Below are 54649 nucleotides of genomic sequence, written 5' to 3'. Positions count from 1 at the left end.
TCAGCACCACGGCGCTTTACACGGTGGTCGGGCTGGACGACCTGGTGGACAAGCTCGCAGAGCACTACGCACGGCCGGTCCAGCCGACCACGTGGTCGCAGCGATACGAGGCGAGCGACATCGAGGCGGTGTTCGGTGCCGGGCGCTAAAGTCGGCGACAGCCTGCGGCTCCGAGGCCCGACGACCAATCGGGTCCGCCGTCATGAGAGTGCCGAAGGCCGGGTGGCGACCGGAAACTTCGAGCCCACGGCCATCATTCCCGCCCCTCCGCCACGGCCGATGCAGCCGCCTCGCTCGCTTGGGGACTTCGCGACGGCCTCGGTGGAGGAGAGCGTCGAGGTGGTCATCGGGCACTTCCTGCCTGCTGGCTCCAAGACGTGGCGAGCACGTCAAGAAATGCAGGAGTTCCTCGGCTATCTGACCGGATTTCCTGGAGATACCTGGCAGGAGCGCTGGGAAGCGGCCGGCCACGATGCGGGCATTCCCGTCGGCCGGGTCGCAGGAGACGACCGTGCCCTGAGTCGTCGGCTGAGCGCGGCGGCGGGCCGTTGCTTCGCCATGCGATTGATCCGACCCACGCTGCTGGGCCTGCGCTCCAACACCTTCACCCGCTACACCCCGTGGTTCCGCAGCATCGCGAATGATCCGTGGCTGGAGGAGTTCTGCGAGCGGGTCGATCAGCTGCCCGTCGGCTCCTCCCGTCGTGGCCGGGCGAAGTCCGACGTTTGCTACGCGTTGACGGTCTTCGGGATCGACCTGGACGGGCTCACGCCCGAGGCCCTGCTGCACTACGCCGTTGAATGCCGAGCCCATGCTCTGGCCGGGGAAGACGCCGAGTCGGGCACCTTCTCCGGAACACTGGCTTGGCCGGTGTTGCACGAGATGGGGCAGTTTCCGCGCTCCGCTCCGCGAACTCTGCGGGCTGCTGTCACCCGGGGGCAGTTGTCGATCAAGGAAGCCGTAGACCGCCATCAGCTGCGCAACCGCGAGGTGCGGGACCTGTTGGTGGAGTACGTACGCCGCCGCTCCGCCGAGTTGGACTACTCGACCCTGCGGCACCTGATCACCCGCCTGGTCAAGACGTTCTGGAAGGTGATCGAGGAGATCAATCCTGAGCAGGCCGACCTGCGGCTGTCGGAGGAGACCTTCACACAGTGTAAGGAGAAGCTGCTGGTCCTGCCCGGTGACAAGCCGCGCCTGGACATGGACGGCCCGCTGCTGGCGGTCCGGTCCCTCTACCTCGACCTGCACACCTGGTCCGTCGCCGAGCCCGAGCGGTGGGCGAAATGGGTCGCGCCCTGCCCGGTCCGGGACGCCGACCTGCGTCACTTCCAGCTGCGTCGACGCCGCCTCAACGAACGGATCGCCAACCGCACGCGAGTCCGCCAGCCGCTGCTGCCGATCCTCTCCCAGCACGTCAACGACACCTGGCACCAGCGCAGAGAGCTGCTCAAGGCCGCACAAAGCGTCAGACCCGGCGAAGAGTTCGTACACGACGGCACCACATGGCTGCGGGTGTCCTGCAACGAGCGCCACAACCGGCCCCCGGTCCGTGTGGTCAACCGCACCACTGGCGACCTCGTACGCATCTCCCAGGACGAGAACGCCGCGTTTTGGCAGTGGGCCGTCGTGCAGACACTCCGGCTGGCCAGCCTGCGCGCCGAGGAACTCACCGAACTGAACCACCTCAGCGTCCGGCAGTACCAGCACCCGAACGGCGAGGTCGTCGCGCTCCTGGTCGTCAGCCCGTCCAAGAGCGACCGTGAACGCGTCATCCCCATGTCGGCCGAGCTGTTCCACGTCATCGCCCAGGTCATCCGCCGCCACCGCGAGGAACACGGCACCGTCCCGGTCTGCGCCCGATACGACCTGCACGAGAAGGTGTGGAGCGAGGAACTGCCCTACCTCTTCCAGACCGTCCACAGCAGCAGCCAGCGCGGCATGTCCAGCACGACGGTGTGGCGCATCGTCCGACGTGCGTGCAATGAGTTGGCCGCCACGCACCCGGAGTTCGCCAACGTGCACTTCGCCCCACACGACTTCCGACGGCTGTTCGCGACCGAGCTGGTGAACAACGGTCTGCCAATTCACATCGGTGCCGCCCTGCTCGGGCACCTCGACATCCGCACCACCCGCGGCTACGTCGCGGTCTTCGACGAGGACGTCATCAGCCACTACCACCAATTCCTCGCCCGACGCCGAGGAACGCGACCAGTGGAGGAGTACCGGGAGCCCACCCGGGACGAGTGGGAGGACTTCCAGGAGCATTTCGACAAGCGCCGCGTGGAACTCGGCTCCTGTGGTCGTCCCTACGGCACTCCGTGCGCGCACGAACACGCCTGCATCCGCTGCCCGATGCTCAGCATCAACCCGAAGATGCTGCCTCGCCTCAACGAGTTGGAGGAGGACCTCCTCGCCCGTCGCAAGCGAGCTGTCGAAGAGGACTGGCGCATCGAGATCGAAGGTCTCGATCTGACGCTCACCTTCTTGCGGAGCAAGCGCGAGCAGGCCCGCCGCTTCCAGCGCAGCGATCCTGTCTCCCTCGGAATGCCTCCGATCCCGCATCAGAAACCCCAGGCCACAGACAGGTGAGCAGCACTGCGAACACCAGAATCGCGGCCTGGGTCAGAATCGGGGGCATGGATGTTCCCAAGCTGCTGGAAGCTGCTTCCCTGCTCGTTCCCGAGGACATCGCCACCGAGAACGACATCACGGTGGCCGATGTCTGGGAGTACCTCACCCAGGACGAGTGGGAGGTGGCTCTCGGGCTGCTGGAGGAACTCAGAGACGTCCATCCGCTTCCACTCAGCTTCTGGGAAGCTCTGGCCACCGCAGCCGAGCAGATGCGGATGGAGAAGAGCGCGGCCTGGTGCCACTGGCGCTGCTACGAGACGCGCAACGGCATCATCCGGGCCGACCTCACCCTCCGCCCGGCCGCCGAGGCCAGACGACAGGCGCCCATATCCGGCGCCGGCGTCCTGCGACCGATGTGGAACATCGGAAACCGAACTCCGACCGGCGAACCGGCCCTCAACATCGCCATGCTCTGGATTGAGCGCACGCCCTTCCTCGAACCTGGTGGGCGAGCCTCGGTGAGACTCGCGCCCCTTGACCCTCAGCAGTGGCAGCACCTTGAGCCCGGCCAAGTGATCACCATGCACGAGGACCGATCCGTGGCCGGGACGGCAGTCGTCCTGGAGGCTCAGCGACCCTGCGGCCACGCCCACGGCATAGAGTCGAAAGATCAGTAACGACCGCGGGAGGGGAACATGGCGGAGTGGAATTGGCAGCTCAGACAGGGTGAGCGGCTGGTGGGAACCTTGGCCCTCGAAAGCGGCGACATGTTCTGGTCCGACTGTCGCTTCGAACCCGGCCCAGCTTGGGAAGGGCTTGCTCCCCTGTTCGCCGCTTCTCGCGATGCCTGGCGCCGTGGTGACGAGGATGCGGCCTTGGCCGCAGACGAAACGATCTACGCCCAGGACCTCGTCCTCGTTCCAGACAGCGGCGGAGCCCCGATCACGGAGTTCCTGATTCGGATCGAGGGGGAGGTCGCCCGATTCCGTCACTGATCCGGCGCAGTCACGCTCCTTCGGACTTCTAACGCCCGCGTTGGTGCAGAGAAGATCCACGTCATCCGGTCCCGCTGCCACAGGGCCGGGAACCGGCCCTCGCGGGCTGCCGGGAGGCCGATCTCCGGCGCGTACGCCTGGTAGACGGTGACCGTGGAGGCCGTGTACTGGGCCCGGATCTGATACTTGGGTTCTTTCACGATCACCAGAGTGGGCATGCCGGGCCGCGCGCGCCATCGAATTACGGGGGCATCAGGTAGAGCCGGTGAGGGCTTCCCGGCAGAGCCGGAGTGATCTGTCAGCGGCTCCGGCGGGTGTTGAGCCGGGCGGCCTGGCGGGTGTTGAGCCGGGCGGCCTGGCGGGTGAGGTGGTCGCGCTCGGCCAGGTTGGGGGCCTTGAGCGCCGCCTCCGCGTACAGGCGTGCCGCCGTCGCCAGGTCGCCGGCGCGCTCGTGGAGGTAGGCGGCCACCGCGGTGTGACGGGGCAGTGAGTCGTCCAGGGCCGCGAGTGCCGCCAGGCCGGAGCGCGGTCCGTCGGCCTCGCCGACGGCCACCGCGCGGTTGAGCCGGACGACCGGGCTGTCGGTCAGGCGGACGAGCTCGTCGTACCACTCGACGATCTGCACCCAGTCGGTCTCCTCGGCGGTGGGCGCGTCGGCGTGGAGTGCCGCGATGGCGGCCTGGGCCTGGAACTCGCCCAGTCGGTCGCGGGCGAGGGCCGCCTGCAGGATCTCGACGCCCTCGGCGATCGCCGCGGTGTCCCACCGGCCGCGGTCCTGCTCGGCGAGCGGCACCAGGCTGCCGTCCGGCGCGGTCCGGGCGGCGCGGCGGGCGTGGTGGAGCAGCATGAGGGCGAGCAGCCCGGCCACCTCGGGGTGGTCGATCGCGGCCGCCAGCTGCCGGGTGAGTCGAATGGACTCAGCGGCGAGGTCGAGGTCACCGGAGTAGCCCTCGTTGAAGACCAGGTAGAGGACGCGCAGTACGGTGGCGACGTCGCCGGGCTGGTCGAACCGTACGCCGGACACGGTGCGTTTGGCCCGGCTGATCCGCTGCGCCATGGTCGCCTCGGGGACCAGGTAGGCCTGGGCGATCTGACGGGTGGTCAGCCCGCCCACGGCGCGCAGGGTGAGCGCGACCGCGGACGACGGTGTCAGCGACGGGTGGGCGCACAGGAAGTAGAGCTGGAGCGTGTCGTCCACCGCGGGCGCGGGGCCGGGTGCCGGCTCCTCGTCGAGGAGGTCCTCGCGCCGGCGCCGGGCGGTGTCCGCCCGGGTCGCGTCGAGGAACCGGCGCCAGGCGACGGTGACCAGCCAGCCCTTCGCATCCCGCGGGGGGTCGGCCGGCCAGACGCGGACCGCCTCGACGAGCGCGTCCTGTACGGCGTCCTCGGCCGCCGCGAAGTCTGCTCCACGGCGGACGAGGATGCCGAGCACGCTCGGGGTGAGACTCCTCAGCAGGGCCTCGTTCATCGATGAGGTCACTCCGTGACGGTGGGCGGCGCGGCCAGGAACGGGCGCAGCTCGAGCCACTCGTGGATCGGCTTCCCGCCCGCCCCGGGGGCGGCCGACAGCTCCCCAGCCAGCTCCACGGCGCGCTCGTAGCTGTCGACGTCGATCACCATCCAGCCGGCGATGAGGTCCTTGGTCTCGGCGAAGGGGCCGTCGGTGACGGGCGGGCGCCCCTCGCCGTCGTACCGGACGAACGTTCCCTCGGGGGCGAGCGCCTGTCCGTCGACGAACTCGCCCGTCTTCTCGAGCCGGTCCGCGAAGTCCTGCATGTACTGCATGTGGGCCGAGATCTCCTCCGGCGTCCACTGGTCCATGGGCACGTTGTTGACCGGACCCGGGGCGCCGCGGTAGTGCTTGAGCAGCAAGTACTTGGCCATGATGCTTCTCCTCGGTACGCGTGCGACCCATTGTGGCCGCATTCACTACGGGGACGGAGCCGGCCACGGGTTCTCGACATCGCTGCGAGAAATTCTTCTGGCTCTTCGAGATGACCTTGGGTGAGGCCTCTCGCGGGGGCCGCACGGCCGAGCTTCCCGTGGGCCGCGCGCGGTACCACCCTGGGGAGGTCGACTCCGGTCGACTCCGGCGGTACGCCACCCACCCCGGCCCCTGAAACGACAACGCCGGGGTGCCATGGGCACCCCGGCGCGATGTCGGAGGCGAGGAAAGCGAAGGGACTATTTCAGTGAGGTGTGAGAAGGAAGTCCGTTCATGGCCTCGCACGGCCAACAGTAGCAGTCAGCCAGGGATCAGGTCCCGCAGATTTTCCGGTGTGAGGATGCGTGAGTCAGGGTGCAGCCCCTGCGGGCGTTCCAGGCCGATGTACGTGACGGGGGCGTCCGGGAGCGCCACACCGTCCCACAGTGTGATGGCCGTGGCCCGGTCGGCCATCAGGTCGGTGAGGTGACGGACCGTGAGGTGGTCGCGCTCGACGATGCCGCGCAGCAGGGTGGCGACCGAGACGCGGTTGCCCTCGACCCGGTTGGAGTTCGGGTAGCCCTTGAGGTACAGGTGCAGCCACTTGGCGCGCCAGCGGCCGTCGTCGCCGCGTACGAACGCCAGCGGCAGCGCGACGCGGCCCGGGCCGCGCAGCTCCGACTTCATCCGTACCGTACGCGGCTCGAAGGGGCGGCCCAGCTGCTCGGCGTCACGCAGCATGAAGCCGAAGAACGACTCCTCGACCTCCTCGAACCCCTCCCCCGAGTAGATGTTGACCTGCGGGACGATGAAGGTGCCGCGTACGGCGTCCAGCCGCAGGTTGATGAACTCCGACGCCCCGTCGGGTGCGTCGGTGATGTCGCCGGAGTGCTCGCCGCCGATCTCGGTGAGCGCGGTGTACGACAGCCAGGCCACGGTCTCGTACGAGGCATCGAGCATCAGCGCCGACAGGTCGAAGTCGGTGCTGCGGCTCGTCTGCTTCCAGTGGACGAAGAACCGCAGCAGTTCGCCGTCGACTGGGGAGAGCGAGCCGCGGGGCAGCACGCCGAGGCCCGCCGCCGTCGCCTTGCCGCTGAGCGGGAGCGCGACATCCAGGACGTCGGGGTCGATCAGCAGGTGGCCCGGGGCGGGTAGACGGCGGCGCAGCTCGGCGTCCAGGACGGCGATCAGACGCTCGCAGTCGGCCGCGGGCACGGGCGGGCGGGTGTCGTCGGTGACCCAGGCACGGCCGAGACGGTTGACGAAGACACGGCGCTCGCCGCGCGTTTGCGCGCCCTCGCCGCCTTCCTTCCCGCGCTCGCCGTCCGCCCGCGCCCGCTCGCCGTCCTCCTCCACGCGGTTACCGTCCGCTCGTCCACGGTTCTGGACGTGCTCGCGCACCGACAGCAGCACGCGGCCGGACACCTGCGGGGCAGCCCTCTCGGCGGCGGCCATTACCGCGTCGCGCTCCTCCTGAGTGACGCAAGCGCGGAGTAGGTGATCCAGCGCGCGGAACAGCTTGCCCGGAGCGGACTCCAGCAGCCGCGTCGCCCCAAGGACGTCGCGTACGCCGAGGAGTTCCGCCACGCGGCTGTCGAAGGACCGGGCTTCCTTCTCACCCCGGGCCACGGCGAACACGTCGGCGGCGTGCGGCCAGCGCGCCGCGTACTCGTGCGCGTGCAGCCGCTCCCCCAGGCGCTTGAACGCCTCGCGGTGCGCGGTCACATCGGCGAGCTTGGCCGGGGACGCCGCGACGACCGCGTCGAGGCCGGCGAGCAGGGCGCGCCGCACCGAACGGGACGGCGACCGGAACCGGGTCGGCTCCATGAGGGTCACGTCGCCGTCCGACAGCGCGCAGGCCAGCCGGAGCACATCGGTGACGGTGTCCAGCAGCAGACCCGCCCCGGCTTCCAGGCGGGCGCGGTTGACGACGGCACGGTTCTCCCGGACCGGGATCGCCTCGGGCTGCGGCCCGTCCACGCAGTGCCCGGCGAGCAGGCCCAGGTCGAGCAGCCCCTCGTCGCCCAGCGGTGTGGTGCTCCCGGCCAGGGCCAGGTACAGGGCGGTGACTTCGTCGTTCGGAGTGCCGCCCAGGTGCAGGACGGTCAGCCGGTCGCCCGCCGCGGCGATCAGCTCGTCGTGCGCGGCGAGCATCTGGGCGTAGGTGTGCTGGTACGTACCGTAGGTCGGGAGGGTGAGCAGGTCGAGCACGCCCGCGCGCAGCTGGGCGAGGGTGCTCTCCCGCGACGCGTCGTCGCTCAGCGCCTCGGTGACGCACCGCATCCAGAAGTCGAACGTGTCCGGCACGTTGGCCGGGAAGTCGATGAAGTAGGTGTTGTGCTGGACGTGGTCACCCACCATCGCGCGGACCGTGTCCAGCGTCCGGACGGCGGTGTCGACGACCGTCCCCTCGGACAGCGCGGACAGATGCTCCATCAGATCCGCCGACAGTTTGAAACCCACCGACATCAGCGCGGCGTCGAACTGCCGTGCCGCGACGCCGCCTTGGCCTTCCGGCCCCCAGGGGGCGGGAAGACGGTGGGTGTGCCGGATGACCAGGGGTTCGCAACGGTGGACCATCCGGGAATAGTCCCAGAGCCGTACGAAGCGGCGCACGCGGGTTTTCGAACGCCCGCGTAGAGCGGGCCGCGTCACCCGGAGGGACCCGCCGGCGTGCCGTAGTGCCGGGCGGGCTCGGAGAATGGGAGGTCACCGGCGTCGCGGCGCGCCCCGGCAGAGAGGCCCTCCCCATGCCAGGACCCACTCGTCGTCCGGCCGGGCCACGGCGTGGGCACGCGCGGACCGACCAGATGCTCCGTACGCTGCTCCGGCGCCGCAAGCGGTCGCTGAGCAGCGCGGACGTGATGGTGGCCGATCAGCCCCAAGTGCGCCGCGCGGTGACGGCGGCCGCGCTCGGGAACACGATGGAGTGGTTCGACTTCGGCGTGTACGCCTATCTGGCCGGGACCATGGGCAAGGTGTTCTTCCCGTCGAGCTCTCCGGGCGTCCAGGTCGTCGCCGCCTTCGCGACCTTCGCCGCGGCCTTCCTGGTCCGACCGCTCGGCGGGTTGGTGTTCGGCCCGCTCGGCGACCGGATCGGGCGGCAGAAGGTGCTCGCGGCGACGATGATCATGATGGCGGTGAGCACGTTCGCGGTCGGGTTCCTTCCCACGTACGGGGCGGTGGGCGTCGCCGCGCCAATGCTGCTCCTCGTCTGCCGGCTGGTGCAGGGTTTCTCGACGGGCGGCGAGTACGCGGGAGCCACCACGTACATCGCCGAGTACGCGCCCGACCGGCGCCGGGGATTCCTCGGCAGCTGGCTCGACTTCGGCACCTTCGTCGGCTACGCCCTGGGCTCCGGCCTGGTCACGATCCTGACCGCCGCTCTCGGCGCGCAGGGGCTGCAGGACTGGGGGTGGCGCATCCCCTTCTTCGTTGCGGGGCCGCTCGGCCTCATCGGCCTGTACATGAGGTTGAAACTGGAGGAGACCCCGGCCTTCAAGAAGGAGGCCGCTTACGCCGCCACGGAGGGCGAGAGCGGCGCGGCCGGTGGGCCCACGACCGTGGAAGCCTCCCCGACGGCCAGGGGAACCCTCAAGGAGATCTTCACCCGGCACTGGCACGCGGTGCTGATCTGCATGGGCCTCGTCCTCCTCTACAACGTCACCAACTACATGGTGACCTCCTACCTCCCGACGTACATGACCGTCACCCTGGGCGAGGAGGACACCACGGCGCAGTTGCTGGTGCTGTGCACCATGCTGCTCGTGGTCCTCACCATCACGACGGTGGGCCACACCTCGGACCGCTGGGGCCGCAGGCCGGTCTTCCTGGCGGGCAGCATCGCGCTCATGGTGCTGGCGGTGCCCGCGTTCCTGCTCATCCGGGAGGGCGGCATCCTGCTTCCGGCCGTGGGGTGCGCGGTCCTGGGCCTGCTGCTGGTCTGCTTCGCGGGCACGGCCGCCTCCACCCTGCCGGCGCTGTTCCCCACCCGGCTGCGCTACGGCGCCCTGTCCATCGCCTTCAACATCTCCGTTTCGCTGTTCGGCGGTACGACACCGCTGTTCACCTCCGGGCTCGTGGAGCTGACGGGGAACGACCTGGTCCCGGCGTACTACCTGATGGTGGCCGGGGCCATCGGTCTCGTGTCGACGCTGTTCCTGCACGAGACGGCGGGCAAGCCGCTGCGCGGGTCCGGCCCCATGGTCGAGACACACGACGAGGCGCACCGCCTCGTCGCCCACAGCCGGACCGCGGCCGGGCGGCAGGCCCGGGACATCTGGATCCGACTGCGCCACCCATGGGCCCACCACCCTCCCTCGGACCGCCGCGACTGACCCGCTCACCGCGCCCCCGCCCGGCTCGACCGGACACCGCCCGAAGGCTCGGACACAGAGCGGTAGCGCGGTCGTTCAGCCCGTCTCGCGCAGGGCATCGGCGGCCCCGCTGGAGAGTTCGACCCGTACGAGGGCGGCCGCCAGCTTCGGCAGGTCCTCGGCCGCGACGAGACGCGCCAAGCCCTCAGGCGTCTTCGGGAGCCCGAGCTCACCTGCGGCGTGGCGGGCCCGGCTGTCGAACGCGGGACGCAGCTCGGGCCACACCCCCTGCGCCTCCCGGCAGAAGATCCCGGCTCCCACCGGTCCGATCCGCGGAACCTCCTGCAACAGCTCACTCACCCGGCCCGGGTCGCCGTCGGCCTCCTCGCGCAGCCGCCGCAGGTCTCCGCGATACCGGTCGAGAACCAGCTCGGCTCCGGCTCCGAGCGCGGTGGCCGTGCTCTCGTCGTAGCGGCGGTAGTGTGCGCGCCCGAGCGCGTCCACCCGGTCCTGCCACGAGGCCGCGGCCATCGCCCGGGGGGTACGCATCCCGGCATCGAACAGCTCGCGGGCCGCGGCCACCGCGATGTCGGCCTTGATACGAACGGAGAACAGCACGCAGAGGGTCAGCAGCTGGTACAGCGGCTGCGGTGTGTCGCGCAGCCGGATGCCCGCTTCCTCGGCGTGGGTCGTCCCGTACTCCTCCAACAGGTGCTTCGCCGTGACTCGCCGTGCCATGGTGCTCCTCGGGACGCAGTCGAAACGGATGGGTCGGGCGGCTCCCGGGCCGCGGTATGCCGCCCTCCGATCGAGCGGCGAGGCCGCGCTCCCGTCAGGCGGCACGCCCTCACGCCTGCGGGGTCGTCGCACCCACATCGTCCAAAGTGCCCTCGCGGATGATGACCACCGGGCACGAGGCGTGCTGGGCGCACTGCAGGCTGACCGAGCCGAGCAGGAGGCGGGCGAACCCTCCCCTGCCGCGGCTGCCCACCACCAGCAGCTCCGCGCCGACCGATGCCGCGGTCAGCACCTCCACCGGGTTGCCCTGGACAACGTGGCTGGTCAGCGGCACATCTCCGGCCTGGGCGAGCACGGTGTGAATTTCATCGGCAAGATCCTTCCTCGCCTGCTCCTCATCGAGGTCCGCGTCCACCGCCGGGGCGGACCACCCCTCCGCGCCGGGCACCTCGTAGGCCGCCACAGCTTCCACTGTCGCCCGAATGAGACGGGCGTGCCGCACTGCCCACCGCAGCGCCTCGTAAGACGCCTCGGAGCCGTCGACACCCACGACGACACGGGGAACGCCACTGTTGGTATCCATGGCTGCCTGCCTTCTCCCTGGCCGACGCCCGAGACCGTCTGCACGCAGCCGCCGACCGCTCTCCTTCCAGGCTGTTACACACCCGTCGGCCTGACAAGCGGCGGCCCCCAGGACTCGGCGGGCAGCGATACGAGCAAGCTCTGCGGGGTAGGCGTGTCGTTACGGTACGTACATATCGCACTGGGCCCGAGGGACGCACGCGTACAGCAACGCCGACCTCAAGAACTGGGGCAGGAGATCGACGGGCTGAGCCGTCCCTTCCCCGGGCCGAGCCCACCCATATCGCCTCCGCCCGTAAGGACCTCCCATGCAGACCGTCACCCTGAACAACGGCGTCGAGATGCCCATCCTCGGCTTCGGCGTCTACCAGATCCCGGCCGACCAGACCGAACAGGCCGTCAGCGACGCCCTCGCCGCCGGGTACCGCTCCCTGGACACGGCGGCCGCCTACCGCAACGAGGAGGCCGTCGGCCGCGCGATCAAGAGCAGTGGCATCCCGCGGCAGGACCTGTTCGTCACCACCAAGGTGTGGGTGTCCGACGCCGGCGAGGAGAAGGCCAAGCGCGCCTTCGACGCCTCGCTGCGCAAGCTCGGCCTGGACCACCTCGACCTCTATCTGATCCACCAGCCGTACGGCGACGTCTACGGCTCCTGGCGAGCCATGGAGAGCCTGCACCGCGAGGGCCTCGTCCGGGCCATCGGCGTCTCCAACTTCTACCCCGACCGGCTGGTGGACCTCATCGACCACAACGAGGTCACACCGGCCGTCAACCAGGTCGAGACCCACCCCTTCCACCAGCGCACCGCCGAGCAGGACCTCATGCGCGAGCGCGGCGTCCAGATCGAGTCGTGGGGCCCCTTCGCCGAGGGGCGGAACAACCTGTTCACCCACCCGGTGCTCGTCCAGATCGCCACCGCGCACGGCAAGTCCGTGGCGCAGGTCGTCCTGCGCTGGCTCGTCCAGCGGAACGTCGTGGTGATTCCCAAGTCGGTCCGCGCCGAGCGCATGGCGGAGAACATCGACGTCTTCGACTTCGAGCTCACCGACGACCAGATGAAGGCGATCGCCGCCCTGGACACCGGAGCGTCGCTCTTCTTCGACCATCGCGACCCGGTCATGGTCAGCCGGCTCGGCAACAGCACCCTGGACGGCTGACCCGCCCCGCGGTCCCGCCGCCCGAGCCGGGGCGAACACCCGTCATGGGGCCCGACGCGTCAGGTGATCTCGACGTTGGCCATCATTCCCATGTCCTCGTGTTCGGCGTTGTGGCAGTGGAACAGATAGCGGCCTCGGTAACCGTCGAAGCGGGTGATGATCTCCGCCGATTCGCCCGGCCTCAGAGAGACGGTGTCCTTGAGGCCCGCGTCGTGGGCCAGCGGCGACCGACCGCCGCGCGTCAGGACCCGGAAGCCGACGAGATGCAGGTGGACGGGATGGTGGACGTCGGCCACCAACCGCCACACCTCGACATCGCCGAGCCGGACGGTGACATCGGAGCGGGCGGGGTCGAAGGGCAGCCCGTCGATCAGCCACCCGTGGTCGCCGTGCATCCGCCCGGCGCGGAAGGAGAAGTCGCGCACCCGGACGGCGTCCGACCGCCGCCAGTTCGGCAGGTCCTTCGCGAGGGTGGCGGGGACCCGGCTGTGGTCGGTGACCTTGCGCGCGATGCGGAAGGCCATCACCTCGCGGGTCCGCCCCGAACCCAGCCGGTTGACGAGTCTGACGCGGTTGCCGACGGGGACGCCGGAGAAGTCGACGACCACGTCGTAGCGTTCGGCAGGCGCGATCGGCAGGCGGCCGTGGGTGACCGGCGCCGCGAGCAGTCCCTGGTCGGCGCCGATCTGGACGAGGTCGAGCCGGCGGCCGTCGTCGTCGACCGCTTCGAGTTCATAGTGCCGGGCGTTCGACGCGTTGAGGATACGGAGCCGGTACTTGGCCGCGTCGGCCTCGTGCACGGGCCACGGGGCGCCGTTGACCAGGATCACGTCACCGAGGACGCCTGCGAGGTAGGGCTCGCGGACGCCCGGCCGGTCGCGCAGGGAGGGGTACGCGAGGCTGCCGTCGGCGGCGAAGGCACGGTCCGCGATCATGAGGGGCAGTTCGCGCGGCCCCGAGGGCAGCCCGAGCGATTCCTCGGCACCGTCGCGCACGATGTGCAGTCCGGCGAGGCCCCGCCAGATCGCGGGTGCGGTGAAGTCCATACGGTGGTCGTGGTACCACAGCAGCGTCGGACGCTGGTCCATCGGGAACGTGTAGTCGCGCGTGCGCCTGGTCTGCACCGCCCTCGGGTCACGCATGGCGTGCCCGGAGCCGTTCCCGCCGCCGTGCCCGGCGTGCGTCCCGTGGGCGGCGTCCGGCCAGCTCCTGGGCAGGACGAGGTCGGTCGGGTACCCGTCGGAAGCCGCCGGGGTCCGTCCGCCGTGCAGGTGGACGACGGTCGGTACGGGCAGGTCGTTGCGGTGCGTCACGGTCACCGGCCGGCCGCGGCGCGACTCGATCGTCGGTCCGGGGAAGGTTCCCCCGTACGTCCACATCGGCGTCCGCACACCGGGCAGGATCTCCATGGTCACTTCGCGCTGGGTGATCTCGTAACGGTCGACTCCGCCCGTCCTGCTGACCGGTGCCAGCACGGCGGGGAGCGGCAGCGGCACCTGGAAAGCGGGCGGCAGCGGCACCGCGCTGTGCAGCACCGCGCCGGTGACCGCCGGGTGGCGGGAGAACGCGGCCGAGGCGGCGAGTCCGCCGACCACCGTCAGCCCGAGTGCCCCGCCTATGCCCAGCACTTGGCGCCTGCCCAGCCCACGGGGAAGGCCGGACCGTTCGACGTGTCGCTCACGCACGCTCGGCCCCCGTCCGCTCCGGCTCGGCCCGCACGCTCTCCTGCGGGGTTCGCGGCCGCCGCGGAAGGGGCCGGCGCCAGACGGCGATGAACTGCACGACCAGGGCGGCGACGGTCATCACCCCCAGGGGGAGGTGCAACCACAGCGCGCCGGACGTCCCGGCGACGTACTGAACCGTCTCGGCCACCACCAGACCCAACGTGGTCAGGAACGGCCAGACCTGACGCATCCGGACCCAGACCGTGATCGCCACGATCAGCTGGAGGTAGCCGAGGGAGGTGACGGCGTTGGCGCCGGCCAGGTGCCAGCGCAGGCCGTCGTAGTCGCCGCTCAGATATACGCCCGCGAACACGGGCTGGCCGCAGATGGCAACCATGTGCACACTGACGACGGCCCGCAGGACCCACTCGCTGGGTCTCGTCCGTTGGGTGACATCGTTCGGGCCCGACCGGGCGGGGCGCAACTCCTCGGCTGCGGTGGCCATGACGTGTCCTCCTCGCTCTCTCTGTTCTCTGATCGCTGTTCTCTGATCGGTTCTGACCTGATCTCGCTCTCAACTCGACCTTATGCTCGGCGAGTTATCTTGCCTATGATCAGTATTGTTATGCAGTCATAGCTCTGAAGACATGACGAAGGGCGTCCACCGCGACGGCCCGAGGGCGTCGACGGACGGGGAGAAGGCCATGGATCTGCACGCGCTCACACAGTTCCTCACGGTGGCGCGGCTGCAACACCTCAGCCGCGCGGCGGAGGAACTCCACGTCGCCCAGCCGTCGTTGAGCCGCACCATCGCGAGGCTGGAGAGCGAGCTCGGCAGTCCGCTGTTCGACCGGGGCGGCCGGTTGCGGCTCAACGACAACGGAAGGCTCTTCCGCGGATACGTCGAGCGCGCCCTCGGTGAGCTCGAAGCGGGGCGACGAGCCGTCGCCGAGGCCCCCGGGAAGGGCCTCGGCACCGTACGCCTGGCGTCGGAAACCTTCCTCACCTTCACCGCACCACTCGCGGCGTACAAGCGGGCCCACCCCTCCGCCGAGGTCGAACTGCACCAGATGCCGGCCGCGGACATGGGCCGCCATCTGCGGGCCCAGAGGATCGACCTCTGCGTCGCCTCGCAGCCCATCTCCACCGAGGGCCTGGAGTCGGCGCCGTTGCTCGACGAGGCGGTGTGGGTGGCCACTTCACTCGACCACCCGCTCGCGGGCCGCACCTCGGTGAGCATCGAGGAACTCGCCGACCAGCCCTTCATCACCGCCCGGAGCGGGCACTGGCAACGCCGGCTGCTCGACCGGCTCTTCGGGGGGCGATGCCTCACACCGAAGATCGTCTGCGAAGGCGACGAACCCAGCGCCATCGCGGAACTGATCAGCGCGGGACTGGGTATCGGCCTCATCCCCGCCATCGCCCGGCAGGCCGCCTCCCACGCTCCCGTCGCCTGGATAGCCGTCGACAGCCCCGACTGCCGTCGCACGCTCACCCTGCACTGGCGCGCCGACATTCACCTTTCCAGCGCCGCCCGCCTGATGCGCACCACGATCACCGACTGGAACTGGGGCACGGGTGAACCCCACGAGCCCTGATGGACATGCTCGGTCGGCCCCGGAGACGCGGAGCCTGTTCCGCGTTCCGGCGGCCGATGGTGTACGAAGTCTTGCGTGAACGAACAGATCCAGCCCTCGACCGTCCGTGTGTTCATAGCGCTCGCTCCGCCCGACGACGCGAAGGAAGAGCTGGCGCGGGCACTGCGGCCCGCCTACGCCGCGTACCCCCGTCTGCGGTGGAACCGCATCGAGGACTGGCACATCACCCTGGCGTTCCTCGGCGAGCTCCCGGTGGCGACCGTCCCACTCCTCCAGCCGCCGCTCGCGGACCTCGCGGCGGCGAACCAGCCACTGAGCCTGGCCCTGCGTGGCGGCGGACACTTCGACGAGCGCGTGCTGTGGAGCGGGATCGAAGGGAACCTCGAAGGGCTGCACCTGCTGACCAAGGAGGTCCGCGACGTGATCCGGGCGTGCGGTGTCGCCTTCGAGGACCGGCCCCTGCGCCCCCATCTGACGCTGGCCCGGTCCCGCCGCGACGACTCCTCCAGCGTGGTGGAGGCCGCGGCCGGACTCGCCGGCTTCACCGGCCGCCCCTGGCGGGCCGAACGGCTGCACCTGGTCGCGAGCAACATCGGCCGCGGCCCGGGACCGATCCACTACCGCGACATCGAGGCGTGGCGTCTCGGCCCGGGGTCCGCCTGAAGCACGAGGTGTACCCGCGTACGGGCCCGCTCAGCCCGCGAGCCGGGCCATCCACTCCTCGACCTCGTCCGACGTGCGCGGCAGGCCCGCGGACAGGTTCTCGTGGCCGTCGGCGGTGACGAGCAGGTCGTCCTCGATGCGGACACCGATACCGCGCCACTCCTCGGGCACGGTGAGGTCGTCCGGCTGGAAGTACAGACCGGGCTCCACCGTCAGCACCATGCCCGGCTCCAGCACGCCGTCGACGTACTCCTCGTTGCGGGCCTGCGCGCAGTCGTGGACGTCCAGGCCCAGCATGTGGCCGGTGCCGGCCATGGTGAAGCGGCGCTGGAGGCCTAGCTCGTACGCGCGCTCCGCCGGGCCTTCGATGAAGCCCCACTCCACCAGCCGGGCCGCCAGGTGGCGCTGGGACGCCTCGTGGAAGTCGCGGTACGCGGCGCCCGGCTTGACGGCGGCCATACCGGCTTCCTGGGCCTCGTACACCGCGTCGTACACCTTGCGCTGCAGCGGTGTGAAGGTGCCGCTGATGGGGAGCGTGCGGGTGACGTCCGCGGTGTAGAGGGTGTGCGTCTCCACGCCCGCGTCGAGCAGGAGGAGGTCCCCCGGGCGGACCGGGCCGTCGTTGTCCGTCCAGTGCATGATCGTGGCGTGCTCGCCCGCGGCGCAGATGGACCCGTAGCCGAGCGCGTTGCCCTCCAGGCGGGCGCGGCGGAAGAACGTGCCCTCGATCCACCGCTCGGACGTCGCGATCGCCGTGGAGAGCTCACCTATCACGTCGGTGAAACCGCGCACCGTGGAGTCCACGGCCTTGCGCATCTCGCCGATCTCCCACGCGTCCTTGACCAGGCGGAGGTCGCTGAGCGCCTCTTCCAGTTCGACGTCGCGCTCCTCCTCGGTGGCGACGGCGGCCTCCAGGGACGGGTCGATCCCGCGGACGATCCGGGTCGGGGCGCTGGAGAAGGCGAGGTCGTCGGCCGCCGTACGGACGTCGCGGCAGGGCAGTCCGAGCACGACCTCGGACTCGGCGAGGGAGCGGCGCCGGCCCATCCACAGCTCCGCCGTGGCACCGGTCCAGAACTCGTCGTTGTCCCTGCTGTCGCGTGGCAGCTGGTAGCAGTAGGCGTCGTGGCCGCCGTCCGCCCGGGGTTCGAGGACGAGGGCGCCGTCGCGGGCCTGGTCACCGGTCATGTGGACATAGCCGGTGTACGCACGGAACGGGTAACTGTCGTCGTTGGAGCGGGTCTTGAGGTTGCCCGAGGGGATGACGAGGCGTTCGCCCGGAAAGCGCGCCGAGAGCGCGGCGCGGCGGGCGGCCGCGTACGGGGCCTGCTCGTCGGGCTCCAGGTCGTGCCGCTCGGTGTCCGCCCACCCCGTCCGCATGAGAGCGGACAGTTCGTCGGAGATCCCTGAGTAGAGACCGTTCTTCCGGCCCTTCGCCACGGCGTACACCTTCCTCTGGAGGGGACATCTGGGTGTGTTTCCTGGGCGGACGGTACTCCGCACCGCGCACGCCCGGTGCCGAAGAGTGTCACTGGCACAGATCGGCCACGGGCCCGGTCGGCGCGGTCGATAATGCGGGATATGAGGAACGCGAAACTCGGCGAGGCCCTGCGGCTTCTGGGCATCGATCAGGCGGCCGGCCAGGTGTATCTGGCGCTGCTCGACCTGGCCCCGGCTCCCCTGAGCACGATCGCGGCCGCGGCCGGTCTGGACGGCGCCGAGCTCACCGCGGCGTACGGCGCCCTGGTGGATGCCGGTCTGGCCAGTGCCGCCGAGGAGGGCGGGGACGTGGTGGCCCCGGTGCCGCCGGCTGCCGGACTGGAGATCCTGGCTCGGCACCGGGCGGCGGAGGTCGAGGAGTCGCGCATCGCCGTCGGGGGCGCGTTCGAGTCGTTCCGGCGGCAGCGGCTCGCCGCGTACAACGACAACCTCGTCGAGGTCGTCACCGGCGACGCCGTCGGCCCCCGGATCCGTCAGGCCTGGGCGAGTGCCCGCGACCAGATCCGGCAGCTCGAATCGCCTCCGTACCTCACCCTGCCCGGGGCCACGGAGGACGCGCTGGCCACGCTCGCGCGGGGTGTGACGCAGCGCGTCGTGTACTCGCGGGAGTCACTGGAGTACCCGGGCCATCTGGAGGAGGCGATCGAGCCGTGCGTCAACGCCGGTGAACAGGCCAGGGTGCTGCCGTCGGTGCCGGTCAAACTCGTGATCATCGACGAGGCGTACGCGCTGGTGTCGTTGTCGATCAAAGAGGCCGACGTCCACAACACCATGCTGGTGGTCCAGCCCTGCGGTCTGCTCTCCGCGCTGATCGCGCTCTTCGAGCAGTCCTGGCAGAACGCCCTGCCGTTCCACGGCCGCACCACCCGGCCCGGCGGCCTGCCACCGGCCGACCGACGGCTGCTGTGGCTCCTCGCGGGCGGCGCGAGCGACGACGTCATCGCGCGCGAGCTGGGGCTCAGCCGCCGGACGCTGTTCCGCCGTCTGCAGATCCTGATGGCCCAACTCGGCGCCGCGAACCGCTTCCAGCTGGCCCTGCAGGCCCAGCGCCACGGTTGGCTGTGACGTCGGCGGTCGACCTCCGCCCGGGGCCGGCGCGCGGCCATGACGTCGGTGTGCGCCCAGTGCGTGGTGGCGGGCCGCCCGTCCAGCAGCCCGGCCGCGGCCAGCACGAACGCGCCCGTGCACAGTGACGCCACGCGGGCGCCCGCCTCGTGCGCCGCGTCGACCAGGTCGGCGGGGGGGGCCACGTCGACGTCGACCCAGCCGGGGACGATCACGGTGTCGGCGTCGCGCAACCGGTCCGGCCCGTGATCGCGGTCTCCCGGGCGCGGCGCGGCGGTCGGCGCCTCCGCTTCGCCCATGGGCAGTTGGAGTACCGCGACGACAGCGCGCCCCTGCGCGCTGACGGAGCTCAGCCAGTGAGTGCCCGTACCTCGGCGGCGTAGAGCTCCGCGGGGTCGAAACCCATCCCGGCGAAGTGGCCCGCGAGTTCGAGGGACAGGACGCCGTGGAGGCGGGTCCAGAAGAGCAGGGCGCGGCTGAGCACCGAGGGCGGGGCGTGGTGTTCGCCCGCCCAGGGCCGGTGCTCGTGCTCGGCGAGGTGGTCGGCGAGGTGATCGTCGAAGGGACCCGCCGGGGAGGCTCCCGGGGCACCGGCACCGGCACCGACACCGGCACCCGCACAGGCGGCGCAGGCGTCCAGGAGGACGGCCATGATCTCGGAGGCGATCCCGACGGTGTCCTCCGGAGCCTCGTATCCGGGCACGGGAGTCCCGTAGATCAAGAAGTACCGCTGGGGGTCGTCAAGCGCCCAGCGACGCAAGGTGTACGCCAGCTCGGCGAGGTCGGCGCCGGCGGCGGCGCGGGCCCGGAAGGTGTCGGCGAGGCTGCGGTAGGCGTCCCTGATGAGCTCGGTGATCAGCTCGTCGCGGTTGGCGAAGTACCGGTAGAGCGCGGGTCCGCTCACCCCGATCTGCTTGGCGATGGCGTTGAGGGACAGGGCGGAGGCCCCGGCGTCGGCGATCTGCTCCCACGCGTGCTTCTTGATCTCGTCCCGCACCTGGGCGCGGTACCGCTCCCGAGGAGTCTTCGCGTCCGGCTCTGCCACGGCTGCCTCCATGCTTCGCGCTTCGTGACTACAGCATCAATCTCTAGTTAGAGGCTATCACTTTCCCTCTTGACTCTCACAGAAGCCGTCCGTTATAACTTCTAACGAACGCGACAGCTTCTACAGAGACAGCTTTCACAGAGAGGGGGCGTCATGACCACCGAACGCCTGACCGAGGTCGTCCTGCCGGGAATCGTGGCTCCGGAGGGCCTCCAGATCCGCCACGGCGGTGTGCCGGAGGCCGGCCGCGGCCAGATCCTGATCGCCATGGAGGCGAGCGGGGTCTCCTTCGCCGAGCAGCAGATGCGCCGCGGGCGGTACTACGACCAGCCGCCCTATCCCTTCGTGCCCGGCTATGACCTGGTGGGCCGCGTACTGACCGCCGGAGAGGGCGTGGACCCGGGCCTGGTCGGTCAGCGGGTGGCCGCGTTGGTGAAGGTCGGCGGATGGGCCAGCCATGTCGTCGTGGACGCCGCCGACGCCGTACCCGTGCCGGACGCCCTCACCGCCGCCGAGGCGGAGACCGTGGTGGTCAACGGCATCACGGCGTGGCAGATGCTGCACCGCCGGGCGCGGGTCCGCGCCGGGCAGACCGTCCTGGTGCACGGCGCCGGCGGCGGGGTGGGTTCCGTCCTGGTCCAACTGGCGCGTGCGGCCGGAGCCGAGGTGATCGGCACGGCGTCGGCTCGGCACCACGACGCGCTGCGCGAGCTGCAGGTGACGCCGGTCGACTACCGTGCGGGCAACGTGGCGGCCCGGGTTCGGGAGCTCGCGCCCGGCGGGGTGGACGCGGTCTTCGACCACCTCGGCGGGCGCAGCGTGATCGACTCCTGGAGCCTGCTCGCTCCCGGCGGGACGCTCGTCTGCTACGGCAGCGCCTCCACCCGCGACGACACCGGTTCCAAGCAGTGGCCCGTCCTGAAGATCCTCGCCCGCACCTGGCTCTGGAACACCCTGCCCAACGGGCGCCGAGCCCACTTCTACAACATCTGGGCCGGTCGCGCCCTCGGCAAGGACCGGTTCCGCGCCCGCCTTCGCGCCGACCTCACCGAGGTGTTCACCGCCGTCGCCCGGGGCGACGTGAGCGCACGCATCGCCGCCCAACTCCCGCTCGCCCGGGCCGCCGAGGCGCTGCGCCTGGCGGAGTCCGGCACCGCCACCGGCAAGGTCGTTCTGACCCCTTGACCTGCGCCAGGGATCCGCTGGGCACTGCTCAGAACTCGCGGTCGATCCCCGTGACGGCGGCAGGCCCCAACGGGGCATCGTCTTCGGTGAATCCGCTGTCGCGCAGGGCGGCGGAGACCAGTCGTACCGCGTTCGCCTCGGCTTCGGTGCGGCTGGCGGCCTCCACTTCGAGCCGTACGGAGAACATGTTGCCGTCCTGGACGGTCAACAGGCTCAACTCCTCGTTCTCCCCGAAGTCGGTGTTCGCCGGGTCCTGGGGACGCAGCTTCCGCTCCACCTCGGAACGCTGGGCGTCGGTGACGCCGTGCACGAAGGTGCCCGGCACGGTGATGACGTAGTCGGTCATGGAAACTCCTGGCGTACGGGCCCCCGCGGGTGTCAGGGGCATCCCCTTGGAATGCCCCGCAAAGGGGATACCAACCACCCCGCTCCCCCACTCGGGTGGTGGCGAGCTACCGGTCCGCATGGCCGGGCCGGGCCCGTACGCGAAGTGGAGGGTGCCCGGGGTGACCGACCCGCGCCAACCGTCGCGCTCCAGCTCCAGAGCACGCAATGCATGGGCCGAGAGCCTGGCGTGCGTCGCCTCCGCGGACGCGCGCAGGGCGTCGGCCGACAGCAGCACGCCTTTCGGGTGGCTCGTCGAGCCGGACGTCCCGACGACGGCCGCCGTTCCGTCGGGCACACCGGCGGTGACGTCGAACGACGGCCGCGCGGCGGCGGCCGCCACGGGCAGGACCGCGGGCCCGCCACCCTCCAACGCGGCGCCGACCGCCCCGACCAAGGCCGCCGTGGACTCCGGTGACCCGTCACAAGGCAGTGTCACCAACATCGTCGCCGCCCCCCGTCGAGCGCCCGAGGTACGCCCCCAGTACCCCGTGCGTCGCGCCGTAGATCTGCCACCGAGCAGTCTAACGGCCGTACGTGACACAGGAGTTGAACGGACCACGCGGATTCGCCACCCGAGCGCATCGGACCACATCGTGGGCCGTCGGACCAGAGCGGCCCGGCCCCGTGCGCATCCGGTATCTCCGGCACGTGCAGGTCGAGGACGAGCAGGGTCATCGCGACGGCGAAGATGCCGTCGCTGAGGGCGGACAGCCGTTCCAGACTGCTGCCCGCGAAGCGCTGATACAGGTTTCTCACGACTCGCCCCCGGTGCCTGCTGGGGGTCAGTGGACCTGGCCGATGGGGCGGACCACCACGGTGTTCACATCGACTCCGACCGGCTGGCGGAGCGCCCAGCTGATGGCGTCGGCGATGTTGTCCGCGGTCATCACGGGGCCCGTGGGCGCGGCACCCTGTGGGTGGCCGCTCCAGAACGGGGTGTCGACCCGGCCGGGAGCGATCAGGGTGACGCCGACTCCGGCGCCGGTGACCAGGACGCGGGTGTTCTCGGCGAGGGAGGTGAGGGCGGTCTTGCTGACCGAGTACATATTGCCGGGGGTGTTCTTGATGCCCGCGGTGCTGCCCACCAGGATGATCCGGCCGCCGTTGGCGGTGAGCTGCGGGAGCGCCGCCTTCACCAGGAGAGCCGGGCCGAGCACGTTCACCAGGAGCATCTCGCGCCACTGCTCGGGGTCGCCGTCGGCGAGGTTGTCGTGGGTGGAGAACCCGGCGTTGGCGACGACGTGGTCAAGCCGCCCGAACGCCTTGACGGTTGTGTCGACAGCACCCTGGACCGCCGCGAAGTCGGTGGTGTCCGCGGCCACGGGCAACACTGTTTCCCCGGCCCCGAGTTCGGCCGCGAACCCGTCGAGCCGTCCCTGGTCGCGGCCGGTGACGGCCACCCGGTGCCCGGCCGCGACCAGCCGCCGCACGGTCGCCGCACCGATTCCGCTCGCCCCGCCGGTGACGAGGGTGACCGGTCCGTCGTGGCCGCCGCTCATGTCTTCCTGACCGCTGCTCATAACTCCCCCTGGAACCAAGGCCGATGATCAGCGACTGTCCTATCACGCGCACCGGTGCCGCCGCGCGCGCATTCCGACACGGCATCTCCACCGCCCACCCCCGGCTGCCTACGATCCGGCCCCCTCCACGAGTTCGGGGCCGTTGTTGCGCACGTTGTTCACGGCCGGGGAGACCGGGCGGGCGTGCAGGTGGCCGTCGGCGGGCTGGGTCAGCAGGGCGCGCAGTTCGTCGGGGTCCTGGTGATGGGGGTCGAGCCAGGCGTCGTAGTGGTCCTCGGTGAGCGCCAGGGGCATGCGCGGGTGCACTCGGCCGGCCGCGTCCGTGGCCTCGGTGGTGATGATCGTGCAGGTCACCAGCCAGGCGCCAGGGTCGTCGTCCTGCTTGACCGACCGGTCACGCCAGTACTCGTACAGCCCGGCGAGCGCCATCACCTGGTCGTCCTCCGGGAGGATGAAGTACGGCTGCTTGCGGACCTTGCCGGTCCCGTGGTCCTTGACCTGCTCCCACTCGTAGAAGCCATCGGCCGGCAGCAGGCACCGGTGCTTGAGGAACGCGCGGCGGAAGGCGGGCTTCTCGTGCACGGTCTCCACTCGCGCGTTGATCATCCGGGCGCCCACTTTCACGTCCTTCGCCCACGACGGCACCAGCCCCCACCGCAGCGGCCGCAGCTGCCTGCCGTGCGGCGCGGCCTCGTCATGGCCCCGCGCGGCACGCTCCAGGACGGCCCACACCTCATCGGTCGGCGCGACGTTCCAGCTCGGCGCCAGCCTTTCCTGGACACGCCAGTCGGTGACCCGGAAGAGCTGGACCAGGTCCTCGGGGCTACGGGTGGATACGTAACGGCCACACATGGAACCACTGTGCCACCGGCGACACCCGAGGAAACACTTCGACGGCTCGTGTCAGGCCGTCTGCACCGACCGCGCGGCGACGGCTCCGTCCATACGACGTTCGTGCTGCCCGATCGAACGGCGTGGGCCGCCTCCGGACAACCGCGCACTCATGACCGTTGGGTCGGTCGAAACGCGCGATCCCCACCCCGCATAAAGCGGAGTGGGGATCGGATCGGAGCGCTGGGCAGGCCTTGCACCTGCATCTCCCCGCAGGAAGCGGGGTGTCTTTCCTTGGACCACCAACGCACGGCCGGATTTTGGCAGTTCTGCCGACCGGCTTGAGAGCAACTCTACCCCATTCCGCGCGGGGCCGAAGCCCGGGCCTCGGCCCCGAGGAGGGGTGCGGCAGGTTGTTGCTGCTCCTGTGCGGGAGCCCCGGTTGCCTGGCCGCTCACCGTACGGGCCGCGTTCAGCACCCAGCGCCGAACCCGCCATCCGGACGATACGGCGCGGTCTCCCCCACACGACAGTGCACCCGCTCCTCAAGTAAGCGGGAACGCCGACGGCGAGGCCGACTGGGGCTGCCCGGCCCGGACTCACACCCCCGTGGTGCGTCCGGGCCGGGCAGTATCGCAAACGGTGGTGAGCCGTCAGGCCTGAAGGCTCGTCGAGTGCCCAGCCGGAGTCAGTCGCTCGGCCAGGAAGGCGAGGATCTCGTCCCTGGCCCTGAGGGTGGGATGCCCTTCCTCGTCCACGAGGTGGGCGGTGACCACGCTGTGAGGGGATTCGACCACCTCGGCGAAGAACGGCGGCGGGTTGGTACCGGCGGAACTCCCCGCGAGGACACGGCCGTCGAAGGCGTCACCGAGGAGTTTCCGGTACGCGGCGAAGCGCTGGCCGGTGCACCAGCGGTCGTTGTCGAAGCGGTAGGCGAGCACCTTCAGGCCGTCGCGCGCGATGCGGTCGCGGACCGCACGTGCGTCCTCGTCACTGATCTCCAGTCCGGCAGGATCGTCCAGCGGCAGAGACGGGTGGTTGACCACGGGCGCGATGACGGCCGGTTCGAGCGCCATGGTGAGGGCGAAGTTGCCGGTGAAGCACAGCCCGATCGCGCCGACGCCCGGACCGCCGCATTCGGCGTGAGCCCGGCGCGCGAGCCCGCGCAGCCATGCGGTGACGGGGCTCGTGCCGCCGCCGGCGAACGCCCGGAACTCGGCGCTGACGCAGGCGCGGCGGACCACTTCAGTGCCGCTCTCGGCCGTGGGCCAGGCGCCGTCGACCCCGAAGAGCGAGGGGACGTGGACGGTGAAGCCCGCATCCCGCACCCACCGTGCCAGCCGAAGCACATCGGGGCTGATGCCAGGCATCTCCGGCATCAGCACGACGGCGGGCCCGGCACCCGCGACGTACACCGTCTTCACCGTCCCGTCCACGTCCACCTGGCGGCGGGAGAAGTCCGTGATCGCGTCGTCAAGACGTCCTTTGGCAGCGCTCATGGGGACAGCCTGGCTCGAAGCCGCGCGCACCGTCAGGGGCCAGATCGCCATGCATGAGGGTAATCTCGCCATGGGCCGACAGCGCGGAGGCGAGCAGAGGAGGCGAGCATGAGCGCGTTGCGCGTGGGTGTCCTGGCGTATCCGGGCTGCTTCGCGTCAGAGGTGTTCGGCGTACCCGATCTCCTGACCATGGCCACGCACGTCGCCGGCCCCGGCCACGCGGGATACGAGGTGTCGCTCGTCTCGCCCCGCCGTCGCGTCACCGCATCGGGCGGTGCGGCCCTCGCCGTCTCTCCCCTGCGCGAGGTCGACGTCCTTGTCGTCCCCGGGTTCGAGCTGCTGCCGGGCCTGGACGTGGACGCCAGGCTCGGCCCTCTCACCCCCGAGATCGCGGCGATCCGCTCACACACCGCCGCGGGCCACGCCGTGGTCTCGATCTGTGTCGGCGCGTTCCTGCTCGCCGAGGCGGGACTCCTCGACGGGCGCCGGGCCACGACGTCCTGGCTCTTCGCGGACGAACTGGCCCGGCGCTGTCCGGACGCCGATGTCCGGCCGGAGCAGTTGGTCGTCACCGACGAGGGGGTGACGACGACGGCGGCCTTCAGCGCGATGTACGACTTCGCGCTGGAGCTGATCCGCCGGCACAGCGGCGCCGACGTGGCACGGACGACCGCGCGGGTCGCGCTCGTCGACGACGCCCGCTCGTCCCAGACGCCCTATGTCGACGCGCGACTGCTTCCGCGGCCCGGCAACGAGTTCTCCCACCGCGTCATGCGACGCCTCGACCAGACCCTGGCCGCCCGGTACGACCTCACCGCGCTGTCGCACACCTTCAGCGTCAGCACCCGCACGTTGCTGCGGCGCTTCTCCGACGAGACCGGGCAGAGTCCGCTGGAGTACCTGCAGTCCTCACGCGTGCGTCGTGCCCGTCACCTCCTGGAGACCACGGACCGAACCGTCGCCAGCATCTCCGCCGCGGTCGGCTACCAGGACTCCGCGACCTTCGCCGCCCTCTTCGCCAAACACACCGGACGCCGCCCGAGGGACTACCGCGCGACCTTCCGGCGCGGTGGCAGCGGTGTCGGCAGCGCCGATTGAACACCCGATTCCAGGGCCGCCATGGCTCGCACTCCCCAGGCGGTCCGAGCTGCCCACTGCCGCCCCGGGCCGGCGCGCCGTGCCTCATCGCCGTGCCGCATCGTGAAACACACAGACCCCACCTCGCACCTCTGTGCGACACTCCCCCGCATGCTGGGTGTAACCGACCTTCCGACATACCTCGTGGGCTTGGTGCTGATCATTTTGGCGCCGGGGCCCAATTCGCTGTACGTGCTCTCCGTCGCCGCCCGACGGGGCGTACGGACGGGATACGTCGCCGCGGCAGGGGTATGGACCGGGGACACGGTGCTCATGACGCTCTCCGCGCTCGGGGCCGCGTCGCTGCTGCAGACGACACCGCTACTGTTCGCCGTCGTGAAGTACGCCGGTGCCGGGTATCTCTCCTGGATGGCGATCGGCATGCTGCGCCAGGCCGTCGGTATGTGGCGCAACCGGCACACCGCGGCCGACCCCGCTGCGGCCGACGGCCCCGAGCAGGAGGTCGCCGCCGAGCGGCCCTACCGGCGCGCACTGATGCTCAGCCTCTTCAACCCGAAGGCGATCCTGTTCCTGGTCTCGTTCTTCGTGCAGTTCGTGGACCCGGGGTACGCCTATCCGGCGCTGTCGTTCCTGGTGCTCGGCACGCTGCTCCAGGCGGCGAGCTTCCTCTACCTGTCCACGCTCATATTCAGCGGGACCCGGCTGGCCGCCGCCTTCCGCCGCCGCAAGCGGCTGTCGGCGGGGGCGACCTCGGCGGCAGGCGTCCTCTTCCTCGGCTTCGCCGCGAAGCTCTCGCTCAGCGGGGTGTGAGCGGGGGGTGAGCCCTGGCGGGCGTCACCTGCCGCGTGGAGCCCCCTTTCACCGCCCCGCGGTAAAGAGTTGATCAAACACCCTGGCGGGGCGGTGTGTGATGCGCGTAGATCTTGCCCATGCGCACTGTCACCATCACCAAAACCGCAGCAACCGTGGCCGCCCTCGCCGTCACCGGCGCCGCCTTCTACGGCGCCGGCGCGGCCACCGCGGGAAACAGCACGCCGAAGAGCGACAAGGAGATCCCCAACATCACCAAGGTCGAGGACCGGATCAACGCCTACTACGGCGGGGCTCCCGACTCCACCGGGGCCTACCAGGCCTCCCCGACCAGCAACTACGCCAAGCAGGTCGCCGCGATCGAAGCGCGCGCGAAGCGCCAGATATCGCAGGCCGCCGAGCACCCGGGGCGGGACGGCCGTAAGCCCGCCATCGTCCTCGACGTCGACGACACGACACTGCTGACCTACGACTACGAGAAGAAGAACGGCTTCGCGTACAACGCCACCGCCTTCAACTCATACGTCCAGAGCGCGCAGTCCATAGCCGTGTTCGGCATGCCCGACCTGGTCAACTACGCGGCCAAGAAGGGCGTCACGGTCTTCTTCCTCACCGGCCGCGACACCTCGCAGCGCGACGCGAGCGCCACCAACCTCACCAAGGCGGGCTACGCCGTCCCGGTCGACAGCGCGCACTTCTTCCTCAAGGACAAGGTCAACCCGCCGGCCTACCTGAGCTGCGGCAAGCCCACCTGGACGTGTTCCACGGTCGACTACAAGGCAGGCACCCGCAAGCACATCGAGGGCCTCGGCTACCGCATCGTCGCCAACCTCGGCGACCAGTACACCGACCTCGCGGGCGGCCACGCCGACAAGACGTACAAGATCCCCAACCCGATGTACTTCCTGCCGTGACGCCGTGCCGTCATGGCAGGACGTCGTGATGGCGTGACGTCTTGATGCCCTGAGGAGGCGGCCGGGGCGCGTGGAGCCGCAGAGCCACTCCGCGCGCCCCGGCCGCGCCGTCACGCGGCGGCGCCGAACCACTGGGGCAGGACGCTCAGCAGCTCCCGCTGGTCGTCACCGGCCCACACCACATGGCCGTCCGGCCGCAACAGCACGGCGGGCACGTCCAGTTCCTCGCCGCCGTCGACGACATCGACGACGTGGTCGACCCGGTCCGCCCAGCCCTCCACCGAGAGCCGGCCGCTCTGGTCGAGCAGGAGTCCGCGGCCGCCGCGCATCAGCTCGTACAGGCGCCCCTGCTTCAGCTGCACGTCCCGCAGCCGTCGGCCGAGCAGTTCGTGGCCCTCGCCGAAGTCGTAGCGGATCCCGACCGCGGTGATCATCCCCGTCACATACCGGTTCACCTCCTCGAAGTCCATCAGCTTCGAGAAGAGTTCCCGCAGCGCGGTCGGGCCAGGGTCGGTCCCCATCAGCGTGATCTGCGCGCGGGTGTTGTCCAGCACGGCGGCGCCCACCGGGTGCCGTTCGGCGTGGTAGCTGTCGAGGAGCCCCTCCGGCGCCCAGCCGTTGACCGCGGCGGCCAGCTTCCAGCCGAGGTTGAACGCGTCCTGGACGCCGAGGTTGAGCCCCTGCCCACCGGTCGGGGGATGGATGTGCGCCGCGTCTCCCGCCAGGAAAACCCGGCCGACCCGGTAGCGCTCGGCCTGCCGCGTGGCGTCGCCGAACCGGGACAGCCAGCGCGGCGAGTGCACACCGAAGTCGGTGCCCGCGTAGGCCCGCAGCTGCTGCTTGAACTCGTCGAGGGTCGGCTCGGTCGCACGGTCCTCGGCCACCCCGTCGGCGGGCAGGACGACGCGGCACACCCCGTCCGCGTCGGGGGCGGTGACGCCGAACCGCAGTTGGGTCTTGTTGACCTCCTTGACGGCGGCGGCAACCGTCGCCGGATCCTCGGCCACCTCCATCTGCCCCACCAGCGTCTCCACCTTGGCGGGCTCGCCGGGGAAACCGACCCCGAGCAACTTGCGCACCGCACTGCGACCGCCGTCGCACCCGACGAGGTAGCGCGAGCGCACCCGCGTGCCGTCCGCCAGCTCGACGGTCACCCCCGCCCCGTCTTCGTCCTGGCTCAGCCCGACCACTTCGCAGCCGCGCCGGATCTCGGTGCCGAGTTCGAGGGCACGCTCGTTGAGGAGCCGCTCCGTGAGCGGCTGCGGGATGGCGACGCCGTACGGGTGCGCCGTGTCCAGCCGGTCCGGCCAAGGCTTCGCGATGCCGCCGAACAGACCGCCGGCCTGGAACTTCTCACTGACCGCCAGGAACCGGTCCAGCAGGCCGCGCTGGTCCATCAGCTCGACGCTGCGGGCGTGCAGCCCCTGCCCACGGGACTGCACGGTCGGCTCGGCCAACTTCTCCAGCACCACCACGTGCACGCCGTGCAGCCGCAGCTCGCAGGCGAGCATCAGGCCGGTGGGTCCGCCGCCGACAATGGCCACGTCGATCATCAAAGTTTCCCATTTCCGCAGGTAGTGGCTACGGCCAGTCATTCTGCGGCATGACGGGGGGCTTGCCGCAAGCCCCCCGGTGCGCTATACATTGAGAGTGGCAAGGAGTGGGAACGACCTCCTTGCCTTTCTCTTTTCCGGTGCGGCACCCACTCCCGTCCGCTTCGGGCAAGCGGAACACCGGTGCCACGGCGCGCGGGATCGCACGGGCGGGAGTGCTCCAACCACGACGACGGCGCCTACGCCGTGGGATCCGTCTCCCACTCCCCCGCGTCCTCTCCGGCAATCTGATCCAGGTCGTGGTCAGCATCCCGATCAACATCTGCGGCAACCGCATCGGCTGACCCGTCAAGCGGCGCTCAAACCCCTTCAGTCCAGCAGCAGGGGATTCGGCAGCGTCGCCTGTGGATGCATCCGCAGCAGGGTGTGGAGGACTCCCGCGAGGCCGGACATGAGGCTCGGCGAGAAGGCCTCGCGGGCCAACCCCCCTACCGGGCCGCGTTGTTCGAGGCCGGTGAGGATCTCACCGTCGAGGTCGTCGGCGTTGCCGAAGCCCAAGGAGGTGAGGAACTCCCAGAGGCCGAGGTCGCCGTGGCACAGTGTGTGGCTCCAGCCGAAGCCCTCGGCGGCGCAGGCGCGTGCGGCGCGGTGGGCCATGTCGAGGCGGGCCGGATCGCCCGTACGCCGGTGGAGATCGAGCATGCCGATGCCGATGCCCGCGCTGCCGTGGCACCAGCTGGTGAAGAAGTCCTCCTCGGCGCCGATGCGTACGTCGAGCCAGTTGCCGTGTTCGGGCCGGTAGAGGGATTCCTGGTAGGCGAAGGCCCGCTCGGCCAGGCCGGTCCAGTCGCGGCGCTCGGCCGCGGAGCCCGCCTCACTCAGGGCCAGCCGGGTCAGCGCCCAGCCGATGCCGGTGGCGCCATGGGCGAAGCCGCCGATGCCCTCGGGGTTGAGCCGGGTCGCCCAGCGGGCGCCGCTCGCGTCGACGGTGGCCAGCCCGCTCAGCCGGCGGCCGATGTGCGCGGCGGCGGCGAGCCAGCGGTCCTGCCCGGTCGCCTCGGCCAGGTTCAGCAGCGGAACCACTCCCCCGGCCGCTCCGTTGAGGAGGTCCACCTCGACGTCGTCCTCGACCAGGCGGCCCCGCGCCAGCAGTTGGGCTCGCTGCGCGGCCCGCTCCACCAACCAGTCCTCACCGAGCACCCGGTGCAGCGCCAGCCACGTCCACACCTGCGACGCCGCGCCGCTGAAAGCCCCGGCCGACGGCGTCGGCGTCCGGTCCTCGGTGCCGATGAGGACCCGCAGCGCACCCTCGAACGCCTCGGTGACACCCGGGACTTCGTCCGCCCGCCCCGCCCGCGCCTCGGTCATGTACTCCGCGAGCGTCAGCGCCACACCGCCCTGCCCGGTGTAGAGGTCGGCGGGCAGCACCCTGATGGACCAGCCTGCCGGGGTGAACACGGGGCTGATCCAGGTGACCGTACCGTCCTCGCCGCGCACCGCGCCGTCGCACAGCCGCCGTACCATCCGCACGGCCAGATCGCGGCGCCGCCGCTCCCGGTCGCGGGCGTGCGGGTCGCGGGCGCCCGCCTGCACCCGCTGGGGCAGTGAACGCTCGTTGAGGTACGCGCCCACCAGCGCGTCCTGGATCACCGACTCCTCCAGCGGCAGGTCGGCGGTGCGCCAGTCCTCGACCGTGGTCCGTACGGCGGCCGCGTCCACGGTGAAGGTGAACATCGGTACGTCTCCGGCCAGCAGTTCCGCTATCTCGCCGTCGATGGCCGCACGGTCGGTCGGGGCGCCGGGCAGTACCTCGGCGTTGCGCCGCAGGATGTCGCGGGCCCGCTCGACGGCCGCCGCCTCGTCGTGCAGCGACGCGGGATGCCACAGCATCCGGCCGATGTCCACATACGCCTGGGTGGGCCGCAGGATGCGCCGCGCCTGGGCGCCTTCGAAGCGCCGCAGCAGCCGGTACGGGTCGGTCCCGGGCCGGCGCAGATGCGCGGTCATCTCGCGGAACCCGGCCAGGACACGGTCCCAGTACGCGCTCAGTACCGGGGTGGGGCTGGGGTGGTTGCCCGCGGTGGGCATGGCCACCAGGTCCACCTCGAAGCGGGCCGCGGCGGTGCCGCCGTCCGCGATCACGGGGTTGGGGATCAGCGGTTGCTGGCCGGGAAGGGCGCCGACCCCGGAGATGTCCACCCCGCCGAGCGCGAAGCCGGTGCCGCGCACGGGCAGCAGTCCGGTGCGCAGCACGGTCCGGCGGATGGCCGCCGCCGCCACGTCCACGGCGTCGCCCTGGCCGCTGGCCGGGAAGGGCGCGGGGGCGTCGAAGAGGGTCTCCGCGTCCACGATCACCGGCACCGGGCCCGCCGCGATCATGTTCTCGGCGTGCATGTCGGTGCCGCCGGTGAAGCGGAGGACGGCCAGCCAGTGTCCGACGTTGCGGTAGAACGCGGCCAGTTCGGCATCGCCCGCGCAGTAGCGGTGGCGGACGAACTCGGACCAGCCGTAGCCGTCCCGGACCAAGGTCTGCGGCACACGTATGCGCTCGTCGGGCGCCGGGGCACCGGGGAAGTCCGCGAACAACTCCTCCAGCAGCGCACCCAGAGCCACGTCGGCCTGGGACGGCCTGGGCTTGTACATGACGCTGCCGCCGTCGAAGTCGACCCTGCTGACGGTCAGGCCGCCGCGGTGGCTGTCGCCCGCCCCGAACTCAACCGCTCGTATCTCTCCCGCGGGTGCTCCCAGCAGGGGCCGCAGCAGTTCGCGGTCCGAGGCGAGCCGTGCGGCGAAACCGGCCGTCGCGGCCACCGACAGCCGCGCCACCGACGCGATCCGCCGCCCCAGGGTCGGATACCGGTCGGCCAGCCGGTCGAGATAGCCCTCGTCGTCGGCCTGTTCGATGAACGCGGCCCAGGTCGCCGTATCGGATCCGGCCCCCACGCCCTCCGCCATGCGCAGTGCGTGCAGTTCGATCAGAAACAGGCGCGACAGCTTCGCGTGCAAGGACCCGAGCAGGGCGGCGTGCCCGGCGTCCAGCACCACGTTCCGCTCCGTGCCGGTCAGGGCGTCCACGGCGGCCAGGCGTCGAGCCAGCTCCTCCCGCCACGGGCGGGCGATGTTGCGTACCGGACGGGCGAACCACTCCGCCTCGTCCTTCCTTTCCGGCTTCACCGGCGTCGATCCGTCCACGGCCAGCCCCTCCCCAATTCGTCGCGCATTGGCGGCATTCAGGCACTCCACAGGGCGTGGGGAACCGCCGGACCAGCCGGTTCCCCACGCGTGTGTCTGTGCTTTCCTGACTGCGAACGTCACTCAGCGGCGGTGCCGCGGATGATCAGCAACACCAACTGCCGCGCGACCCGCTCGGGCTGGAGCAGAAGCCGTACAGGGCGTCGCTCGGGTCCGTGAGCGCGGCCTCGGCGGCGGCGCCGCCGACATAGAGCGGCCCGGCGGGGTTTGACTGACCGTACGCACTCTCGGCGCCGGACAGCCAGGCGTTGAGCACGGCGGTTGCGGGAACACTGGTCTGGGGCATCTGCGGCCTCCGGACATAGGAATCGGGACGGATTGCCCAGTCCGAGTATTGCCGGATCCGAACACCCGTCAGATAACTAATCCGGCCACAGTACGGGGGTGTTCGTGCGCGGTTTCGCGTTCCGTGAGACGCCGGACGACGGCTGCGCCCTTCCGGAGGCTGGCTTTTTCAGCCTGCACTTGATCCGGATACATGGCCGCATTGCGCCTTGACGTCGCCTCCACCCCAGCCGACGTCCGGTGAAGGCCCTGGCCTGCCATCGTTGCCCCCGTGAGGGCGCGCCCTACGGTGTCGGCGCGGTGCGCAGTCATGTCTGGCTGATCGGCTGGTTCCGGGAGCGCATCACGCGCTACGAGCCGCCGTACGTCACCGAGTACGTCGTCGAGCGCAGCCTGCCGCCGTCCCGGCACGAGCTGGGCCGTGTGACGCTCAGCGAGACCGACGACGGCACCCTCGTCCGCTGGACCACCCGTGCCGAAATCCCCGTCCCGCTCGTCGGCGCCTTCCTCACCCGGCATCTCGCGCGGCCGGTCATCACCCGTACGTTCCGCAACATCCTGGACACGGCCGAGGCGGCGCTGACCCGACCCGTCGGCGAATGAAGGGTGTCTGCCCGCCGCCCGATGGGCGGGCAGACACCCGCGGTGCACGCCGAGACGGGGGACCTCCGCGTTCACCGCACCGGCGACCGGGCCAGGAGAAAGCCGTGCCGCCGAGCCACAAGGGCTGAAACGAGCGTGACAGCCGCCGCCCCCGGCTCAACAGCACCCCCTCGGCCAACAAATCCCGGGCCGTGGCCGACGCGCGCCGGGTGCCGTCGCGTTGCCCTGCCAACGGAGGTGACACCGCAAGGCCGGCGTCCGGCGGAGCGGGACGGGCGAGCAGGCGAGCGGGCGAGCGGCGAGGTGGGTAGCTGGCTGGCCTGGTCGCTGGAGGCTGGCTGGCTGGTCCATGATGAAGGATGGCTGCATGACCTCTGTTTCCCGCGCCCTCTCCTTCAACGCGGCCGCCGCCCAGTACGCCGCGAATCGCCCCTCGTACCCGCCCGTCCTGTTCAGCACCATTGAAGAGATCACCGGGCGCCCCCTCGCGGGAGCCCGCGTCGTGGACGTCGGCGCGGGCACGGGCATCGCCACCACGTTGCTGCGCGAGCAGGGCGCCGATGTCATCGCCGTGGAGCCGGGCGACGGCATGGCCGCCGAGTTCCGGCGCGCCCTGCCCGATGTGGCGATCGTCCGGGGCGACGGCAACGCCCTGCCGCTCGCCGATCTCTCCTGCGATCTGATCACGTACGCGCAGGCCTGGCACTGGACGGACACCAGCCGCTCCGTGCCGGAAGCACTTCGGGTGCTGCGGCCCGGCGGCGCGCTCGCCCTGTGGTGGAACACCGGCGCCGAAGGCGTGCCGTGGGCCGACGCCCAGGACGAGCGCGTCGCGCACTGGTGCGGCGTCGCGCCGCATGACCGCGCTCGCCCCGACGCCGTCCGTGCCGGGCGCCTGGCCGGTCTGTCCGATCTCCCTTACGCCCGGCGTCTGCTGCGCTGGAGCCGGATCGTGCCGCTCGACACGCATCTGGCGAACATCACCAGCCACTCGGCGTTCCTGGTGCTGGACGAGGCCCGGACCCAGGAGTTCCTGAAGGAGGAACGCGCGCTGCTGAGCGAGGTATTTCCGGATGGGATGGTCGAAGAGACGTACGTCGTGGACTTGTTGGTCGTGACCAAACCCTGATCCAGCACAACTGGGCGGAGCTCGGCGGAACTCGGCCGCATCCGCGGGCCGGCCCGTATCGCCGGGCGCTCCCAGCGCCTCAGCCCAGAAGCTGCGCGATCACCGACGCCAACGCCTCGCCCGTCCGGCGCACCGCCGTGTCGGCGACCAGCGCCGGCAGCGAGCGGGCGGCGATGCGCAGGGCGGAGGCGTGCTGCGCGGGGTCGGCCAGGGACGCCTCCACCAGGGCGGCGTGGTCGCGCAGGGATTGAGGGTCGGTCAGGTCGGCGGCGTGGCGGTCGATGTCGGCGCGGAACGCGGCCAGCAGGTCCGCCACGGTGTCCGCGGGAGGCGCGCCCTGGCCGGTGCCGTGCTGACTGACGTGGGAGAGGCTGCGGCCGACCGCGTTCTGGACGGTGCCGCTGTTGTCGCCGCCGATACTGACTCCGGACCCGGGTGCCCTGCCAGGCTCCGGGCCGGGGTCCCGGCGTGGGAAGACCGCGTTCATCGTCGTGCCCTCCTGGCTGTGGGCGGTTTGGGCCGCGTGGACCACGCGGTGGGCACCGATGTTCTGGATCGGCGCGTAGTTGTCGCCGAAGACCTGGATGTGGTTGATGACCGCCCGCGCCTCGTCCCGGAAGACCTCGGTCAGCACCCCGTGCTCCTCCAGGACTTCCTCGACGATGCGCAGCACGCACGACTGCATCAGGACGATGTGCCGCTCGGCGTCGTCCGCCTGGTGCAGATCGGACACATGGGGCAGCGAGAAGCGCTCGCGCAGGCTGACAGGGCCGCCACCACGAGCGGTCTCGTACGGATCGGGAGGGAGTCGCTTCTTCAGCACCCGGCGCCACACCCCCTGCCCCAGGACGAGCACGCCCTCGATACCGACGGCCATCATCAGCCTCGCCCACCGGGTTCTGACCGGGAGCGGGTGCACCGGGGCTGTCACCTGGGGTCTGAGCGTGAGCCGGAGCTCGCCGCCCTGGAGCGCGGTGTGGACGAAGAGGCTGACCACCAACTGCCCGTCCCAGCTGAGGCATTCAGCCCGCAGGTAGCTCCGCTGCGGCCGATACGGGCCGCTGGTCTCCGACGCCTCCGCCTCCGTGCCGCCCGCCCGTCTCCCCGTCGCCCAGAGTGCCGCCGGGAGCGCCACCACACGGTCCACCGAGAACCCCGGAAGCGGATCGGTTCCCGTTGCCGCGCTGTGTACGAGTGCGTGCAGCGCGATGCTGATACGGCCCAGCAACTCGGCCTCCACCAGCGGCTTCATGGCCTCGCCCGGGGTGCGCGGCTGCAGGACGAGGCGGATGTCGGCCGCCCCGCGCACGTCCCGGCCCGCTCCGATGAAGCGGCCGTCGGCGTCGTACGGGTACTCGGGCTCGGCCTCGCGGAGGTCGATCTCCTCGATGCGCCGCCGGACGGAACGGCGCGTGTGAGGCAACCGCTGCCGTAGGTCGTCGGCGCGGCGCAGCGAGGACGCCAGCAGAGCGAACACCGCGTGGTCCGCCGCGTACACGACCGCCAAGGCCGCGCACAGCAAGGCAGGCAGTACCAGCACCTGCGTACGCCACGCCGACGGCACGCCCGCGTCCTCGGCCCAGCCCAGCGCGTAGCCCCAGGGCGCCAGCAAAACCGTCACGGGCCAGCCGGCGCCGGACGGTCCCACCACCCAGGCGAGCCCGAAGGCCACCACCCACACGGCCGCACCGGCCGGCATCCACGCGGCGAGCAGACCGAACACCGCCAACACGGCGATACCGCGCGCCCGCCGGATCCGGCCGGTCCGCACGGCATGGGCGATCACGGGCACCGGGTCGAACCCACAGGACGGCACGGCTCGCGCGGGCGTCTTCAGCATCCGCCCGATCACCCAGCGCGCGGCCGCGTCCCCCAGCGGAGGAGGTACGGCGTCCGCGTTCCTGTGGTCCGCGCGCGCGGGTCGAGCGTAAAGGCGCAGACAGAGTGCGAGCGTGACGCTGCGGTATCTGTCCTTTCTCCTCGCTAACTCCCCCTCCGCGCCCGCCTGTCCAGCGATCTTCGGCATCCTGGCCCCCCGTCGCCCTGCCCGGCTCCATCTTCGCCCCGCCGGGTGGGGATGCACCAGTACCGGGGACAGGGGCCCGGGACCAGGGCCGTGGGCCGGCGGCTGAGACCGGCGGACGCGGTTCAGCCGTACCCGAACGGGCGGCCTCTCAGCCGACCGCGCGCTTCACGAGTGCGGCGATCCGTGCCTCCACCTCGGACGTCACCTCGGTCAGGGCGAAGGCGGACGGCCACATCGTGCCCTCGTCGAGCTTCGCCTGGTCACTGAACCCGAAGGTGGCGTAGCGGGACTTGAACTTCTCCGCGCTCTGGAAGAAGCAGACGACCTTGCCGTCCAGCGCGTAGGACGGCATCCCGTACCAGAGCTTCGGCGCGAGCGTCGGGGCGTTCGCGGTGACGACGGCGTGGAGGCGCTCGGCCATGATCCGGTCCGCGTCCGGCATCTCGGCGATCTTCGCGAGCACGTCCTGCTCCGCCTGGGCCGCCTTGTCCGCGCGCGAGCTGCGGCGCGCCGCCGTCTTGAGCTCCTGGGCGTGCTCCTTCATCGCGGCCCGCTCCTCGGCGGTGAACCCCTCGTACCCACTGCTTTCGGTGCTGCTCATGACGCATCTTCCCTTTGATGACCTTGATGTGCGGCTCTTGAGGGGACCTTAACCGGGGGCACTGACAACGGCGCTCACCAGCGACCCGGCACGCGGAAGCCGCTGCTGCGCCGGACGGGGGTGTCGGCGTTGCGCATTGGCTGGTTCGCACGGGTGGTCCACATGACGAAGCGACCGCGTACCCGCGGGGCTCTAGAGTGCGCTGTGCCAGTGGAGTCCACGAAAGGGACACCCCGATGACCATCGCGGTGACCACACCGACCGGACACGTGGGATCCCGCGTCGTCCGGCTGCTGCTCCAGGCGGGTGTCCGCCCGCGCGTCCTGGTTCGTGACCCGGCCCGCCTGGACGAGGCGACCCGGGCGCGGGCCGATGTGCACAGAGGCGACCTGACGGACGCCGGGTTCGTCCGCAAGGCGGTCGCGGGCGTACGGACTGTCTTCTGGGTGGATCCCACGCCCCACACGACGGCAGACCCGGTCGAGACCTCGCTGCGGACCGCAGCGCCGTTGATCGAGGCCGCGCGGGCCGGTGACGTGGGGCGGGTGGTGCTGCTGAGCAGTATCGGGGCGGAGAAGCGGCACGGCGTGGGGCACATCGACGCCCTGGCCGGGATCGAGGAGCAACTCGACGCCACCGGCGCGGACGTCCTGCACCTGCGCTGCGCGTACTTCTTCACCAATCTGCTGTTCGACCTCGAAGGGCTCGCCCAGGGCGTCCTGACCACGGCGTTCGGTCCCGAACACCCGATGCCCTGGGTGGATCCGCGCGACATCGGGGACGTGGTCGCGGCCCGGCTGCTGAGTGACGTCTGGCGGGGCCGGGTGGTGCAGGCCGTGCACGGGCCGGAGGACCTCACCTTCCGCCAGGTCGCGCAGATCCTCACCGAGGCGCTGGGGCGCCCGATTCGCCTCAACACCGTGACCGACGACGCGACCCGGGACACGCTACGCGCGGCGGGGCTGCCCCCATCGGCGGTGGAGGGCATGGTCGGAATGACCGCCGCGTCGCGCGACTTGGTGCCCGAGCAGCCCCGCGACCTGCTCACCACCACCCCCACCCCGCTCAGTGGCTGGGCTCATGCCCATCTGCGTCCGCTGCTGACGCACCCCGCGTAGGCGCGGCCTCACGGACGACGGGCGCGAAAGGCCGCGGCCTTGGTGCGGTTCTGGCAGGCGGTGGAACAGAACTGACGGGCCGCGTTACGGGACGTGTCGACGTACACGCGGTCGCAGCGCTCGGCCCGGCACACGCCCAGTCGGCCGGCGAGACCACCGCCCACCGCCAGGGCGAGCGCGGTGGCGCAGCTGGCGCTGCAGCCCGCCGCGAACGAGTCGTCGGCGCCGTGGAAGTGCATCTGCCAGGGCTCGGCCCCGGTCCGGTCCAGCCGGGGCCGGGCGCCGGTGTCGCGCAGCAGGGCGTTGACGGTTTCGGCGGCGGCATCCGGCCTGCCGTCCTGCATGGCCTCGAAGACGTCGCGCATACGCTGTGCCGCTCCGGCCAGGTAGGCGGCCTGTTCGGTGTCGATGGCGCGCGGAAGTGAGGCCGCGGTGCGCGGGATGGCGGCGTCAATCGCCTCCGCCCGTTCCGCTCCGTGCGGCGCGGAATAGGGGCGACCGCGCGCGTGTCCGTCGGTCAACGCGTTCACGAGCGATACGGCCTGGTCCAGCAGTACCGCGACGTGACTGTCGAACATCACTTGACCAGTCACTCCTTCGATGGCTAGCGTCCGTGACTGACATTACTCGATTCGCCAGTTACGTGAGGGAAGGTGGCGGCCATGCCGCGGACCGTATGGCTGCTGGTGGCGGCGCGGGGGATCAACCGGCTCGGCGCCTTCTCGCTGCCCTTCCTGACCGTCCTGATCAGCACCGACTTCGGTGCGAGCACCACGACGGCGGGCCTGCTGTCGGCAGCCTTCGGGCTCGCGACGATCCCCTCCCGGCTGGCGGGCGGCCACTTGGCGGCCCGCCTCGGACGCCGCCGTACGATCGTCGCCGGCCTCACCGGCTGCGCGCTCGCGCAGTTGGGCATCGCGGCAGCCGGTTCCCTGGTCGCAGTGGCCTTCTTCGCGATCCTGCTCGGTCTGGCCTTCGAGCTCTACGAGCCGCCGAGCCAGGCGATGATCGCCGACACCGTCCCTCCTGCCGAGCGGGTACGCGCGTACGGCCTGCTCAATGCCGCGCTCGCCGCGGGTGGTACGGGCGCCGGCCTCATCGCGGCCGGTCTGGGCCGCTACGACCTGCGCTGGCTCTTCGTCGTCGACGCGCTGACGTGCTTGGTGTGCGCGCTGATCTTGCGGATGCTGCTCCCCGCGGACCACCCACACGGCCGACGGGCCACCAACACCCCCCACCCACCGGCCGTCGAGACTCCTCACGCTCCCGGCGCCCACGATCACCAACTCGGCGCGGTGGCCCGCCCCTGGCACGACCGCGCACTGTGGGCGATGTTGGCGTCGGGCACGGCGTTCGCGCTCATCTCCATGCAGATCGTCATGGCGCTGCCCCTCACCCTGGACCGGCGCGGCTACGAAGCGGCCGACGCCGGGCTGCTGTTCACCACTTCGGCCGTGACCGTCGTCGCGGCCCAGCCCGCGCTGCGCCTGCGCCGCCTCACGACGCTCGCCGCCCCCGCGGCCCTCACCCTCGGCTACACCCTGCTGACGGTCGGCCTGGCCGGCTATGCGATCGCGCACACCCTGCCCGCGTTCCTGATCGCCACCGTGGTCTGGAGCCTGGGCGACGTCATCATCCTGGGGCGGGCGATGAGCGTCGTGGCCGACCTGGCCCCGCCCGGCGCCACCGACCGCTACCTCGCCGTGTACGGCATCAGCTGGGGCATCGCGACCACCGCAGCCCCCATCACCGCCACCCAACTACTCGAACACACCGGCGTCACCACCCTCTGGGCCACCACCGCGACCCTCGCCCTGGCACTCGCCGCAGCACAACTCCTCGTAGTCAGACCACTCATCCACCCCACGAGGCCACGACAACTGGCGGCTGGTGCCGCGCCTGACACGCGCACACACCCGGGCGGCGGACAGGGAGCCCTGCTGCGGGCCGACGACCAAGCCCTCAGCGCACACTCGGACGCACCGGACGTGGCCCCGGATCCGCACCCATGCCTCGCCCCTCGTGTCGACGTCGGCGCTCGGCAAGGTCGCGGGCCGCGTCCGGCCACTCGCCGTGATCAAAGGTGAAACCCGCGCCGAGAAGGCGGCCGGGAACGACACGGCGGCTCTTCAGCAGGAGTTCGGTGTCCGTACGCAGGACGAACGCACCGAGTTCGGCCATGCCCTTCGTCGCGGGCAGACCCGCCGGGACCCGCCAGGCGCCCCGCAGGGCGCGCATGAAGGCGCGGTGCGGAAGCGGGGCTGGGGCGGCGAGGTTCACCGGGCCGGAGATGTCGTCCCGGTCGACCAGGAACTGGACGGCGCGGACGAAGTCGTACTCGTGGATCCACGACACGTACTGGGCGCCACCCGCGACGGCCCCGCCGAGCCCGAGCCGCACCATCCACGACATCACGTCGAAGACTCCGCCACGGTCAGGGCTCATCACCATGGCGGACCGCAGCGCGACCTTGCGCGTGTGCGGGGTGTCGGCCTGCTGCTGCGCCTGCTCCCAGGCCTTGGCGATCTCGACGCTGTAGCCCCAGTAGGCCGGGACGCCGGCTTCGGCGCCGCCGATCACACCGGTGGCCTCGTCGTTGGCGGCGTCGTAGCGGTGGGCGTAGATCGTGGCGGTGCTCATCTGCAGCCAGAGGCGGGGCGGCCGTACGGCATCCGCGATCGCGCGGCCCACGGCCTGCGTCGAACGCACCCGTGAGTCCATCATGGCCCGCAGGTTGGCCGGGGTGTAGCGGCAGCTGACCGTGCGGCCGGCCAGGTTGATCACCACATCGCTGCCGTCGATCTCCCGGGTCCACGGCCCCGTGCTCTCACCGTCCCAGTAGACCTCGCGCTCGCGCACGGGCCGCCTGGTGAGGATCACGACGTCGTGGCCCGCGGCGGTCAGGGCACGGTCGAGCACAGCGCCGACCTGCCCGGTTCCGCCGGGAATGACTACCTTCATCGACTTGCCCTCCCTCTGTTGCCTTGAGCCTAGAGCAGGACTTGAACACGTTCAAACGCGGGATGGGGTGGGCGGGCCGGCAGGACCTCGCCCTGTGGCGCGTACGCATGTCCCCGGGCGGCGGCACACCGTAACCCAAAGGAACACCCCCGCCCCTGAGCCGGGCAGGCACCTCCGCACGCACCTTGCCGCCGCGGGCGGCAATGTTCCCCAACGCCCGTACATCACAGGGCAGATGAGGCACCATCAACCCTTCCCTGCCATCCACACCCCCTGTTACGATCCGATCCGGGCCGAATCGAAATCGCGACCGGCCCCGACCTGATCGAAAGGCTCTGAACTCATGCTGCGCGTCAAGGACTTCGACCACCTCGTCCTCAACGTCCAGGACGTCGAGCGCGCCCTCGCCTTCTACACCGGTCCCCTCGGCCTGGAGCCGGTCCGCGTCGAGGAGTGGCGGGCCGGCAAGGTGCCCTTCCCCTCGGTTCGGGTCAGCCCGACGATGATCATCGACCTGTTCGACCGGCCGCGCGGCGAGTCGAATGTCGACCACATCTGCCTCGTCGTGGAGCCGCTCGACTGGCAGGAGGTCATCGACTCGGGCGCCCTCGCCGTGCTGGAGGGGCCCGTGTCGCGGTACGGGGCGCGGGGCAGCGCCATCTCCGTGTACGTCCACGACCCGGAAGGCAACACGGTCGAGCTGCGGTGGTACCCGCAGGACGCCGAGTGAGCGCGGCGGGGCGGCCGCGCGACCCGGCAATCGACGCTGCCGTCCTCGCCGCCACCCTGGAGATCCTGCGCGCGGACGGCTACACGGGGTTCGCCCTGGAGGCGGTCGCCGCACGGGCGGGCACGACCAAAGCGGCCATCCGCCGGCGGTGGCCGCTCCGCCAGGACCTCCTCATCGACGCACTCGCCTCGATCCTCGCCATCCCGCCCGTGCCCGACAACAACTGCACCCGCTGCGACCTCGTGCAGAGCGTGAGGTTGCTGGACGAGGCGCTGCACGAGCGGTTGCCCCGTGGTGTCCTGGCACCGCTGGTGGCCGACTGCGCCCGCGTACCGGAGTTGCACCAGCGGCTGCTGGAGGCGCTCGTCAAGCCCAGCAGGCAGGCCGCCACCGCCGCCGTCGAACAGGCCGTCGGCCGCGGCGACCTGCGCCCCGATGTCGACGCGCACGTGCTCGTCGACCTCCTCGCCGCCTCCGTGTACCAGCGCGCGCTGCTCGGCGACACCACCACGTCCCGGCCGTCCGCGGCCGAGACCGTCGACCTGCTCCTGCGCGGCGCGGCAGTCGACTTCGACCGGCTGGTCCGCATCAGCCAGACACCGGCGCACCTCCGCCGACACCCGGGCGGCCACACCTGACCGCCGACCAGGAGGCTCGCCAGCGGGCTCTCTGCGAGATGCCATCGCCTCGGGGCCCCAGGCAGATGGCGTCCCACCCGGCTCACCAGGTCTTGCCGGCCTGCTCCCGGGTCGTACGGTTGATCCGGTTGAAGAAGTTGGTCATCGCGATCTCCAGGATGATCGCGGACAACTGCTCCTCCGTGAAGTGGTCGGCAACGGCGTCCCAGATCTCGTCCGTCACGCCCGCCGCGCCGTCCTGGATACGGGTGGCCGCCTCGGCCAGTTCGAGCGCCGCGCGCTCCTCGTCGGTGAAGAAAGGCGTCTCGCGCCACGCGACCACGTGGTGCAGCCGCTGCTCCGTCTCTCCGGCCTTCTTCGCCGACTCGACACCGGCGAAAACGCACGGGCTGCAACCGTTGATCTGGCTGGCTCGCAGGTGAACCAGTTCCAGTAGGCGGGGGTCCACGCCCCCGGCGTGAATCGCCTTGTGGAGGTGCTGGATCGCGGTGATCAGATCGGGGTTCGCCGCGCCCTTCATACGTGCTTCCATCGGTCCTGCTCCTTCATTGGTTACGTGTGCCCTTCCGGGCCCGTCATCACCCATGACGGAGCGGTTCCGAGGAAGGTAACAACATGTCCGACACCAGCCCGACGGACCCGGTGGCCGAGGCTTTCGAGTCCCAGCGCGACCGGCTGCACGCGGTCGCCCACCGCATGCTCGGATCACACGCCGACGCCGAGGACGTCGTGCAGGAGGCGTGGCTGAGGCTCTCCCGCCAGGACGCCGACACCATCCTCAACCTCAGCGGCTGGCTGACCACCGTGGTCAGCCGGATCAGCCTCGACGTCCTGCGAGCGCGACAGAGCCGCCCCGAGGCGCCGTACGACGACCGGCTGCCCGAGTTCGTGGTGACGCTCGACGACGGGCTCGCTCCCGAGGACGACGCGGTGCTCGCCGACTCGGTCGGACTCGCCCTCCTCATCGTCCTTGATTCGCTCCGGCCGAGCGAGCGGCTGGCGTTCGTGCTGCACGACCTGTTCGCGGTGCCGTTCGCCGAGATCGGCCAGATCCTGGGCAAGTCCACCGACGCCACCAAGATGCTCGCCAGCCGCGCACGCAAGAAGGTGCAGGCGAGCGAGCGTCCAACCGCCGTGGGACGGGAGCAGCGAGAGGTGGTCCAGGCCTTCCTGGCGGCGGCTCGGCACGGCGACTTCGAGGGACTGCTGCGGGTGCTCCACCCGGAGGTGAAACTCACCGCCGACACGCCCGCCGGCCTGGTCGTCACCCTCGGCGCCACGGAGGTCGCCGCGGGCGCGAAGCTGTCCTCCGCGGCAACGGTGCGAGGCCGAGCGGTGTTCGTCAACGGCCTCCCCGGCATCCTCTCCTGGCGCGAGGACGGCACCCCGCTCACACTCCTCGCGTTCACCGTCGCCAACGGCCGGATCACCGAGATCACGGCCGTGGTCGACCCGGCCAAGCTCGCGGTGATGGAGCTGCCGGAAGCGGTGTGAGTCGTTACGGGGACGGTCACGGCGGTGCGGACACGCGGCGCTCGGCGCACGGCTTCGGCCGGACAACGAGCGCCGACGTGCCACACGACCACACCACCACAACAGAATGTGCGACCAGCGCTCCAACGGGCCGGCCCCGATGTCAGACCCCACCCCTAGGGTTCTCGTAGGGCCAACGGGATACACGACCCCGTCCCCGGTCACACTCGGCAACGTGAGAAGGAGCGACATCGTGAACGAGAACGCGCCCGCTGTTGAGGCCGTTTGGGAAGAGATCGAGCGGTGGTACGCGGCCCAGGGCGCGGCGCATCTCCTCCTGCCGCCGGCCACCGACGAGCAGATCGCCTCGGTCGATGCGACGCTCGGCGTCGAGCTGCCCGAGCAGGTGAAGGCGTCGCTGCGCAGGCACAACGGATCGACCGACGGGGGCTGGCCCAAGGGCCTGCTGTTGTCCTGTGACGGCATCCTGAGCGAGACGCGCGTGTGGCGAGAGCTCCTGGACGACGGCAGCTTTGACGAGCTGAAGGACTTCCGCTCCGGTGGCGAGGCGCTCAAGCCGGGCTGGTGGAATGCCGGTTGGGTCTCCCTCGACGCCGACGGGGCGGGAAACGGCTCGGTTCTGGACCTTTCGCCGGGTCCTGCGGGGGAGGTCGGCCAGGTGATCGACATGGATCACGAAGTGGGACCGAGCGGACCCATCGCGAACGACTTCGCCGGATACCTGAGGGAGGTGGCCGCACGGTTGGAGGAGTTCTCGGTGACCGACGGGAAGCACGTGCAGGAGCGCTAGGGCCTGTCGTCAAATTCCCGTCGTCGCCCGAAGGGCGGTCCGGCGGCGTCTGGTGCGTGCTCTCGGCGCGCCGGGCGAGAGCCCTCGTACTGGACGTACGTGCTTCCACACGTACGGCAGTCCGCGCACCCCCGCGGCCACCGCCTCGCTTCTCGCCCTCGCGCGCGACCCCGACCCTGGCGTACGCGGCGTCGTGGGCCAGGTGCTCGGCACGGAGCGCGACCTCACTCCCGAGGTCAGGCAGAGCCTGCTCGCCCTGGTCCGCGACCCTGACAGCACCGTACGGGCCAGTGCCGCAGCCTCCCTGTCGTCGTCCCACGACCGCTCGCCCGCCGTCGTGGACGCGCTCGTGGCGCTGCTCGAAGAGGACGATCAGCAGCTGCGTCTGGAGGGCGCGTACGGCCTCGCGCAGCGCGACTGTCCGCAGGCCGAGGAGGCCTACGCGCGCGTGGTGCCGCTCGGGCCCGGCTTCGAGCACGACCACCGGGCCGACGGCCTCTGGCGCTGGAGGTGGCGCAGCGAACGGAACCAGAGCTGAGCATGCGGGCGGGTTACGGGCCGACGATCCCCGCGTCGTGCGCGAGCAGGCCCGCCTGTGTGCGGTTGGCGCAGCCCAGTTTGTCCAGCGTCCTCGACACATAGCCCTTGACCGTGGCTTCGGAGAGGAACAGCCGGGCCGCGATCTGCGCGTTCGACAGGCCCTCACCGAGGCCGGTCAGGACCTGGGTCTCGCGTTCGGTGAGCGAGGCGACCAGGTCGCGGGCGCGGTCGCGGGCCGAGAGGCTGTCCGTGGAGGCGGCGATGAGCCGGCGGGCGGCGGACGGCGAGAGGACGGTGTGCCCCTGGGCGGCCGTCCGTACCAGCCCGATCAGCTCCTCCGGCGGAGTCGACTTGACCAGGAAGCCGGTCGCCCCGGCCCGCAGGGCCCGCAGCACGTACTGGTCCGCGTCGAACGTCGTCAGCACCACGATGTGCGGCGGCCGCGCCAACGCGTTGATGTGCTCGATCGCCGCCAGCCCGTCCATGCCCGGCATGCGCAGGTCCATCAGGACGACGTCCGGGCGGCTGCGCCGGACGGCCTCGACGCCGGACGCGCCGTCGTGGGCCTGGTCGACGACCTCCAGGTCCTCGGCCGAGTCGAGAATGGTGCGCAGGAACACGCACACCATGGGTTCGTCGTCCACGACCACTACGCGCACCATGCTCACACCACCGGTTCCGGGGTCGGCACGTACGCGGGCAGCGTCGCCTCGACGGTGAAGCCGCCGTCGGGGCTGGGCCCGGCCCGCAGGGTGCCCTGGACGAGTTCGATGCGCCTGCGGAGGTGCTCGATACCGAGGCCGGATCCGGTGGCCGCGAGGGCCGTGCGGGGGCCGGCGGTGGGGGCCGTGTTGTGGACCGTGATGCGCACCCGTGTCTCCTCGTACTGCGCCCGCACGGTCACCTGGGCGCCCGGCGCGTGCTTGCGGACGTTGGTCAGCGCCTCGCGCAGCACGCGGTAGGCGGTGCGGCCCACGACCGGTGAGGCGAGGGCCGGGTCGCCGTCCTCGATCAGCTCGGTCGGTGTGCCCACCGCGACGGACTCGGCGATCAGGTCGGCGAACTCCGCCACCGAGGGCGTGTGGTCGCCCTCGGGTGCGGTGCGCAGGATGCCGACCAGGTCCCGCAGCTCCTCCAGGGCCTGGCAGCCCGCGGCGCGCAGCTCCTCCGCCGCCTGCCGGGTCGCCTCGTCCCGCGCCGTCACCCGCAGGGCCCCGGCCTGCAGCACCATCAGGCTCACCCGGTGCGTGACGACGTCGTGCATCTCCCCGGCGAGCCGGGCGCGTTCCTCGGCGCGGGCCTGTTCGGCGAGCAGATGGCGTTCCCGCTCGGCTCGCTCGGCGCGTTCGACCAGGGCGAGGACCATCCGGCGGCGGGCGTCGAAGTACAGGGCCAGCAGCGGTCCGAGCGCGGTGCGCAGCAGCCCGATCGTCATGACGGTGACCGACGGCTCCCAGGGCCGCATGATGACGAGGGTGAAGGCGGCGAGCACGAGGAAGGCCGTGCGGCGGTCGTCGCGGCAGAAGAACGGGCCGTAGGCGGCCACCGCCGTCGCGTAGGGAGCCCAGACGTTGGTGTCGGTGGCGGGCGTCAGCACGCCGGCCGGCGAGCTCAGCATCGTCAGCGCCAGCGTGAACGCGCCGAGCACCCCGACGACGGCGAACGGGGCGGCGCGCCGGAAGACCAGGGAGCCGCAGGCGAGCGCCTGCACGCCCAGCATGACCCAGGCGACGGCACCCGGGTGGTCCGGCCACCAGCTGAGGCCGATCAGCGTGGCGCCGGTGTCGAGCACGGCGAAGACGACCGCGATCGTCACGTCCACGGCCACCCGGTGCGGACGGTCGCACGGTCCGTCAGTCATGGCGCTTACGGTAGGGCATGCGCGCCGCCGCCCCGCCCGCGCCCGGACCACGCCCTGCTTCCGGCTCGTCAGGACCCTACGAAAGTCGTGTGCCACCCGCGACGACCAGCCTTTCGTCGCTCCGGGAGGCGACCGCTCGCCCTGCCGGGCCGTGGGCGTTCCGGCGTGGAATGGGGCCATGGATGCGACAGACAAACCCAGCGCGAAGGCTCCGACGGCTCCCCGGCTCGGTCGCTACGCGATCAGCACGGACCGTTCGTCGATCACCTTCACGAGCCGGCACCTCTTCGGCCTGCTGCCCGTACGGGGCACGTTCACGATCGGGAGCGGCACGGTCGACGTGGCCGAGCCGCTGTCCGAGTCGCGGATGCGCGTGGAGGTCGAGGCGGCGAGCTTCAGTACCGGCAACGACCGACGGGACGCCGACGTGCGGTCGGTGAAGTTCCTGGACACCGACCAGCATCCGCTGATCACGTTCGTCGCCGATCGGGTGGACGCCACGTCCGTCTCCGGCACGCTCACCGCGTGCGGAATCTCCCGGCCCGCGAGCCTGTCGGTCGTCCACGCGGAGATACGTACGACCTCGTTCACTGTCCGCGCCACCACGCGGGTCGACCGCACCGCCTTCGGGGTGACCGCGGCCCGTGGGCTGGCGGGGCGGTATCTCGACCTGGCGCTGGACGTCACATGCGTACTCGCCTGACGGCGGCGGACGTGTGCCGGGCCGCGGGCCGCTGCCATGTACCCGCGCCCGGCCGGAGTGACGTGACGCCTACTCCTCCCCGGCGTCGTCGGGCGGCAGCAGTTCGGCGATGATCTCCGTGCCGAGTGCGTACGCCGGTACGCCCGCGGTGATGAGCGCGGTCTCCGCGACCCCGATGAGGTCGGCGATGCCCGCCCCGGCGTGGAGCGCGCCCCGGGCGTGGATCCGGGCGGGGTCGGCCCGGCCGAGAGCCAGCAGCTGCCCGAAGTGGACGAGCTGCTGCACCCGCCCGCCCAGCGGGTTGCCGGTCAGCACGATGTGGCGCAGTGCCGCGATCGCCTCCTCCGTCGGCAGCCGGTCGAATTCACGGGCCAGGCGCAGCCGTTCCTGCACCCCGCCGGGAACAGTGCCGAGGGTGGAGCGGTACCGGTCGCGCACGGCCTCCGTACGGGAGGCGAGCGTGTCGTCCGTCATGACGTGGCCCGCGCGATCGCGGCGCGCACGGCCTCCTGGGCGCCCGGGGGGAAGTCCACCGCCCCGCCGATCGCCGCCGCGGCGATCTCCGCCTCGGCGCTCTCCTCGATCGCCACCACGAGGTGGGCGGTGGCCGCCGAGTCCGGGCCGAACACCAAGAGGCCGTGGTTGGCCAGCAGCACCGCGGACGTCGTCGGGCGCCGCTCCAGGATGTCGGCCATGCCCCGCACCGACACATCCGACCCGCGGGGCCCCCAGGGAACCACCGGGACGTCCTCGGCCTGCCCGAAGCGCAGCATCGGTTCGGTGCGGCACGGCAGCGGCCGGTGGGCCACGGCGAAGGCGGTCGCGGAGGGCGAATGCGTGTGGATGATGGCGCCCACGTGAGGGCGGGCCTCGTACACCACGCTGTGCATCGCGATGATCTCGGCGCTGACGGACTGCAGCTCACCTTCGAGGACCTGCCCGTCGAAACCGACGGTCGCCAGGTCTTCGGGCCGCAGTCCGCGAACGAACCCCGGTGTCAGCAGGAGGCGTTCACCGTCGAGCCTGGCGCTCAGGTTGGCGTGCCCGGAGTGGGACATCACCCCCGCCGCGAAGAGCTTCTCCGCGGCCTCCACCAGCTGGTCGGCCCGCTCTTTCCGTACGTACGTGTCGCTCATACCGCATCTCCCAAGGGTCTGTCAGCGGCAGATCGTTCGCCGCTGTCCACGTGCGGACCACTCTTCAACTTGAACTAAGGTTTAAGTCAAATACCGGGGAGAGGCGGGGGAGCACGGGGCCGCCGCCATACCGACAGGCAGGGAGCAGGAGGAGCGGAACGTGCGACGCATGACGATCGGCCGGCTCGCGGAGATCACCGGAGTGCCCGCTTCGGCCATCCGGTACTGGGAACGCCACGGCCTGCTGCCCGTACCCGAGCGCGAGAGCGGGCAGCGGCGCTACCCGCCGGAGGCCGCCGAGCGGATCACCGTGCTGCGCACATGCCAGCAGGCCGGGCTGTCCCTGGTCGAGATCAGCGAGTTCCAGCGGGACCAGCCGCACCGAGAGGCGATGATCCGCGCCAAGATCACCGAGATCGAGCAGCGCATGGTCGATCTCGACCACGCCCACCAGCTCCTGACGCATGCCGTCAAGTGCAGCGAGGAGGACATCGTCAAGTGCCCCAAGTTCCGGGAGCAGATGGCGGCTTGGCAGACGCCGGACCCGGCGCCCTGACATCCGTGTACGGGCCTCGCCGGGTGCTGCCCGGCGAGGCCCGTCACCATCACACACCGCACGCGCCCACGCACACGGTCGCACTCCCTCGGCGATCTGGAGGAGGCGGTCGACCGGCTGCGCCGACTGGTCGGGGCGTAGCCGTCGGGCTCAGCTCTTGCTGATCCGTACCGTGTCCCCGGCCGGGCCGCCCGCGAGGACGTCGATGCGGGCGCCGGTGTCGGGGTCGGTGAAGCTCTGCCCCGCCGTGCGGGCGGCCAGGTCCAGGGCGGTGCAGCCGGTGGGCACGGTGGTGGGGTGGGTGGGGACGATCCGGACCGGGCCCTCGCCGGTCGCGGCGGCCGAGTCGACCTTGTAGACGAGGACGCCGGTGGAGCAGGCGGCCGCGTCGTTGCCCTCGGCACGGCGCGACTCCGCCACGTACGCAGTCGTCTCACTCGTGCGCAGAACGGCGATCTTCGTGCCGCCGGGGCGTTCCACCGGGCTCAGGCGCACCGTGCGCTGCCCCGGTGCGGCCAGGCAGGCGACCTGGTCGTCGCGGATCCAGCCGAGTTTCCAGGAGTGCCAGCCGAGGTACTGGGGCGCGGGTCCCGCGATGTTGCCCATGACGTCCCAGCCGCCGACGTACTGGTGGGTGTCGCCGGTGAAGGAGTACAGGTCCGGCAGGCCGAAGGTGTGGGCGGTCTCGTGGTCGGCGACCTTGGGGCCCCAGCGCCACATGTCCTGCCCGAAGGTGACGGCCCACTTCACCCGGGTGCCGTCCGCCGTGATGCCCGCCGTGGCGGGGTCGAAGAGGTAGGTCGGGGAGAAGGGGATGGCCGTCGCCGCCTTGGTGGGGACGACATACACCATGTCGTACCGCGAGAAGTCGGCGTAGGGGTCGGCTGCGGCGACCGCGTCGCGTACGTACTTCTCGTGGGCCTCGAAGGTGATACCGCGCGCGAAGTCGTACGAGGTGGAGGCGGCGGGCATCCGGATCCAGCGGCGCAGCGGGGTGAGAGCGAGACGGGAGCGGCCGTAACTGGCGGTTCGCATCCAGTCGGCGGCCGGGGCGAGTTGGGCGGCGTAGGGGTCGGTGGAGCCGGTCGCCGGTGCGTCGGGGAAGTCGACGAACAGGGTGAGGACGCGGTGGGTGCCGGTGGACGGCTGGAACTGGGTGCGGTCGGTGCCGTGGCCCTCGTCGGTCCAGCCCGTCCGGCCGGGCAGCGCGCAGGCGGCGGGAGCGGCCGGGTGCGGCCGGGGGGCGGCGGTCGCCGCGCCGCTCCCGGCCAGGCACGCGGCGAGGGCGACGGCAGCGGCGGCGAGGGGGCGCGGTCGGAGCGGCGGGGTGGGCATGGCTCTCCTCCAGGGGACGGGCGGAAAGGGGCGGGAGTGGTCAGGCGCGGCCGGCGGCCAGGTCCATCAGGCGGGCCAGGACCCGGCCGCCCGAGGCGGTGATCCCGTCGTGCTCCCACTCGTTGGTGACCCAGGCGCGGCAGGCCCCGACCTGGCGCGCGGTGCTCAGCGAGAGCCCCGCGTCCACGTACATGTCGTCGTGGTAGACGATCGCGGCGAGCGGGACCTCGTTGGCGGCGAGGCGGTCCTTGTCGTACAGCGTCGGCCAGTTCACGCGTCGGGCCAGCAGGTCCGCGGCCTCGGCGAAGGGTCGCAGGGCGGCGACCTCCTGGAACATCCAGGGGTAGATCATCTCGCCGGTGAGGAGGAACGGGTCCGCGCCGTCGGCGAATTCGGGGAACTCGCCGAGCGCGCGGGCGGCGGCCCAGCCGGTGGCCGGCGCGCCCTGGCCGTAGAGGGTTTCCTGCATGACGGCGAAGAGGGGGTTGCCGGTGAAGCCGGTCAGGCCCATCACCTGGTGGAGGAACGTCTCGGTCAACTCTCCCTCCGCGTCCAGGGCTTCGTCGAGCAGCCAGTGGATGCGCTCATAGCCGTCGCCCATGCCGAGGGCGAGGCCGAGGGTGCGCAGACGGCGGGGGGTGAGCCGGTCCCCGTCGGGCAGGCGTACGTCGGTGGCGACGAGGAGGTCCGCGATCTCGCGCAGGCGGGCGGCGTCCTCGGGGTAGCGGGCGTAGAAGCCGAGGACGCGCTCGCGCACCCGGGGGTAGGTGCGGGCGTACACGTCGTCGGCGGTGGCCGAGAGACCGGGCAGCCCACCGGCCACGTAACAGGCACGCAGCCCCTCGGGGGCCCGGGACAGATAGGTGAGGGTGAGGAAGCCGCCGTAGCTCTGGCCGAGGGTCTCCCAGGGCTCGTCGCCGCACAGCCGGCGCCGGATCAGCTCGGCGTCGGCGACGATCGCGTCAGCGCGGAAGTGGGCCAGGTGGTCCGCGAAGGCCTCCGCGGACGGGAACTTGGCTGCCGTGCGGCCCGTTACGGGAGTGGAGCGGCCGGTGCCGCGCTGGTCGAGCAGGAGCACCCGGTGGGTCTTCAGCGCGCGGTCGAGCCACCCGGGCGAACCGGCCGACGGCCGGGGCGACTTGCCACCCGGACCGCCCTGAAGGTAGAGGAGCCAGGGCAGTCGCTCGCCTGCCCGGGCGCGGTCGACGACCTCGCGGGCGAAGACCTGGAGGGTCGGGCCGTGCGGGGCCGCGTGGTCCAGCGGGACGGTGAAGACGTGGTCGACGGTTGCGTACGCCGGGTTCATGGATGCCTTTCGCGGCGTGGGCGCCGCCGTGTGCTGTGTGACGTTTCTTGGAGGAGCATGGCGCGGGCGGCCGCCCGGCGAGGAGCCCCCGTTCCCGCATAACGTCGCGTTATGGGAGCCGGGGGCCGTTCTCGCCGGAGCGGGCCGCGGGCGTACGAGGTCAGGTCGCCCGCGACGGCGCCAGGGTGTAGGTGCGGCTGGAGGTGTAGAACTCCAGGGCGGCCCGGCCCTGTTCACGCGGCCCGTGGCTGGACTCCTTGGTGCCGCCGAACGGCAGGTGGAAGTCGACGCCGGTGGAAGGGGCGTTGACGCGGATCATCCCGGTGTCGAGCCGGTCGCAACCGTGCAGGGCGGTGTCGAGGTCGGCGGTGTGCACCGAGGTGACCAGGCCGTACGGGACCGAGTTGGTGATCCGTACCGCATGGGCGAGGTCGTCGGCGGGCAGCAGAGCGGCGATGGGTCCGAACACCTCCTCGCGCAACAGCGGATGATCCGGGGAGACCTTCTCGACCAGGGTGGGGGCCGTGTACCAGCCGGGGTGCCGGGGCGCGGTCCCGCCCGCGAGCACGCTGAGGCCGCGGGAGGCCTCGCCCACCCGGTCACGGGCGCGCTCGCTGATCAGCGGCCCGCATACGGTGTCCGCCCCGGCCGGGTCGCCGACCGGGAGCGCCCGGAGCGCTTCCGCGAGCGCCTCGCGCAGCGGGTCGAGGGCCTCGCCGACGGCGATGACACGGCTGGTGGCGGTGCACTTCTGGCCCGCGTATCCGCCGATCGCGGCGGCGATGTGGGCGGCGGCCCGGCCGATGTCGGCGTCCGGCAGGACGATCGCGGCGTTCAGACCGCCCATCTCCGCCTGGACCGGAACGCCCCGCTCGGTGGCGGCCCGGGCCACCGCCCGGCCGACGGCGGTCGAGCCGGTGAACGAGACGACATCCGCGCGGCGGACGAGCGTGTCCCCTTCGACGGCCCCGCCGGGCAGTACGGTGAACACCCCGGCGGGAAGGGCCTGTTGGACGATCTCGGCCAGGCGCTGAGCGCAGGCCGTGGCTTCGGGAGCGGGCTTGAGCACCACCGCGTTGCCGACGGCGAGCGCCGGGGCGGCCTTCCAGCTCGGGATGGCGAACGGGAAGTTCCACGGGGTGATGAGCCCGGCGACGCCGTGGGGCCTGCGGCGGGTGAGCAGCAGCCCGGCTCCGGCGGCGGGTTCATGGACCGCGCCGACGGGTTCGTAGGGGGCCTGGGCGTAGTAGCGCCAGATGGCGACGGTACGGGCCACCTCGGCCCGGGCCTCGGTGAGCGGCTTGCCCACCTCGCGCACGGCGAGCGCGGCCAGTTCGTCCGCCGCGGCCTCGACCGCGTCGGCGGCGGCGCCGAGCGCGGCCGACCGCGCGGCCGCACCGCCGAGCAGCCATCCCGGCTGGGCCGCACGGGCCCGCTCCACGGCGTCGGCGGCGGCACGGGCCCCGGGGGCCGGGATGTGGACGAGGACGTCGGCGGGATCGGCCGGGTTGCGGGAGATGAGGTCGGTGACGTCAGCGGTCACGGGAGGGGTCCTCCAAGGAAGGGATCGAGCGGCAACGGGTGTCCGGCACCAGCGGCGCGCGCCGTACGAATCAGTGGTGGCCCTCGGCCACGGCCTTCTCGGTCGCCAGGCGCACGCCTGCCTCGATCTCCCCGGAGAGCGGGGTGCGCGGCGGGCGGACGGGGCCGCCGGGACGGCCCGCGATGTCCATGGACAACTTGATGGACTGGACGAACTCGGTCTTGGAGTCCCAGCGCAGCAGGGAGTGCAGGGAGCGGTAGAGCGGCAGCGCGCTCTCCAGGTCACCGGCGACGGCGGCGTGGTAGAGCTCGGCGCAGGAGGCCGGGAAGGCGTTGGGGTATCCGGCGATCCAGCCGACGGCGCCGGCGAGGGCGAGTTCGAGCAGGACGTCGTCGGCGCCGATCAGCAGGTCGAGGTCGGGGGC

The 54649-nt window shown here is 71.3% G+C and carries 54 protein-coding genes and 3 pseudogenes (1 of these 57 cut by a window edge); 25 read left to right on the top strand and 32 right to left on the bottom strand.

Going from position 1 to position 54649, the window contains the following annotated elements:
• The 4 genes from AB0G17_RS00285 to AB0G17_RS00270 form a co-directional block, all read left to right on the top strand.
• Positions 1–149 carry the 3' portion of a site-specific integrase gene (locus AB0G17_RS00285; protein ID WP_361373866.1) on the top strand. The gene continues 415 nt to the left of window position 1, outside the view, so the window shows 149 of its 564 coding nt (coding positions 416–564); its start codon lies beyond the left edge, outside the window; its stop codon occupies positions 147–149.
• Between the two features lie 130 nt (positions 150–279).
• The gene (locus tag AB0G17_RS00280) at positions 280–2592 is read left to right on the top strand and encodes a site-specific integrase (RefSeq protein ID WP_361373864.1); all 2313 of its coding nucleotides are present in this window, start codon (positions 280–282) and stop codon (positions 2590–2592) included.
• Between the two features lie 47 nt (positions 2593–2639).
• Positions 2640–3251, top strand: a complete 612-nt coding sequence (locus tag AB0G17_RS00275; protein WP_361373862.1) for a hypothetical protein — start codon at positions 2640–2642, stop codon at positions 3249–3251.
• Between the two features lie 18 nt (positions 3252–3269).
• Complete coding sequence (locus AB0G17_RS00270; protein ID WP_361373860.1) at positions 3270–3569, top strand: hypothetical protein; 300 nt, start codon at positions 3270–3272, stop codon at positions 3567–3569.
• A gap of 53 nt (positions 3570–3622) precedes the next feature.
• On the opposite strand, the pseudogene AB0G17_RS00265 reads toward AB0G17_RS00270, so the two are convergent.
• From AB0G17_RS00265 to AB0G17_RS00250, 4 genes and pseudogenes are all read right to left on the bottom strand, one after another.
• A pseudogene (locus AB0G17_RS00265) lies at positions 3623–3787 on the bottom strand (DUF4291 family protein); the annotation flags it as partial.
• Positions 3788–3867: 80 nt separating this feature from the next.
• Positions 3868–5037, bottom strand: coding sequence for a DUF6596 domain-containing protein (locus AB0G17_RS00260; RefSeq protein WP_361374557.1), 1170 nt, complete (start codon positions 5035–5037; stop codon positions 3868–3870).
• A gap of 8 nt (positions 5038–5045) precedes the next feature.
• The gene (locus tag AB0G17_RS00255; RefSeq protein ID WP_361373858.1) at positions 5046–5453 is read right to left on the bottom strand and encodes a YciI family protein; all 408 of its coding nucleotides are present in this window, start codon (positions 5451–5453) and stop codon (positions 5046–5048) included.
• 361 nt (positions 5454–5814) lie between these two features.
• On the bottom strand, positions 5815–8073 hold the full coding sequence (locus AB0G17_RS00250; RefSeq protein WP_361373856.1) for a TerD family protein: 2259 nt from the start codon (positions 8071–8073) through the stop codon (positions 5815–5817).
• Positions 8074–8303: 230 nt separating this feature from the next.
• Between AB0G17_RS00250 and proP the strand changes: the two genes are divergently transcribed.
• Positions 8304–9830, top strand: a complete 1527-nt coding sequence (gene proP / locus AB0G17_RS00245; RefSeq protein WP_361373854.1) for a glycine betaine/L-proline transporter ProP — start codon at positions 8304–8306, stop codon at positions 9828–9830.
• Between the two features lie 75 nt (positions 9831–9905).
• Here the strand turns inward: proP and AB0G17_RS00240 are convergent, their stop codons facing one another.
• Entirely contained in the window at positions 9906–10547 is a 642-nt protein-coding gene (locus AB0G17_RS00240; protein WP_361373852.1) for an endonuclease, read from the bottom strand.
• A 109-nt stretch (positions 10548–10656) separates the two neighbouring features.
• Entirely contained in the window at positions 10657–11130 is a 474-nt protein-coding gene (locus tag AB0G17_RS00235; protein WP_361373850.1) for a universal stress protein, read from the bottom strand.
• A gap of 307 nt (positions 11131–11437) precedes the next feature.
• Here AB0G17_RS00235 and AB0G17_RS00230 point away from each other — a divergent pair, with 307 nt between their 5' ends.
• Positions 11438–12286 (top strand): aldo/keto reductase, encoded by an 849-nt coding sequence (locus AB0G17_RS00230; RefSeq protein ID WP_361373848.1) that lies wholly within the window; start codon positions 11438–11440, stop codon positions 12284–12286.
• A 59-nt stretch (positions 12287–12345) separates the two neighbouring features.
• Here AB0G17_RS00230 and AB0G17_RS00225 read toward each other — a convergent pair whose 3' ends face one another.
• Positions 12346–13971, bottom strand: coding sequence for a multicopper oxidase family protein (locus AB0G17_RS00225; protein WP_361373846.1), 1626 nt, complete (start codon positions 13969–13971; stop codon positions 12346–12348).
• The gene (locus AB0G17_RS00220; protein ID WP_361373844.1) at positions 13964–14455 is read right to left on the bottom strand and encodes a hypothetical protein; all 492 of its coding nucleotides are present in this window, start codon (positions 14453–14455) and stop codon (positions 13964–13966) included. The genes AB0G17_RS00225 and AB0G17_RS00220 overlap by 8 nt, the downstream gene beginning before the upstream one ends.
• A gap of 142 nt (positions 14456–14597) precedes the next feature.
• Here AB0G17_RS00220 and AB0G17_RS00215 point away from each other — a divergent pair, with 142 nt between their 5' ends.
• Both AB0G17_RS00215 and thpR read left to right on the top strand, forming a co-directional pair.
• A complete protein-coding gene (locus AB0G17_RS00215) occupies positions 14598–15548 on the top strand; it encodes a LysR substrate-binding domain-containing protein (RefSeq protein WP_361373842.1) in 951 nt (316 codons plus the stop codon).
• Between the two features lie 75 nt (positions 15549–15623).
• Positions 15624–16211: an RNA 2',3'-cyclic phosphodiesterase gene (gene thpR, locus AB0G17_RS00210; RefSeq protein WP_361373840.1), complete on the top strand. Its 588-nt coding sequence runs from the start codon at positions 15624–15626 to the stop codon at positions 16209–16211.
• A 30-nt stretch (positions 16212–16241) separates the two neighbouring features.
• On the opposite strand, the gene AB0G17_RS00205 is transcribed toward thpR, so the two are convergent.
• A complete protein-coding gene (locus AB0G17_RS00205) occupies positions 16242–17651 on the bottom strand; it encodes an aminopeptidase P family protein (protein WP_361373838.1) in 1410 nt (469 codons plus the stop codon).
• 141 nt (positions 17652–17792) lie between these two features.
• On the opposite strand from AB0G17_RS00205, the gene AB0G17_RS00200 reads away from it, so the two are divergent.
• Positions 17793–18776, top strand: a complete 984-nt coding sequence (locus AB0G17_RS00200; RefSeq protein ID WP_361373836.1) for a LuxR family transcriptional regulator — start codon at positions 17793–17795, stop codon at positions 18774–18776.
• Between the two features lie 8 nt (positions 18777–18784).
• On the opposite strand, the pseudogene AB0G17_RS00195 reads toward AB0G17_RS00200, so the two are convergent.
• Together AB0G17_RS00195 and AB0G17_RS00190 are read right to left on the bottom strand one after the other, a co-directional pair.
• Positions 18785–19033: pseudogene (locus tag AB0G17_RS00195) on the bottom strand (DJ-1/PfpI family protein); the annotation flags it as partial.
• 92 nt (positions 19034–19125) lie between these two features.
• A complete protein-coding gene (locus tag AB0G17_RS00190; protein ID WP_361373834.1) occupies positions 19126–19821 on the bottom strand; it encodes a TetR/AcrR family transcriptional regulator in 696 nt (231 codons plus the stop codon).
• 153 nt (positions 19822–19974) lie between these two features.
• Between AB0G17_RS00190 and AB0G17_RS00185 the strand changes: the two genes are divergently transcribed.
• Positions 19975–21006, top strand: a complete 1032-nt coding sequence (locus AB0G17_RS00185; RefSeq protein ID WP_361373832.1) for a medium chain dehydrogenase/reductase family protein — start codon at positions 19975–19977, stop codon at positions 21004–21006.
• A 28-nt stretch (positions 21007–21034) separates the two neighbouring features.
• Here the strand turns inward: AB0G17_RS00185 and AB0G17_RS00180 are convergent, their stop codons facing one another.
• The 5 genes from AB0G17_RS00180 to AB0G17_RS00160 all read right to left on the bottom strand — a co-directional run bounded on the left by AB0G17_RS00180 (position 21035) and on the right by AB0G17_RS00160 (position 25243).
• The gene (locus AB0G17_RS00180; protein WP_361374555.1) at positions 21035–21352 is read right to left on the bottom strand and encodes a hypothetical protein; all 318 of its coding nucleotides are present in this window, start codon (positions 21350–21352) and stop codon (positions 21035–21037) included.
• Positions 21353–21825: 473 nt separating this feature from the next.
• Positions 21826–22149 (bottom strand): TMEM175 family protein, encoded by a 324-nt coding sequence (locus AB0G17_RS00175; RefSeq protein ID WP_361373830.1) that lies wholly within the window; start codon positions 22147–22149, stop codon positions 21826–21828.
• 26 nt (positions 22150–22175) lie between these two features.
• Positions 22176–22913: an SDR family oxidoreductase gene (locus AB0G17_RS00170; RefSeq protein ID WP_361373828.1), complete on the bottom strand. Its 738-nt coding sequence runs from the start codon at positions 22911–22913 to the stop codon at positions 22176–22178.
• Between the two features lie 108 nt (positions 22914–23021).
• Positions 23022–23765: an SOS response-associated peptidase gene (locus AB0G17_RS00165; RefSeq protein ID WP_361373826.1), complete on the bottom strand. Its 744-nt coding sequence runs from the start codon at positions 23763–23765 to the stop codon at positions 23022–23024.
• A 632-nt stretch (positions 23766–24397) separates the two neighbouring features.
• Entirely contained in the window at positions 24398–25243 is an 846-nt protein-coding gene (locus tag AB0G17_RS00160; protein WP_361373824.1) for a dienelactone hydrolase family protein, read from the bottom strand.
• Positions 25244–25351: 108 nt separating this feature from the next.
• On the opposite strand from AB0G17_RS00160, the gene AB0G17_RS00155 reads away from it, so the two are divergent.
• The 3 genes from AB0G17_RS00155 (at position 25352) to AB0G17_RS00145 (ending at position 28065) form a co-directional block, all read left to right on the top strand.
• On the top strand, positions 25352–26341 hold the full coding sequence (locus AB0G17_RS00155; protein WP_361373822.1) for a helix-turn-helix domain-containing protein: 990 nt from the start codon (positions 25352–25354) through the stop codon (positions 26339–26341).
• 150 nt (positions 26342–26491) lie between these two features.
• Positions 26492–27151, top strand: a complete 660-nt coding sequence (gene leuE, locus AB0G17_RS00150; RefSeq protein ID WP_361373820.1) for a leucine efflux protein LeuE — start codon at positions 26492–26494, stop codon at positions 27149–27151.
• Between the two features lie 119 nt (positions 27152–27270).
• Positions 27271–28065, top strand: coding sequence for an HAD family acid phosphatase (locus tag AB0G17_RS00145; RefSeq protein WP_361373818.1), 795 nt, complete (start codon positions 27271–27273; stop codon positions 28063–28065).
• 110 nt (positions 28066–28175) lie between these two features.
• Here the strand turns inward: AB0G17_RS00145 and rox are convergent, their stop codons facing one another.
• A complete protein-coding gene (gene rox, locus AB0G17_RS00140; RefSeq protein ID WP_361373816.1) occupies positions 28176–29618 on the bottom strand; it encodes a rifampin monooxygenase in 1443 nt (480 codons plus the stop codon).
• A 107-nt stretch (positions 29619–29725) separates the two neighbouring features.
• Between rox and AB0G17_RS00135 the strand changes: the two genes are divergently transcribed.
• A complete protein-coding gene (locus AB0G17_RS00135) occupies positions 29726–29962 on the top strand; it encodes a chaplin family protein (protein WP_361373814.1) in 237 nt (78 codons plus the stop codon).
• Between the two features lie 25 nt (positions 29963–29987).
• On the opposite strand, the gene AB0G17_RS00130 is transcribed toward AB0G17_RS00135, so the two are convergent.
• Together AB0G17_RS00130 and AB0G17_RS00125 are read right to left on the bottom strand one after the other, a co-directional pair.
• On the bottom strand, positions 29988–32810 hold the full coding sequence (locus AB0G17_RS00130) for a type 2 lanthipeptide synthetase LanM family protein (RefSeq protein ID WP_361373812.1): 2823 nt from the start codon (positions 32808–32810) through the stop codon (positions 29988–29990).
• Between the two features lie 145 nt (positions 32811–32955).
• Positions 32956–33156: a DUF6229 family protein gene (locus AB0G17_RS00125; protein ID WP_361373810.1), complete on the bottom strand. Its 201-nt coding sequence runs from the start codon at positions 33154–33156 to the stop codon at positions 32956–32958.
• Between the two features lie 239 nt (positions 33157–33395).
• On the opposite strand from AB0G17_RS00125, the gene AB0G17_RS00120 reads away from it, so the two are divergent.
• Together AB0G17_RS00120 and AB0G17_RS00115 are read left to right on the top strand one after the other, a co-directional pair.
• Positions 33396–33758, top strand: coding sequence for an SRPBCC family protein (locus AB0G17_RS00120; RefSeq protein WP_361373808.1), 363 nt, complete (start codon positions 33396–33398; stop codon positions 33756–33758).
• A gap of 367 nt (positions 33759–34125) precedes the next feature.
• Entirely contained in the window at positions 34126–34887 is a 762-nt protein-coding gene (locus AB0G17_RS00115) for a methyltransferase domain-containing protein (protein ID WP_361373806.1), read from the top strand.
• 79 nt (positions 34888–34966) lie between these two features.
• Here the strand turns inward: AB0G17_RS00115 and AB0G17_RS00110 are convergent, their stop codons facing one another.
• Together AB0G17_RS00110 and AB0G17_RS00105 are read right to left on the bottom strand one after the other, a co-directional pair.
• A complete protein-coding gene (locus AB0G17_RS00110) occupies positions 34967–36727 on the bottom strand; it encodes a hypothetical protein (protein WP_361373804.1) in 1761 nt (586 codons plus the stop codon).
• Positions 36728–37061: 334 nt separating this feature from the next.
• Entirely contained in the window at positions 37062–37514 is a 453-nt protein-coding gene (locus AB0G17_RS00105; RefSeq protein WP_361373802.1) for a DUF1801 domain-containing protein, read from the bottom strand.
• Positions 37515–37750: 236 nt separating this feature from the next.
• On the opposite strand from AB0G17_RS00105, the gene AB0G17_RS00100 reads away from it, so the two are divergent.
• Entirely contained in the window at positions 37751–38632 is an 882-nt protein-coding gene (locus AB0G17_RS00100) for an NAD(P)H-binding protein (protein ID WP_361373800.1), read from the top strand.
• An 8-nt stretch (positions 38633–38640) separates the two neighbouring features.
• On the opposite strand, the gene AB0G17_RS00095 is transcribed toward AB0G17_RS00100, so the two are convergent.
• Positions 38641–39210 (bottom strand): CGNR zinc finger domain-containing protein, encoded by a 570-nt coding sequence (locus AB0G17_RS00095; RefSeq protein ID WP_361373798.1) that lies wholly within the window; start codon positions 39208–39210, stop codon positions 38641–38643.
• 84 nt (positions 39211–39294) lie between these two features.
• On the opposite strand from AB0G17_RS00095, the pseudogene AB0G17_RS00090 reads away from it, so the two are divergent.
• Positions 39295–40101 (top strand): annotated as a pseudogene (locus AB0G17_RS00090) (MFS transporter); the annotation flags it as partial.
• Between the two features lie 493 nt (positions 40102–40594).
• Here AB0G17_RS00090 and AB0G17_RS00085 read toward each other — a convergent pair.
• Complete coding sequence (locus tag AB0G17_RS00085; RefSeq protein ID WP_361373796.1) at positions 40595–41593, bottom strand: TIGR01777 family oxidoreductase; 999 nt, start codon at positions 41591–41593, stop codon at positions 40595–40597.
• Between the two features lie 343 nt (positions 41594–41936).
• On the opposite strand from AB0G17_RS00085, the gene AB0G17_RS00080 reads away from it, so the two are divergent.
• Positions 41937–42323 (top strand): VOC family protein, encoded by a 387-nt coding sequence (locus AB0G17_RS00080; protein ID WP_361373794.1) that lies wholly within the window; start codon positions 41937–41939, stop codon positions 42321–42323.
• The gene (locus tag AB0G17_RS00075) at positions 42320–42961 is read left to right on the top strand and encodes a TetR-like C-terminal domain-containing protein (protein ID WP_361373792.1); all 642 of its coding nucleotides are present in this window, start codon (positions 42320–42322) and stop codon (positions 42959–42961) included. The genes AB0G17_RS00080 and AB0G17_RS00075 overlap by 4 nt, the downstream gene beginning before the upstream one ends.
• An 82-nt stretch (positions 42962–43043) precedes the next feature.
• On the opposite strand, the gene AB0G17_RS00070 is transcribed toward AB0G17_RS00075, so the two are convergent.
• Positions 43044–43493, bottom strand: a complete 450-nt coding sequence (locus AB0G17_RS00070; RefSeq protein WP_361373790.1) for a carboxymuconolactone decarboxylase family protein — start codon at positions 43491–43493, stop codon at positions 43044–43046.
• Between the two features lie 83 nt (positions 43494–43576).
• Here AB0G17_RS00070 and AB0G17_RS00065 point away from each other — a divergent pair, with 83 nt between their 5' ends.
• From AB0G17_RS00065 to AB0G17_RS00055, 3 genes are all read left to right on the top strand, one after another.
• A complete protein-coding gene (locus tag AB0G17_RS00065; protein ID WP_361373788.1) occupies positions 43577–44455 on the top strand; it encodes a sigma-70 family RNA polymerase sigma factor in 879 nt (292 codons plus the stop codon).
• Between the two features lie 232 nt (positions 44456–44687).
• Positions 44688–45245, top strand: coding sequence for an SMI1/KNR4 family protein (locus AB0G17_RS00060; protein WP_361373786.1), 558 nt, complete (start codon positions 44688–44690; stop codon positions 45243–45245).
• A 52-nt stretch (positions 45246–45297) separates the two neighbouring features.
• The gene (locus AB0G17_RS00055) at positions 45298–45783 is read left to right on the top strand and encodes a HEAT repeat domain-containing protein (RefSeq protein WP_361373784.1); all 486 of its coding nucleotides are present in this window, start codon (positions 45298–45300) and stop codon (positions 45781–45783) included.
• A 13-nt stretch (positions 45784–45796) separates the two neighbouring features.
• Here AB0G17_RS00055 and AB0G17_RS00050 read toward each other — a convergent pair whose 3' ends face one another.
• Entirely contained in the window at positions 45797–46447 is a 651-nt protein-coding gene (locus AB0G17_RS00050; RefSeq protein WP_361373782.1) for a response regulator transcription factor, read from the bottom strand.
• A gap of 2 nt (positions 46448–46449) precedes the next feature.
• Entirely contained in the window at positions 46450–47646 is a 1197-nt protein-coding gene (locus AB0G17_RS00045; RefSeq protein WP_361373780.1) for a histidine kinase, read from the bottom strand.
• Between the two features lie 178 nt (positions 47647–47824).
• Between AB0G17_RS00045 and AB0G17_RS00040 the strand changes: the two genes are divergently transcribed.
• A complete protein-coding gene (locus tag AB0G17_RS00040) occupies positions 47825–48349 on the top strand; it encodes a YceI family protein (protein ID WP_361373778.1) in 525 nt (174 codons plus the stop codon).
• Between the two features lie 69 nt (positions 48350–48418).
• Here the strand turns inward: AB0G17_RS00040 and AB0G17_RS00035 are convergent, their stop codons facing one another.
• The gene (locus AB0G17_RS00035; protein WP_361373776.1) at positions 48419–48823 is read right to left on the bottom strand and encodes a carboxymuconolactone decarboxylase family protein; all 405 of its coding nucleotides are present in this window, start codon (positions 48821–48823) and stop codon (positions 48419–48421) included.
• Positions 48820–49485, bottom strand: a complete 666-nt coding sequence (locus AB0G17_RS00030) for a class II aldolase/adducin family protein (protein WP_361373774.1) — start codon at positions 49483–49485, stop codon at positions 48820–48822. The genes AB0G17_RS00035 and AB0G17_RS00030 overlap by 4 nt, the downstream gene beginning before the upstream one ends.
• A gap of 169 nt (positions 49486–49654) precedes the next feature.
• On the opposite strand from AB0G17_RS00030, the gene AB0G17_RS00025 reads away from it, so the two are divergent.
• Positions 49655–50041 (top strand): MerR family transcriptional regulator, encoded by a 387-nt coding sequence (locus tag AB0G17_RS00025; protein WP_361374554.1) that lies wholly within the window; start codon positions 49655–49657, stop codon positions 50039–50041.
• A 150-nt stretch (positions 50042–50191) separates the two neighbouring features.
• Here AB0G17_RS00025 and AB0G17_RS00020 read toward each other — a convergent pair whose 3' ends face one another.
• From AB0G17_RS00020 to AB0G17_RS00005, 4 genes are all read right to left on the bottom strand, one after another.
• A complete protein-coding gene (locus tag AB0G17_RS00020) occupies positions 50192–51376 on the bottom strand; it encodes a M6 family metalloprotease domain-containing protein (protein ID WP_361373772.1) in 1185 nt (394 codons plus the stop codon).
• A 40-nt stretch (positions 51377–51416) separates the two neighbouring features.
• On the bottom strand, positions 51417–52682 hold the full coding sequence (locus tag AB0G17_RS00015) for an alpha/beta fold hydrolase (RefSeq protein WP_361373770.1): 1266 nt from the start codon (positions 52680–52682) through the stop codon (positions 51417–51419).
• 160 nt (positions 52683–52842) lie between these two features.
• Positions 52843–54225 carry an aldehyde dehydrogenase family protein gene (locus AB0G17_RS00010; RefSeq protein ID WP_361373768.1) on the bottom strand — a complete coding sequence of 461 codons (1383 nt, stop codon included), beginning with the start codon at positions 54223–54225 and terminating at the stop codon, positions 52843–52845.
• A gap of 70 nt (positions 54226–54295) precedes the next feature.
• Positions 54296–54649: dihydrodipicolinate synthase family protein (locus AB0G17_RS00005; protein ID WP_361373766.1), on the bottom strand; the 354-nt coding region annotated here is incomplete at its 5' end.

Source organism: Streptomyces sp. NPDC023838 (genome assembly GCF_040639555.1).
Taxonomy (GTDB): Bacteria; Actinomycetota; Actinomycetes; order Streptomycetales; family Streptomycetaceae; genus Streptomyces.
Note: the sequence above shows the minus strand (reverse complement) of the source record. Positions and strands in the feature narration are given on the sequence as shown.

Excerpts from the sequence above, each read along its gene's own strand:
- AB0G17_RS00280 (WP_361373864.1), top strand. The coding sequence starts at position 280 with ATGCAGCCGCCTCGCTCGCTTGGGGACTTCGCGACGGCCTCGGTGGAG.
- AB0G17_RS00275 (WP_361373862.1), top strand. The coding sequence starts at position 2,640 with ATGGATGTTCCCAAGCTGCTGGAAGCTGCTTCCCTGCTCGTTCCCGAG.
- AB0G17_RS00270 (WP_361373860.1), top strand. The coding sequence starts at position 3,270 with ATGGCGGAGTGGAATTGGCAGCTCAGACAGGGTGAGCGGCTGGTGGGA.
- AB0G17_RS00260 (WP_361374557.1), bottom strand. The coding sequence starts at position 5,037 with ATGAACGAGGCCCTGCTGAGGAGTCTCACCCCGAGCGTGCTCGGCATC.
- AB0G17_RS00255 (WP_361373858.1), bottom strand. The coding sequence starts at position 5,453 with ATGGCCAAGTACTTGCTGCTCAAGCACTACCGCGGCGCCCCGGGTCCG.
- AB0G17_RS00250 (WP_361373856.1), bottom strand. The coding sequence starts at position 8,073 with ATGGTCCACCGTTGCGAACCCCTGGTCATCCGGCACACCCACCGTCTT.
- proP (WP_361373854.1), top strand. The coding sequence starts at position 8,304 with ATGCTCCGTACGCTGCTCCGGCGCCGCAAGCGGTCGCTGAGCAGCGCG.
- AB0G17_RS00240 (WP_361373852.1), bottom strand. The coding sequence starts at position 10,547 with ATGGCACGGCGAGTCACGGCGAAGCACCTGTTGGAGGAGTACGGGACG.
- AB0G17_RS00235 (WP_361373850.1), bottom strand. The coding sequence starts at position 11,130 with ATGGATACCAACAGTGGCGTTCCCCGTGTCGTCGTGGGTGTCGACGGC.
- AB0G17_RS00230 (WP_361373848.1), top strand. The coding sequence starts at position 11,438 with ATGCAGACCGTCACCCTGAACAACGGCGTCGAGATGCCCATCCTCGGC.
- AB0G17_RS00220 (WP_361373844.1), bottom strand. The coding sequence starts at position 14,455 with ATGGCCACCGCAGCCGAGGAGTTGCGCCCCGCCCGGTCGGGCCCGAAC.
- AB0G17_RS00215 (WP_361373842.1), top strand. The coding sequence starts at position 14,598 with ATGACGAAGGGCGTCCACCGCGACGGCCCGAGGGCGTCGACGGACGGG.
- AB0G17_RS00200 (WP_361373836.1), top strand. The coding sequence starts at position 17,793 with ATGAGGAACGCGAAACTCGGCGAGGCCCTGCGGCTTCTGGGCATCGAT.
- AB0G17_RS00185 (WP_361373832.1), top strand. The coding sequence starts at position 19,975 with ATGACCACCGAACGCCTGACCGAGGTCGTCCTGCCGGGAATCGTGGCT.
- AB0G17_RS00180 (WP_361374555.1), bottom strand. The coding sequence starts at position 21,352 with ATGACCGACTACGTCATCACCGTGCCGGGCACCTTCGTGCACGGCGTC.
- AB0G17_RS00170 (WP_361373828.1), bottom strand. The coding sequence starts at position 22,913 with ATGAGCAGCGGTCAGGAAGACATGAGCGGCGGCCACGACGGACCGGTC.
- AB0G17_RS00165 (WP_361373826.1), bottom strand. The coding sequence starts at position 23,765 with ATGTGTGGCCGTTACGTATCCACCCGTAGCCCCGAGGACCTGGTCCAG.
- AB0G17_RS00160 (WP_361373824.1), bottom strand. The coding sequence starts at position 25,243 with ATGAGCGCTGCCAAAGGACGTCTTGACGACGCGATCACGGACTTCTCC.
- AB0G17_RS00155 (WP_361373822.1), top strand. The coding sequence starts at position 25,352 with ATGAGCGCGTTGCGCGTGGGTGTCCTGGCGTATCCGGGCTGCTTCGCG.
- leuE (WP_361373820.1), top strand. The coding sequence starts at position 26,492 with ATGCTGGGTGTAACCGACCTTCCGACATACCTCGTGGGCTTGGTGCTG.
- AB0G17_RS00145 (WP_361373818.1), top strand. The coding sequence starts at position 27,271 with ATGCGCACTGTCACCATCACCAAAACCGCAGCAACCGTGGCCGCCCTC.
- rox (WP_361373816.1), bottom strand. The coding sequence starts at position 29,618 with ATGATCGACGTGGCCATTGTCGGCGGCGGACCCACCGGCCTGATGCTC.
- AB0G17_RS00125 (WP_361373810.1), bottom strand. The coding sequence starts at position 33,156 with ATGCCCCAGACCAGTGTTCCCGCAACCGCCGTGCTCAACGCCTGGCTG.
- AB0G17_RS00115 (WP_361373806.1), top strand. The coding sequence starts at position 34,126 with ATGACCTCTGTTTCCCGCGCCCTCTCCTTCAACGCGGCCGCCGCCCAG.
- AB0G17_RS00110 (WP_361373804.1), bottom strand. The coding sequence starts at position 36,727 with ATGCTGAAGACGCCCGCGCGAGCCGTGCCGTCCTGTGGGTTCGACCCG.
- AB0G17_RS00105 (WP_361373802.1), bottom strand. The coding sequence starts at position 37,514 with ATGAGCAGCACCGAAAGCAGTGGGTACGAGGGGTTCACCGCCGAGGAG.
- AB0G17_RS00100 (WP_361373800.1), top strand. The coding sequence starts at position 37,751 with ATGACCATCGCGGTGACCACACCGACCGGACACGTGGGATCCCGCGTC.
- AB0G17_RS00095 (WP_361373798.1), bottom strand. The coding sequence starts at position 39,210 with ATGTTCGACAGTCACGTCGCGGTACTGCTGGACCAGGCCGTATCGCTC.
- AB0G17_RS00085 (WP_361373796.1), bottom strand. The coding sequence starts at position 41,593 with ATGAAGGTAGTCATTCCCGGCGGAACCGGGCAGGTCGGCGCTGTGCTC.
- AB0G17_RS00080 (WP_361373794.1), top strand. The coding sequence starts at position 41,937 with ATGCTGCGCGTCAAGGACTTCGACCACCTCGTCCTCAACGTCCAGGAC.
- AB0G17_RS00070 (WP_361373790.1), bottom strand. The coding sequence starts at position 43,493 with ATGGAAGCACGTATGAAGGGCGCGGCGAACCCCGATCTGATCACCGCG.
- AB0G17_RS00065 (WP_361373788.1), top strand. The coding sequence starts at position 43,577 with ATGTCCGACACCAGCCCGACGGACCCGGTGGCCGAGGCTTTCGAGTCC.
- AB0G17_RS00050 (WP_361373782.1), bottom strand. The coding sequence starts at position 46,447 with ATGGTGCGCGTAGTGGTCGTGGACGACGAACCCATGGTGTGCGTGTTC.
- AB0G17_RS00045 (WP_361373780.1), bottom strand. The coding sequence starts at position 47,646 with ATGACTGACGGACCGTGCGACCGTCCGCACCGGGTGGCCGTGGACGTG.
- AB0G17_RS00040 (WP_361373778.1), top strand. The coding sequence starts at position 47,825 with ATGGATGCGACAGACAAACCCAGCGCGAAGGCTCCGACGGCTCCCCGG.
- AB0G17_RS00035 (WP_361373776.1), bottom strand. The coding sequence starts at position 48,823 with ATGACGGACGACACGCTCGCCTCCCGTACGGAGGCCGTGCGCGACCGG.
- AB0G17_RS00030 (WP_361373774.1), bottom strand. The coding sequence starts at position 49,485 with ATGAGCGACACGTACGTACGGAAAGAGCGGGCCGACCAGCTGGTGGAG.
- AB0G17_RS00025 (WP_361374554.1), top strand. The coding sequence starts at position 49,655 with ATGACGATCGGCCGGCTCGCGGAGATCACCGGAGTGCCCGCTTCGGCC.
- AB0G17_RS00020 (WP_361373772.1), bottom strand. The coding sequence starts at position 51,376 with ATGCCCACCCCGCCGCTCCGACCGCGCCCCCTCGCCGCCGCTGCCGTC.
- AB0G17_RS00015 (WP_361373770.1), bottom strand. The coding sequence starts at position 52,682 with ATGAACCCGGCGTACGCAACCGTCGACCACGTCTTCACCGTCCCGCTG.